The organism is Pseudooceanicola batsensis HTCC2597, from assembly GCF_000152725.1.
Lineage (GTDB): Bacteria > Pseudomonadota > Alphaproteobacteria > Rhodobacterales > Rhodobacteraceae > Pseudooceanicola > Pseudooceanicola batsensis.
The window spans coordinates 3,351,008-3,408,678 of the sequence record NZ_CH724131.1 but is presented as its reverse complement, the minus strand read 5'-3'; the positions used below and the strand labels follow the sequence as shown (position 1 = coordinate 3,408,678).

Genomic DNA, 57,671 nt, shown 5'->3' with positions numbered 1-57,671 from the left:
CCGGTTCGTTTCTGCTGTTCCAGCACTGGCCGCTGGTGCTGCGCCGGCTGGAGGAAGTGATCGCGGCGCGACGCCCGCATTGCAGGAAAGATAATTAACCCTGCACACCGCTTTTTAACCCGTTTGGGGTATGACGCCGAAACGGGTTTCACATAGGAAAGATGCACGTAAGCGGTATCGTGTTGTGGCCCCGGTCTGTGTCAGGCGGATCGGGGTTTTTTTGTGCCCGGCACCCTATCCCAGAAGGGCCAGCGCCGCGGCGCGCGCCTCATCCGTCACCCGGTCGCCCGAGAGCATCCGAGCGATCTCGTCGACACGGGCGGAGGGGTTTAGGGGCGTGACTGTCGAAAGCGTCACATCCCCCTCGACCCGCTTGGCCACGCGCCAGTGATGCGCGCCGAGCGCGGCGACCTGGGGCGAATGGGTGACCACCAGGACCTGTCCTGAACGCGCAAGCGACGCCAGCCGCCGGCCGACCGCATCCGCCGTGGCGCCGCCGACGCCGCGGTCGATCTCGTCGAAGATCATCGTGGCCTCGGACTGCTCGCCCCGCAGGCAGACCTTGAGCGCCAGGAGAAAGCGGGACAGTTCCCCGCCCGAGGCGATCCGGTTCAGCGCGCCCGCCGGGGCGCCGGGATTGGTGGCGACGGTGAAGGTCGCGTCGTCGATGCCGTCCGGCCCCGGCTCGCGGCGGTCGATCACCGTGCGGAAAACCGCGCGCTCCATCTTGAGCGGCGCCAGCTCCTGCATCACCGCCGCATCCAGCCGGGCAGCGGCCTGGGCGCGGGCGTCGGAGAGCTCCTGCGCGGCGGCGGCATGGCGCGCCTCGGCCTCCGAGGCGGTCCTTTCCAGCGATTTCATGTGCTCGGCGCCGCTGTCCAGCCGGTTCAGACGCTCGCGCAGGCTGTCGGCGAAGGCCGGAAGATCGTCGGGCGCCACGCCATGTTTGCGGGCCGCGGCGCGGATGGCGAAGAGGCGTTCCTCGGTCCGTTCCAGCTCCAGAGGATCGACTGAAAGCTCTTCGAGGCAGCGCTCCACGCCATCCGTCGCCTCGCCCAGTTCGGTCAGGGCCCGCGACAGGGCCGAGAGCGGCACATCGAGGCGCCCCTCGGTCCCGTCCGCCGCCCCGTCGAGCCAGCGCAGGGCGTCCGTCAACAGACCTTCGGCCCCGTCCGAGCCCAGGGCCGCGGCAGCGCGGGCGATGTCCTCGCGGACCTTGCCCGCCGATTGCATGAGGCGGCGGCGGGTATCCAACGCGTCGTCCTCGCCCGGCTGCGGGTCGAGCGTGTCGAGTTCCGCCACGGCGTGGCGCAGGAAATCCTCTTCCGCGCGGACCTCGTCCAGTGCGGCGCGGGCGGTTTCCAGTTCCCGGGTGGCGGCGCGGCGGGCGCTCCATGCGGCGCGGGTCGTCTCGATCAGGTCGGCGCGCGCCATGAAGGCGTCGAGCAGGGCCAGGTGACCGCGCGGGTTCAGCAGGCCACGGTCGTCATGCTGCCCGTGCAGCTCTACCAGCGTGTCCGAGAGCGCGCGGAGAACATCGCCCGAGGTGCGGCGATCGTTCACCCAGGCCGTCTTGCGCCCGTCGGCCGTGTTCACCCGGCGCAGGATCAGTTCGGATCCGCCGGGAATGCCGGCTTCGGACAGGACGGCACGGGCCGGATGATCGTCGGGCAGATCGAACCAGGCGGTGACCTCGCCCTGGCCGGCGCCCTGCCGGACCAGATCGGCCCGGCCCCGCCAGCCGAGCACGAACCCCAGCGAATCCAGCAGGATGGACTTGCCGGCGCCGGTTTCGCCGGTCAGCACGTTGAGACCCGGCTGGAATTCAAGTTCCAGCCGGTCGATGATCAGCATGTCCCGGATGTCCAGCCCGCGAAGCATCGATCTATCCTGCCAGGGGACCCCGTCTTGCGGGGCGGATCACAGCCATTTGCCCTGAATCATCTGGCGATAGACCTTGGCAAGCCAGTTGTTGCCGCGAACCTTGGGCTCGAGCCCCTGCCGTGTCAGCAGGCGATAGCTGTCTTCGTACCATTCGGTGGACTGGAAGTTGTGGCCCAGGATCGCACCGGCGGTCTGCGCCTCGTCCGTCAGGCCGAGGCTGAGATAGGCCTCGACCAGGCGGTGCAGGGCTTCGGCGGTGTGGGTCGTGGTCTGGAAATCCTCGACCACGACACGGAAACGGTTGATCGCGGCCGGGAAATGATCGCGCTTGAGGTAATAGCGCCCGATCTCCATCTCCTTGGCGGCGAGGTGATCGAAGGCCAGGTCGAATTTCAGGATGGCCGAGCGGGCATAGTCGCTTTCGGGATAGCGTTCGATGACGGTCCGCAGAGATTGCAGCGCCTGGAAGGTCAGCCCCTGGTCGCGGCCGACCTCGTCAATCTGGTCGTAATAGCTGAGCGCCAGCAGGTACTGGGCATAGGCGGCATCGTCATCCGTCGGGTAGAAGTCGATGAAACGCTGCGCCGAGGCGCGGCTCTCCTCGTAGTTCTTGTCCTTGTGGAAGGAAAAGGCCTGCATGATCAGCGCGCGCTTGGCCCATTCCGAGTAGGGATAGAGGCGCTCCACCTCGCCGAAATACTCGGCAGCGCTGTCATAGTCGCTGCTGTCCAGTTCGTATTCGCCGCGCTGGTAGATCTGTTCGGCCGTGAAGGACTCGATCGGTTGGCCCCCCATCCCGAGCCCGTCGGTCGAGGTTCCGCCGCAGCCGGCCAGCGCCACGCAAAGCAGAATCGCCGCGGCCCGCGTTTTTCCGCCAGACAATCCAGACTTCCCCACGTGCCGCCTCATACGTCTTGTTATGATTTGCCCACTCCGCAAACCGCCGAACCCGGTGAAGGACCGGCCGTCCCCAAGGGTCTAGCACAGAAAACCGGGGGGGCAAATCGACTTTCACCCCCATCCATGTCGCAAGATGCGGGCGCTTTCCACAGGAAATCAGGCGACTGCGGGAATTTCCGCGAGATGGACGCCAGCCCCCGGCAAACAGCGGGCGGTGGCCGCGTCGCAGTCGACGATCTCGTAATTCGCGCTGTCGGCGAAAACCGCGCGCAGCAGCGTGTTCGTCAGGCTGTGTCCCGCGCGTGTGCCGGTATAGAGGCCCAGGACCGGACCGCCCGCCAGCAGCAGGTCGCCGAGCGCGTCGAGCATCTTGTGCCGCACGGGTTCGTCGCGCCGGCGCAGACCGCCCGGGCTGACAACCGCATCGCCGTCGAAGACCACCGCGTTCTCGCCCGGCACACCGCCCAGGGCCAGCCCCTGCGCGCGCATCGCGTCGACATCGGCCTGGCGGCAGAAGGTCCGGCAGTCGCAGAGTTCGCGCACGAAGGTCCCGTTCTCCATCGTCAGCTGCTTGCGCTGCGACCCGATGGCGCCGTCGGCAAAGTCGATGCCGAAAGCGATCTCCATCACGCGGCTGGGTTCGAGGCGGGCGGCGGCGTCGCCATTGCGCACCTCGACCGGGCGGAGGATGCGGATCGCGCGGATCGGGGCCGCCTGCACGGTCAGCCCGCATCCCAGGAAGGCGCGGACGAAGGGGGCGGAGGAGCCGTCGAGGATGGGAACCTCGGGGCCGTCGATCTCGACCAGGGCGTTATGGATGCCGCAGCCCGCGAAGGCCGCCATCAGGTGCTCGACCGTCGAGACCGAGGCGCCCGACCGGTTTTCCAGGCGGGTGCAGAGGGGCGTACGGTTGACCGCGCTCCAGATGGCCGGGATCTCGGCGTCGCCGATGCGGATGTCCGTGCGGCGGAAACGGATGCCGTGGTTCGCGGCAGCGGGGCGCACGATCAGCGTGGCCGGCGCCCCGCTATGGAGCCCGACACCTTCGAACCGTACCGCCGATTTCAGCGTCTTCTGCACGCGATCCCCACTTTCCGAACACGTCTTCCGCCGGTGCCGCCGCATGACGGCATGACCGGCCTGTCCGTGGTCTTCTACCTATGGCGGGGGGCGGTCCGACTCAATTCACTCTTTGCAACGAAATGAAACATGGGCGGGCAGCCAATCCGGCGCTTCGCGCAATGGGTGAGCACAGGACCGCAGATCGTTGCAGACAAACGGAAACGGCCGCCCCGAAGGGCGGCCGCTGGTCAGTGTCCCTGATCCCGGATCAGTTCGCCTGGCGGCGCAGGAAGGCGGGGATCTCGATCCGTTCCTGATCCGGATCCTTCTCGGCCGGGCGCGGCGCCTCCTGCGTGCGCAGGGCCGGCTGCGGCTTGGGCTGGCCCGCGGCGGCGTGTTTCTGCTCGCCGGTCATGCGGTTGATGAGGGAGTTGATGCCGAAGCGCGACTTTTCCTCGTGATGATGCTCGGCCTGGCGCGCCGACGTCTTGTTGGTGACGGCGGCCTGCAGGCGGGCGAGAGTCTCGGCCGAGGGCTGGCCCTGACGGGGCGCGCGGGGCGCGACGAACTCTGCCGGGGACGGACGTTCCGCCTGCTGCGGAGCGGGCTGCGGTGCCGGCTGCACGGCCTGCGGACGGTAGGCCGGGGCGGGAACGCCCTCGTCCGTCGTGTCCTCGTAGTGGTAGGTTTCGGCGTCCCGCTCGGCCTCGGCGGCGTCGAAATCGTGGAAGAGCGAGGGCTCGTTCTCGTCATCTTCCTCGACGGCGACGGCATGGACCGGCTCGGGGCGGGGTTCCGGCGCCGGGGCAGGCGCGGGTTCATAGGCCGCCTCGACCGGTTCCGGCGCGACGAATGCCACGGGGGCCTCGACGGCGGCGGGCGCCTCGGGGGCCCGGCGGCGCGGGGTCGGAACGTCCTTGGACATGTCGCTGACGTCGATGCCGGTGGCGACGACCGAGACCCGCATCCGGCCTTCCATGTTCGGATCGAGCGTGGAGCCCACGATGATGTTCGCGTCCGGATCGACCTCTTCGCGGATCCGGTTGGCCGCCTCGTCGAGTTCGAACAGGGTGAGATCGTCGGCGCCGGTGATGTTGATGAGCACGCCCTTCGCGCCGCGCAGGCTGATCTCGTCCAGCAGCGGGTTCGCGATGGCCTTCTCGGCGGCCTGGATCGCACGATCCTCGCCCTCGGCCTCGCCGGTGCCCATCATGGCCTTGCCCATCTCGTCCATCACCGCGCGCACGTCGGCGAAGTCGAGGTTGATCAGGCCGGGACGCACCATCAGGTCGGTGACACCCTTCACGCCCTGGTAGAGCACGTCATCCGCCATCGAGAAGGCTTCGGTGAAGGTCGTCTTCTCGTTGGCGAGGCGGAAGAGGTTCTGGTTGGGGATGATGATCAGCGTATCGACCATCTTCTGAAGGGATTCGACCCCGTCCTCGGCCTGCTTCATCCGCTTGCCGCCCTCGAACTGGAACGGCTTGGTGACGACGCCGACGGTCAGCACGCCCAGTTCACGTGCGGCCTGCGCGATGATCGGCGCGGCGCCGGTCCCGGTGCCGCCGCCCATGCCGGCGGTGATGAAGCACATGTGCGACCCGGCCAGCTGATCGACGATCTGTTCGATGCTCTCTTCGGCGGCGGCGGCCCCGATCGACGCCTTGGCGCCGGCGCCCAGTCCTTCGGTCACCTTCACGCCAAGCTGGATGCGGTGCTCTGCCCGGCTTTGCTGAAGGGCCTGGGCATCCGTGTTGGCCACGACGAAATCGACGCCGTCCAGCGCCTTGTCGATCATGTTGTTGACTGCGTTGCCACCGGCGCCCCCGACACCGAATACGGTGATGCGCGGTTTCAGTTCTTCCTGCTGTCCCGGGACCGAGAGATTCAATGCCATGGTTTCTTCCGCCTGTGGAGCCATCTTGTGGGATGATTATTCATGCCTATCGTTGATGACTGTAACGCGAGTCTGGGCCGAGGTCATCAGCAAATCTGGGGAATTGCCGCAAAATCTGGTGAGAAACTCAAGAAATCAAGCGCGATATTGCTGTTACAGCCAAATCTTGAAGTTCAAGAATACGCAAGAATAGAGCGGAGCTGAGCAAGTACAGTCCGAACATACAGCGAATCTAGCGCCTTAGCGACAGCCCGATTCTCCTTCGATGATGAGTGGTCACTGCTCGCGCCGACTCGGACGTTATCCGCCCCATTGGCGGGAATCGTGGCACAAACCGCGCGCGGGGGCCAACGGATTCCGGAGAATTCATCCCGTTTCGCAAGGACTTGCCGATCGCGACCGCCGGGAGCGGCGGGTGCCGCCGGTTACCAGTTGTCCTTGAACCAGCGCACCGCGCGGCGGAGGCTCTTGGCCGGATAGCGATCGATCGGCACCTCGAAATCCCACCATTCGTCCTGCGGCCGGGCGGCGAAGAGGCACATGCCGACCGACGAAGCGAATCCGGGGCCGGTGGCGGCCTGCGGCAGACCGTGCACGCGGAGCGGCCGGCCGAGACGCACGCGCTGACCGAGGATGCGCGAGGCGAGACCGTCGAGCCCGGGGATCTGGCTGGCGCCGCCCGTCAGGACGATCTGCTGCGATGGCAGGTGGTCGAACCCGGCGGCATCCAGACGGTGGCGGACCTCTTCGAGGATCTCCTCGACCCTCGGGCGCATGATGCCGATCAGTTCGGCGACCGAGACCTCGCGCCGGTCGTGGTTCCAGTCGCCCGTCTCGCTCTTCAGTTCGATCCGCTCGAGATCGTCGCGGCCGGTGGCGACGACGCCGCCGTAGAAGGTCTTGATCCGCTCGGCATGCGAGGCCGGGATCTGCAGCGCCATCGAGATGTCCGAGGTGACGTGATCCCCGCCCATGCGGACCGTGTCGGCATAGATCATGTGCTTTTTCATGAAGATCGAGAGGCCGGTGGTCCCGCCGCCCATGTCGATGCAGGCCGCGCCCAGTTCCTGCTCGTCCTCGACCAGTGAGGAAATGCCGGTGACGTAGGCGGAAGAGGCGACGCCGGCGAGCTCGAGATCGCAACGCTTGAGGCAATAGGCGAGGTTCTGCACCGCCGTGGCATCCACTGTCAGCATGTGCAGGTCGGTCGAGAGCACATGGCCGATCTGGCCGCGCGGATCGCTGAGGCCCGAGCGGTGGTCGAGGGCGAAGTTGACGGGCTGGGCGTGCAGCACCTCGCGGCCGGGGCCGTAGTCGGGCACGTCGCAGGCGGCGAGCACGCGCGAGATGTCCTGTTCGCTGACAGCCTGGTCCTCGACCTCGATCTCGCCCGCCAGCCCGTAGGACCGGGGTGCCGCGCCCGAGAAGCAGGCGATGACGTGGTCGACGCGGATGTTGGCCATCTTCTGCGCGGCCTGCACGGCCGTCCGGATCGCGCGCTCGGCCTCGGGCATGGCGTCGATCTCGCCGAAATTCACCCCGCGCGAGCGCGTGGTCGCGGCGCCGATCACGCGGAAGCCGGCCTGCCCCGCCAGCGACCCGGAGTCGCCGCGCGCCGTCGTGCCGGTCTGGTCGATGCGCAGCACAAGGCAGGCAATCTTGCTGCTGCCCACGTCCAGCACGGCCACCACGCCGCGCTGCAGGGCCGCCTTGCGCATGTTGCGCATCGCACGTTGCGTTTCGTAAAGCATGGTCATCTGTCACCCGTCCCCAGATAGACGTCCTTTATCTGCCGCCAGCGATCGAGCGCCCCGGCGTTCATTCGGACCGTCGGACGCGCGGCGAGGCGCAGATCCAGCGCCGCCACGTCGCGGTCCAGCACATCCTGCGCCTCGTGCAGGGCAATCGCCCGTTCCAGCGCAAGTTCCGGCTGCCGGTCGGGCAGCATGATCCTCAGGTCCGGCTCGAGCACCACGTCCCAGCGGCGTTCTCCGATGCGCTCCAGCCCGCGCAGCCGGTCGCGGAAGGGGGCGGCGATCTCGATGAGCGCCAGGGCCTCGGCCACCGCCTCGGAGGCCCTGTGGCCCGCGATCAGAGGCAGATCGGCCCGGTCGGTCCGGGCGCCGAGTTCTCCGATCACGATGCCGGTCCGGTCGATCAGTTGCAGCCCCTCGCGGCTGCGCCAGACCAGGGCGGGCTCGCGTTCGGTGACCGTCACCTCGAGCACGCCGAGCTGGCGCACGCGGGCGCGGGCGTCGGCCACGGCCGGCAGCCCGATGATCGCGCTCCGCAGGTTGTCGAGGTCGAGGTCGAAGGTGCTGATCGGAAAGTCGATCTGCGAAATCTCGCGGATATCCGCCTCGATCCCGGCCGAGGCGCCCTCGACCGCCATCAGGCGGACCATGAATTCGGGGCGCGTCTCGACCTGATTGCGGATGTCGTGAACCTTGCGCAGCAGCGCATCGCGCCGGGTCTCGTCCGACAGATAGAGGGCGGACAGGGACATCGAGAGCAGGAAGGGCAGGATGACCCGCAGGGTCAGGCGGTAGGCCGGGGTCAGCATGACCCGTTGCAGCCGGTATGCGGCGCGCGAGGGCGCGGGGTCGGTGCGCGGCCTGTCCGGCTCGCGCGGGGCGTGCTGCGCGGTGGCGCGGGTCGCGGTCAGCGGTTGCATGAGGCATCCTCCACCAGCCAGCGGCACAGGGCGCCGAAGCCGATGCCCATGGCCTGGGCGTGTTCGGGTGTCAGCGAGGTCGGGGTCATGCCCGGTTGCGTATTGGTTTCCAGCAGGATCAGCCCCTTGGCGCCGCGGGTCTCGTCCCACCGGAAATCCGTGCGCGACACGCCGCGGCATCCGAGCGCGACATGCGCACGCCGGGCGTAGTCGAGACAGGCGGCGGCAATGTCTTGCGGAATTTTGGCGGGGCAGACATGGCGCGACCCGCCGGGGGTATACTTCGCCTCGTAGTCATACCAGCCGTCCGTCAGGATCTCGGTGACGCAGAGCGGGCCGGGATCGCCCTCGCCCGTGCCCATGACCGATACGGTCAGTTCGCGGCCCGGCACGAATTTCTCGACCATGAGCGTTTCGGGAAGCGCCTCATCGACCTGCGGCGGCCCGTTCGCGACCTCGTGGACAAGGTAGACGCCGACCGACGACCCCTCGTTGAAGGGCTTCACGACGTAGGGCGGCTCCATCACGTGACGGGAGACAATCTCGGACCTGCGGGCCAGGCAGCTTTCGGCGAAGGGCAGTCCGGCCTGGCGATAGACGCCCTTGGTCCGCTCCTTGTCCATGGCCAGCGCCGAGGCGAGGACACCGGAATGGGTATAGGGGATCCGCATCCATTCGAGAACGCCCTGGACGCAGCCATCCTCGCCCCATCTGCCGTGAAGGGCGTTGAAGACCACGTCGGGAGAGAGATCGGCGAGGCGCGCCGAGAGATCGCGGTCCGCATCGACCTCGACCACCTCATAGCCTTCGCCCCGCAAGGCGGCCGCGCATTCGCGCCCTGTCGACAGCGACACCTCGCGCTCGGCCGAGGGGCCACCCATCAATACCGCCACTTTCGGGGTTGCCCTGCTCGACGAACCCACTTTGTGCCTCAAGTCCCGGGCTTATTGCGCCCGATAATGTGCCTTTGAACCGGAAAGGTCCTGTATCTGCCCTGCGCTCTGGCCCTAGCCCTCTTTCGGGGCGTGTTCGCCGATGCGCATGATTTCCCATTCTAGCGTCAATCCGGAGGATTGGAAAACCCTTTTTCGCACGTCCTCGCCCAGTTCCTCGAGCTCCGCGGCGGTCGCGCCTGCCGCGTTCAGGAGGAAGTTGGGATGTTTCTCGCTCATCTGCGCGCCGCCGTGGCGGGCGCCGCGCATTCCGGCGTCGTCGATCAGCTTCCAGGCCTTGAGATCATGCACATCGTCCGCCTGCCCGGTCGAGGAGAAGCCGGCCGGATTTCGGAAAGTCGATCCGGCGCTGCGCTCTTTCGTCGGCTGGGTTTCGTCGCGTTTCTGCAACTGCGCCGCCATCCGATCGGCCAGATCCGCCGGGTCGCCGACCGGGGCCTCGAAGGTGACTTCGGTCACGACCCAGCCTTCGGGGATGTCGGTCTGACGATAGGCAAAGTCGATGTCGCCCGAGCCCAGCGTCACCCGGCGCCCGTCGCGTGTCACCGCGCGGGCCGAGTGGAAATTGTCAGCCGTGTAGGTGCCATAGCAGCCGGCGTTCATGCGCAGCGCGCCGCCGATCGAGCCGGGGATCGTGCGCAGGAAGGTCAGGTCCACGCCGGCCTCGACCGCGCGGCGCGCGACATGGGCGTCGAGCGCGGCCGCCCCGGCGGTCACCCGCCGGCCCTCCACCGTGATCGCGTTGAAGCCGCGGCCCAGACGGATCACCACCCCCGGCAACCCGCCGTCGCGCACGATCAGGTTCGACCCGACGCCCATGGGAAAGACCGGCACCTCGGGGTCGAGGGCAGAGAGAAACGCGGCAAGGTCGGTTTCGTCGGCCGGCTGAAAGAACCACTCCGCCGGGCCGCCGACCCGAAGCCAGGTCAGCTCGGACAGCGGCCTCTGCGCCGTCAGGCGTCCTCGGGTCTCGATCCGGTCGGGGCGGGGCATGTTCTCTCCTGCGCGGGTGACCGGGCGGGGATAGCAACGGCCGCGCGGGGCGGCAAGTCAGACGAACCGCGCCTCGCGGCGGCGGCGGATCGCGCGGACGAACATCCGGATCGACATGCCCAGGACCGATCCGCCCATGGTGCAGACCGCCATCGACTGGATCAGCAAAAGGTCGGAGCCGGGGATCGGCATGTAGACCGACTGCGCGATCAGCGCGGCCCCGACGAGCGGCAGGACCAGCCCGCGGGGCCAGAGCCCCTCGCCCGTGGCGACATAGCAATAGAGCGCGGCCGCAAAGAAGGCCGCGAAGGACAGGATGAAGAAAAAGTAGGTCTGTAGAAAGAGCATCACCGCCACGCCCACCTCTAGTTGGTCGACATGGTCAGCCATCAACATCTGCACGGCAAGGGATTATGTAGCGGCGAAACTCCGCCGATGGAAACCGGGTCCCTACTGCAACAGTGCGGCCCCGGGGCGCCGTGGCCCCCGGGCGTCAGGCCGTTTCCCTGGCGGCGAGCCGCTTCGGCAGCCCGTTCGCCCAGGCCGATATGGTGCCGGCGCCGAGGCAGACGACCATGTCGCCCTCCTGCGCCTGCTCGCGCACGAGGCGCTCGAGGTCGTCCTCGGAGTTGATCGCCCGGGCATGGCGGTGGCCGTGACGGATCAGGCCGGCGACGAGGTCGTCGCGGGTGGCGCCCGGCACCGGGTCTTCGCCGGCGGCATAGACCTCGGCGATGGCGACCACATCGGCCTCGTTGAAGCAGGCGCAGAAATCCTCGAAGAGCGTGTGCAGCCGGGTGTACCGGTGCGGCTGGTGAACGGCGATCACCCGACCCTCGGTGGCCTGGCGGGCGGCCTTGAGCACGGCGGCGATCTCGACCGGGTGATGGCCGTAATCATCGATGACCGTGACGCCTCCCACCTCGCCGACGCGGGTGAACCGGCGGTTCACGCCGCCGAAATTGGCCAGCGCCGTGCGGATCTCGTCCTTCTTCATGCCGAGGTGCCGGGCGACGGCCACGGCGGACAAGGCGTTGGAGACGTTGTGGTCGCCCGGCATGGGCAGCGAACAGCCGTCGATCCGGTCGCCCTCGGCCTGCAGCAGCACGTCGAAATGCGCGACGCCCTTGCGGTAGGTCAGGTTGACCGCGCGGATGTCGGCCTGGGCGTTGAAACCGTAGGTGGCGACGCGGCGGTCGGTGATCCTGCCGACGAGGTTCTGGACCTCGGGATGGTCGGTGCAGCAGACCGCGAGGCCGTAGAAGGGGATGTTCGACACGAAGTCGAGGAACCCCTGGCGCAGCGTGTCGAAATCGCCCCAGTGGTCCATGTGCTCGGGGTCGATGTTGGTGACCACCGCTATGGTGGCAGGAAGGCGGTTGAAGGTGCCGTCGCTCTCGTCCGCCTCGACCACCATCCATTCGCCAAGGCCGACGCGCGCGTTCGAGCCGTAGGCATGGATGATGCCGCCGTTGATCACCGTGGGGTCGATGCCGCCCGCGTCCAGCAGCGTGGCCACCATGGTGGTGGTGGTCGTCTTGCCGTGCGTTCCGGCGATGGCGATGTTGGACTTGAGCCGCATGAGTTCGGCCAGCATCTCGGCCCGGCGGACCACCGGCAGGCCGCGGCGGCGGGCCTCGTCCAGTTCGGGGTTGCCCGGCTTGATGGCCGAAGAGATCACGACGACCTCGGCCTCGGCAAGATTTTCGGCGGTCTGCCCCTCGAAGATACGGGCGCCGAGGCCGGCAAGGCGGTCGGTGATCCGGGACGCCTTCAGGTCCGATCCCTGCACCGTGTAGCCGTGGTTCAGCAGGACCTCGGCGATGCCGGACATGCCGATGCCGCCGATGCCGACGAAATGGATGGGGCCCACGTCTCCGGGGAGTTTGGTCGCTGCGTTCACTGGTTATCCCTTCGTCAACTCGTCGGGCGCGATGCCGTTGGCCAGCGCCTCTGCCAGGGCCGCGAGATCCTCGGCCGCGTCGGGGCGGCCGACGGACAGCGCGGCGCGCGCCATCTGCTCCGCCGCCGGGGGGTTCGACAAGACCCCTTCGACGTGCTCGGCAAGGTTTTGCACGGTGAACTGGCTTTCCGGCATCAGGACGGCGGCATCGGCGCGCACCAGCCCCCTCGCATTGGCGGTCTGTTCGTCGCGGATCGCCGCCGCCAGCGGCACGAGGATCGAGGGGCGGCCGATCACGGTCAGGTCGGCCACGGTCGAGGCCCCGGCGCGCGAGATCACGAGCTGGGCCTCGCTCAGCCGGTTGGGCACGTCGTCGAAGAACGGCTCGACATCGGCGTCGATGCCGTTCTCGGCATAGAAGGTCGCGACCCTCTCCTGGTCCTCAGCGCGGGCCTGGTGGCTGACGCGGATGTGGCGGAGCATGTCCAGCGGCAGTGCCGCGATGGCGGGGGGCACGATGTCCGAAAGGATCCGCGCCCCCTGCGAGCCGCCGATCACCAGGATCGACATGGGGTAATCTCCGGGCGGGATGTATCCGGCGCCGGCGCGTTCGCGCACGGCGGCGCGCACCGGGTTGCCGGTGTGGAGCCCGGTCACGCCCTCGGGCAGCTCCGTGGGCCAGGTACCGCAGGCGACGAGGCCCACCCTCTTGGCGAAAAGCTGGTTGACCCTGCCCAGCACGCCGTTCTGCTCGTGGATCATGCGCGGAAGGCGCAGCATCGTCGCGGCCGCCATGGCCGGGATCGCCGGATAGCCGCCGAAGCCGATGACCACGGCCGGCCGGTCGCGCATCATGCGCGCCACCGCCTGCAGCGTTCCGCCGGCGACGCGGAAGGGGACGCCCGCCTTGGCCACGACCCCGCCCCGGGCGAAGGTGGCCGAGGACATGACCTCGATCTCGACCTGCGGCGGGAAGCCGGCGGTATAGCGGGCGCCGCGCGCATCGGTGGCGAGCTTCACCCGCCAGCCGCGCGCCAGCATCGTCTCGGCCAGGGCCTGCGCCGGGAACATGTGACCACCGGTGCCCCCGGCGGCCATCACCAGCAGCGGTGCGCTGCCTGTCATCTGGCCCTCCCCGAGAGGAGGTCGGTCAGTTCGCCCTGCGGCCGCTTGCGTGTCATGGCCAGCAGCATGCCCACGGCGATGCCGGATGCAATGACCGAAGAGCCGCCGTAGGAGATGAACGGCAGGGTCATGCCCTTGGCGGGCAGCAGCCGGACCGCGACGCCGAGGTTGATCATCGCCTGCACGCCGATCGTCGCGGCGAGGCCGACGCCCGCCAACCGGACAAAGGGATCGCGTTCGCGGGTGAGACGCAGGAAGGAGCGCAGGACCAGCCCGGCATAGAGCAGGATGATCACCGCGACGAGCGCGAGGCCGTATTCCTCGGCCGCGACGGCGATGATGAAGTCGGTATGCGCATCCGGCAGGGACATCTTGACCTCGCCCTGCCCCACGCCCACCCCGAAGAGCCCGCCCTCGCGGATGGCGTTGGTGGCATAGCCGATCTGCGTGGTGGGATCGACTTCCGAGGTCAGGAAGCCGTCGATCCGGCGCGCGAAGTGCTCGGAGCTCTGATAGGCGAGGACACCGATCACGACCACTCCGCCCGCCATGCCGGTCAGAAGGGTCAGCGGCGCGCCGGCGACGAAGTACATCACGCCCCAGCTGAAGAGCACCAGGCTGGCCTGGCCGAAGTCCGGCTGGGCGGCGAGGAAGGCGACGATGACGACCATCAGCATGAAGGACCACAGCCGGCCCGGCGGGCCGTTCAGATCCTGGTTCGCCGCCAGAAGCCAGGCGGTCACGATGATGAAGAGCGGCTTGAGGAATTCCGACGGCTGGAGCGAGGCGAAGCCGAGCGAATACCACCGCGTGGCGCCCTTGCCGAAATCCGTGCCGAAGACCGGCAGCAGGGCCAGCGCCACGAGCGCGGCAAAGAACCCCAGCACGGCCAGCCGGCGCACGACCTGCGGCGACATGATCGAGGTGATCACCATCGCGATCATGGCCAGCGTGCCGAAGACCGCCTGACGGGTCACGTAATGGAAGGGGGGATAGCCGTTGCGTTCGGCCAGCGGCGGCGAGGCGGCGAGGCCGAGGAGCAGGCCGATGCCGAAAAGAAGGAGGATCGTCGTGAGCGACCACCGATCGATGGTCCGCCACCATTTGGGAAGGATCGGCTCTCCGTCTGCCGCGGGGAGCGCGCCATACACCATTTCTGTCATTGGACTACTGCCTTCTGCCTCTCGTCCGCCCCGTTTTTCGGGGTCTGATGCCTCAGTTTAGCCAAAATCCGGCGTTCTGGCCAGTCTGAAAGAGGTGCGGGAGCGATTGCCCCGCCCCCGGGATTGGGGCATGTGCGGCGCATGGAATTCGATACGGTCATCCTGGGCGCCGGAGCGGCGGGGCTCATGTGCGCGGCGCATTGCGGCGGGCGTGTGCTGCTGCTCGACCATGCCGGGAAACCGGGCGAGAAGATCCGGATCTCCGGCGGGGGACGGTGCAATTTCACCAATACCGGCTGCGAGGCGCGGCATTTCCTGTCGGCCAACCCGCATTTCGCCAAATCGGCGCTGGCGCGCTATACGCCCTGGGATTTCGTCTCGCTGGTCTCGGATCACGGGATCGCCTGGCACGAGAAGACGCTGGGGCAGCTGTTCTGCGACGGCAGCGCCCGGCAGATCGTGGACATGCTGGTCGGGCTGGTGCGGCAGGCGGGGGCCGAGCTGTGGCTCGACACCTCGGTCGAGGGGCTGGCGCGTTCTGCCACGGGGTTCGATCTGCGTCTCACACGCGAGGGCAAGGCGGTGGCAGTGACCGCGCGCCGGGTCGTGGTCGCGACCGGGGGCAAGTCCATCCCCAAGATGGGGGCGAGCGGCTTCGCCTATGACATCGCCCGCCAGTTCGGGCTGAGCGTCACGAACACGCGGCCGGCGCTTGTGCCCTTCACCTTTCCCGAGGGGCGGTTCGCGCCGCTTTCCGGGGTGGCCCTGCCCGTGCGCGCACGGGCCGCGGCGGGACCGGCGTTCGACGAGGCGCTGCTCTTCACGCATCGCGGGCTGTCCGGCCCCTCGGTTCTCCAGGTCAGTTCCTACTGGCGCGAGGGCGAGGCGGTCGCCTTCGATCTGCTGCCGGGCCAGCAGGCCCTGCCGATGCTCAGGGCGGCGCGGGCCGAGGCCGGGCGGCGGGGGCTCGGGCGGGTGCTCTCGGGCCCGCTTCCCGCCCGCCTCGCCGAGGCGGTCGCGGCAGAGCTGCACCTGACCGGCAATCTCGCCGACCTGTCCGATGCGGTGCTGGGCCGGGTGGCCGAGCGGCTGCACGACTGGCAGGTGGTGCCCGGCGGGACGGAAGGCTACCGGACGGCCGAGGTCACGCTCGGCGGGATCTCGACCGAGGGGCTCTCGGGCCAGACGATGGAAGCCAAGGAGATCCCCGGCCTCTACTTCATCGGCGAATGCGTCGACGTCACCGGCTGGCTGGGCGGGTACAATTTCCAGTGGGCCTGGGCCTCGGCCATGGCTGCGGCCCGCGCGATCCGGGGCTGAGGCACCGTCAGAGCGGGGGCAGCTTTCCGACCTGGGTCACGAAGTCCTCGCCCCGCTTCTCGAAACTGTCGTATTGGTCGAACGAGGCCGCCGCGGGCGCCAGCAGCACCGTCTCGCCCGGCTGCGCCTCGGCCGCGGCGCGGGCGACGGCGGTGGCCATGTCGGTGCAGACCTCGGTCTCGACCCCGCGCAGGGTCATGGCAAAGGCCGCCGCCTCGCGGCCGATGACATAGGCCTTGATGACAGAGCCGGTCGCCGGCAGCAGCGCCTCGAGCCCCCCTTCCTTTTCCAGCCCGCCGCAGATCCAGCGCAGCCGGTCGAATGCCCGGAGCGCCTTGGACGCGGCATCGACATTGGTGGCCTTGCTGTCGTTCACGTAGCGGACGCCGCCCCGTTCGGCGACGATCTGGCTGCGATGCGGGAGGCCGGCAAAGGTGTGAAAGGCGGACTCGATCACGCGCGGGGCCAGCCCGAGTGCGCGGCAGGCGGCATAGGCGGCACAGGCGTTCTGGTGATTGTGGGCCCCAGGCAGCCCGGGGATGGCCCGCAGATCGATCGAGCCGACCTGCCTGCCCTTGCGCCATTCGGTCAGGAATCCCTTGCGGGCGTAAACCAGCCAGCCCGGCCCGGTCAGCTTCTGCCCCGAGGAGATGCGGATGACGCGGTCGTCGGTCGGCCCCTCGCCCAGCTGGTTCGCCAGATAGCGCCCCTCGGCCTCGTCGACGCCGATCACCGCGCGGTCGGGTCCGCCTTCGGCAAAAAGCCGCCGCTTGGCGGCGAAATATCCGCCAAGTCCGCCGTGCCGGTCGAGATGGTCGGGCGTGAGATTGGTAAAGACCGCGACGTCGGGCGTCAGCGCACGGGCGAGATCGGTCTGGTAGCTCGAAAGCTCCAGCACCACCACTCCGCCGTCGCCGGGAGGGTCGATATCCAGCACGCCGCGGCCGATGTTGCCGGCAAGCTGCGTGTCGCGCCCCACGGACTCGAGGACGTGATGGATCAGGGCCGAGGTGGTGGACTTGCCGTTCGATCCGGTGACCGCCACGATCCTGGGCTGCACGTCGTAGTCGCCCCACCCCCGGTCCGCCGCCGAGCGGAAGAAGAGGCCGATGTCGTTGTCGACCGGCACCCCGAGGTCGAGCGCCAGGGCGATCACCGGGTTCGGCTCGGGATAGAGATGCGGTATGCCGGGGCTGACGATCAGGCTGCGGACGCTCTCCATCGTCTCGGCCCGGGTCAGGTCGGCGACGGCAAATCCCTCGGCCTCGGCGCGGTCGCGGGCGGCGGGATTGTCGTCCCAGCAGAGCGGTTCGGCCCCGCCGTCGCGCAGGGCGCGGGCGGCGCTGAGGCCGGACCGGCCAAGGCCGAGCACGGCAATCTTCTGTCCTTCGACACCTTTGACGGGGATCACGGCTGCGTCCACTTCCATGTTCATGCCGGCGCTCCGGCGGACCAAGGGTTAACGGAACGCCGGGAAGGTGGAAAGGGATAAGCTGGGCCCGGTCGCCGGCCCGCGCGGCGGCGCACGGGCCTGGCTGCCGGGCGACCGCGCCGGCGCCAGCCTAGCGCAGCTTGAGCGTCGCCAGCCCGATCAGGGCGAGAATGAGGGAAATGATCCAGAACCGGATCACGATGGTCGGTTCGGCCCAGCCCTTCTTTTCATAGTGATGATGGATCGGTGCCATCAGGAAGACCCGTTTGCCGGTGCGCTTGAAATAGGCCACCTGGATGATGACCGACAGCGCCTCGACCACGAAGATGCCGCCGACGATGCCGAGCACGATCTCGTGCTTGGTGGCGACCGCGATGGCCCCGAGTGCCCCGCCGAGCGCGAGCGAGCCGGTGTCCCCCATGAAGACGGCGGCCGGCGGCGCGTTGTACCACAGGAAGCCCAGCCCGCCGCCCATCAGCCCCGCGACGAAGATCAGGATCTCGCCGGTGCCGGGGACGTAATGCACGTCCAGATACTCTGAAAAGTCGATCCGGCCGACGGTATAGGCGATCACGCCGAGCGCGCCCGAGGCGATCATCACGGGCATGATCGCCAGGCCATCCAGCCCATCGGTCAGGTTCACGGCATTGGCCGCGCCGACGATGACGAACATGGCGAAGGGCAGGAAGAGCCAGCCGAGGTTGAGCAGCAGGTCCTTGAACACCGGGAAGGCCAGCCGCCCCGAGAGCGCGGCATAGCCTTCGTCCCGCGACAGCAGGTCGGCGTCGATCATGCCGTGGATATGCATCGCCCAGGCCGAGGCGACGGCGGCGATCGCAAAGCCGATGGCGAGCCGCGCGCGGCTGGAGAGGCCCTTGACGTTCTGCTTGCTGACCTTGGCGTAATCGTCGGCAAAGCCGATGAGGCCGAAGGCGAGCGTGACGAAGAGCACCAGCCAGACAAAGGCGTTGTCGAGCCGGGCCCAGAGCAGCGACGAGGTGAGCAGCGCGCCCACGATCAGCAGCCCGCCCATGGTGGGCGTGCCCGCCTTGACCAGATGCCCTTCGGGTCCGTCATCGCGGATCGGCTGGCCCTTGCCCTGGCGACGGCGCAGCACGTCGATCAGCGGGCGGCCGAAGAGGAAGCCGAAGATCAGCGCCGTCATGAAGGCGCCGCCGGCGCGGAAGGTGATGTAACGGAACAGGTTGAAGACGTCGCCCCCGTCCGAAAGGGCCGTCAGCCAATACAACATTTAGCGACCTCCTGAACCTGCGCCTCAACCATCCGGCGCGGGATGACCCAATTTCCTGAGCGCGTCAACAACCTCGCTGACCTTCGAGCCCTTGGACCCCTTGACCAGAACGACATCGCCGGCATCCACCAGGCGCGCGGCCTTGGCGGCCAGATCCGAGGCCTTTTCCGTATGCCGGCCGCGGTTGCCGGGCGGCAGCGCCTCGTAGAGCGCGCGCATCCGCTTGCCGACGCAATGCACCACGTCGAGTTCTGCCGTCGCGGGCAGATCGGCCAGCCCCGCATGCAGGGCAAGCTCGTCCGGGCCCAGCTCCAGCATTTCGCCGAGAATCGCGATGCGGCGGCCTCGGGCGTGGCGGCCGACGTTGTCCTTGGGCCGCGCGGCGGCGATCACCTCGAGCGCGGCGGCCATCGAGACGGGGTTGGCGTTGAAGGCGTCGTCGATCAGTTCGAAGGCCATCTTCTCGTCCACCGGGTCGAGCAGCAGCCGCTCGCGCATGCCGCGCCCGGCGGGGGGCGTCCATTGCGAGAGATCCGAGCAGGCCAGCGCGCGGTCGAGCCCGAGCGCCCGGACCACGGCCAGCACGCCGAGCGCGTTGAGCGCGAAGTGCCGTCCGGCGGCCGCGACCTTGAAGAGCGCGGGGGCCCGCCAGATACGGGCCTCCGCCACCGTGGCCGTGTCGATGATGTCGACCTTGGTCAGGCGATGGTGGTTGGCCGGGGCCTCGCCGAAGGTGAGGATATGCGCCCCGGTCGCCTCGGCCGCCGCCCTCAGGATCGGCGTGGTGTCGAGATCGCCGTTAATCACGGCCCAGCCGCCCGGCATCAGGCCGTTGAAGATGCTCGCCTTTTCACGGGCGATGCCGTCGATGTTGTCGAAGGCTTCCAGATGCGCCGTGCCGACGGTGGTGATCATCGCCACATGCGGACGGGCCAGCCGGGCGAGCGGGGCGATCTCTCCGGGATGGTTCATGCCGATCTCGATGATGCCGACCTCGGTGTCGCGCGGCATCCGGGCGAGCGTCAGCGGCACGCCCCAGTGATTGTTGTACGAGGCCTCGGCGGCGTGGACCCGGCGCTGGCCGCCGATCACGGTGCGCAGCATCTCCTTGGTCGAGGTCTTGCCGACCGAACCGGTGACGGCGACGATCTGCCCCCCGATCCGGGCACGGGCGGCGCGCCCGAGCGCCTCGAGCCCGCGCAGGACGTCCGGCACGACGAGAAGCGGGGCATCGGCAGGCACATTTTCCGGCACCCGCGAGACGAGCGCGGCGGCGGCGCCCTTTTCCAGCGCCTGCGCCACGAACTCATGCCCGTCGCGCGCGGCCGAGAGGGCGACGAAGAGGTCGCCGGCGCGCAGGGTGCGGGTGTCGATCGAGACACCGAGGGCGGTCCAGTCGCCCCGCGCCTCGCCGCCGGTGGCCCGGGCGGCCTCGGCCGCGGTCCAGAGGCTCATGGCAGGCGCCCGTCCAGGGCCGAGACCGCCACGCTGGCCTGTTCGGTATCGTCGAAGGGAAAGACCGTGTCGCCGATGATCTGCCCGGTCTCGTGGCCCTTGCCCGCGATCAGCAGGGCGTCGCCGGGGGCCAGCGCATCGACGGCGCGCAGGATGGCCTCGGCACGGTCTGCCACCTCGGTCGCATCGGGACAGCCCAGCAGAACGGCCTGCCGGATGGCGGCCGGGTCCTCGCTCCTGGGGTTGTCGTCGGTGACGAAGACCAGGTCCGCATGGGCCGCCGCCGCCTCTCCCATCAGGGGGCGCTTGGTACGGTCGCGGTCGCCGCCGGCGCCGATCACCGCCACCAGCCGGCCCAGCACATGGGGGCGCAGCGCCTTGAGCGCCGTCGCCACGGCATCGGGCGTGTGCGCATAGTCGACGAACACCGCCGCCCCGTTCGTGCGGCGCGCGGCCAGTTCCATCCGGCCATGCACCGTGGAGAGGGCGGGCAGAACCGTGAATACCTGATCGGGATCCTCGCCCGACAGGATCGCCATGCCGGCGGCCACCAGGACGTTTTCCGCCTGGAACCCGCCGATCAGGTTGAGCTGCACCTGATGCACCTCGCCGTCGAAGGAAAAGCGCATGGTCTGGCTGTCGGCGTCGAAGCGGCGGCCGAGGATGCGCAGTTCCGCATCCTCGTGCGAGCCGACTGTCAGGACATCCAGCCCCCGGTCGGCGGCGACCTCTGCCATGTCCACGCCGCGCAGCCCGTCGACGTTGATGACGGCGGCGGCATCCGGCGTCAGCACCCGGGTGAACAGCCCTGCCTTGGCGTGGAAGTATTCCTCGACATCGTGATGATAGTCCAGGTGGTCCTGCGTGAGGTTGGTGAAGGCCCCGACCCTCAGCATCACGCCGTCCAGCCGCCGCTGCGCCAGTCCGTGAGAAGAGGCCTCCATCGCCGCATGGGTGATCCCGGCCTCGGCCAGTTCGGCCATCATGCGGTGCAGGGTGATCGGCTCGGGCGTGGTATGCATGAGCGGCGCGGAATAGCTGCCCTCGACCCCGGTGGTGCCCAGGTTGACCGCCTCGCGCCCGACGAGCATCCAGATCTGCCGCAGGAAGGACGCGACCGAAGTCTTGCCGTTCGTGCCGGTCACCGCGGTGACGATGCGCGGCTGTTTCTGGAACCAGAGCGCGGCGGCTCCGGCCAGCGCCTGCCGGGGATCCTCGGCGATCACCAGGGCCGCGTCGCTTTCGGCCAGGTCCCGTTCCGCGATCCTCGCGCCCTCGGCATCGGTAAGCACCGCGCGGGCGCCCTGGCGCAGCGCGTACTGGATGAATTCCGCGCCGTGCAGGCGCGTGCCCGGCATGGCCGCGAAAAGGTATCCCTCTCTCACCTCCCGGCTGTCGACGGCGATGCCCGTGATCACCACGTCCCGCCCGCCATGGGCGGTGAGCCCGAGGCCGCCGAGTGTCTGGGTCTGCCCTGTCTCCGCCGTCATCGCGATGCCTTTCCGGCTTAGTTCGATGTCAGCGTTATACCAGCGAGAGACCCCGGTGCAATCTCGGGCCGGAGCCCGAGGAGCGGCGCGACGCGAGTGATCATTTCGGCGGCGACGGGCACCGCGGTCCAGCCCGCCGTGCGGCGCGGTTCGTCGCCCGAGGTCTCGACCGCCTCGTCCAGGGTGACGATCAGCACATAGCGCGGGCTGTGCGCCGGGAACATCGAGGCGAAGGTCGTGATCGTCCTGTCCTTGTAATATCCGCCGGTCGGCTTGGGCTTGTCGGCCGTGCCGGTCTTGCCCGCGATCGAATAGTGGTCGATCCGTGCGAACGAGGCCGTGCCCTCGGTCACCACGCGGCGCAGCATGTCCTGCGCGCGGCGGGCCGCCGGTTTCGACATGACCTGCGGGCCGTCCTGCGGCGCGGACTGGCGCAGCAGGGTCGGCCGGACCCGCTGCCCGTCGTTGGCGATCGTCGCGTAGGCGGCGGCCAGGTGCAGCGGACTGATCGAGATGCCATGCCCGAAAGAGACCGTCATCGTGGTGAGCTCGGACCAGTTCTTCTGGACCAGCGGCTTTCCGCTCGGCGCCTCGATCATCTCGACCGGGGTCGGCTCGAAGAGGCCGAGATCGGCGAGGAACTGCTTCTGCCGCTCGGCACCGATCTGTTCCGCCAGCCGCGCGGTCCCGATGTTCGAGCTCTTGATGATGATGTCGGCGACCGACAGTTCCTTGCCGTACCAGTGGTAGTCGCGGATCGAGTGACGCCCCCAGCGGATCGGTCCGCGGATGTCGACCACGGTCTCGGGTGTCACCAGACCGAGGTCGAGCGCCTGGGCCGCGGCGAAGATCTTGAAGGTCGAGCCCAGTTCGTAGACCCCCTGCACCGCGCGGTTGAAGAGCGGGCTGTCGTCGGGGTGTCCCTGCGTCGGCGGGTTCGGACGGTCGTTGGGGTCGAAGTCCGGCAGCGACACCATCGAGATGATCTCGCCCGTCTTCACATCCATCAGGATAGAGGCCGCGCCCTTGGCATTCATCAGGCGCATCCCGCCGTAGAGCACCTTTTCGGAGGCGGCCTGCACCGTCAGGTCCAGCGAAAGCTCGAGCGGCTTGCCGCCGTTCGCCGGATCGGTGAGATAGTCGTCGAACGCCCGCTCGACGCCCGCCGTGCCCTTGATCTCGGCCGCGTGGACGCCCTCTTCGCCGTATCCCGCGCCGCCCAGGATGTGCGAGGCGATGGCGCCGTTCGGATAGAGCCGCATCTCGCGCGGGCCGAAGAGCAGGCCGGGTTCGCCGATGTCGTGAACGGCCTGGCGCTGCTCGGGGCTGATCTTGCGCCGGATCCAGACAAAGCGGCGATTGCCGGTGAAGTCCCTGGTCAGCCGCGCGAGGTCGAGATCGGGGAAGATCCCCACCAGCGCCTCGGCGGCGCGTTCCGGCTCGACCATCTGGTGGGGGTGCGCATAGAGCGCGTAGGTGTCGAGGTTGGTGGCCAGGACCCGACCGTGCCGGTCGAGGATGTCCCCCCGCTGCGCCACGATCGAGGCGCCGGCGATGGAGGTGCGCGGCTCGGCCGGTTCGGATTCGGCGACGATCCACATCTTCACGCCGATGGTCAGGAAGGCCAGGGCGAAGACCGCGCCCAGCACGAGGATGCGCCCCTCGGCCCGGACGCGGGCGCGGTCGCGCATCTCTTCGTGCCGCAGGCGCAGGTTTTCCTTCTCGATGGCGTCGGGGTTCTCGCCCTTCTCGCGCGCGTCGAGGATGCGGGCCAGCGGGCGCAGAGGGGTGCGGGGCAGTTCGTTGATCATTCCGCGACCTCCTGCATCTGCATTGTCGACACGTCGATCGGGTCGTTGATCTCGAGCTGTCGCATCGGCCGCGCCGCGGGATAATCCACCTGGTCCATCCGGCCGAACTGGTCCGGGCTGATCGGCAGAAGCGCGAGCGGCGTAAAGTTGATCTCGGCCAGTTCGCGCAGCCGGTCGGGCCGATTGAGATAGGCCCATTCCGCCCGCAGCACGCCCAGCCGGGCCCGGGCGCTGGCCAGTTCCGATTGCAGCCTTTCGGCCTCGTCCACGATCTGCTTGGTGCGGTAATTCTCGCGATAGGCCCAGAAGCCCAGGCCGATCAACGCGGTGAAGGACAGGATATAGAGCAACGTTCTCATTGCAGTTTCCCCTGGAATACAGGCATTCCCAATGCCTTGCGATCAATCGGTTCGGCCGGCTCTTCTGTCCGGCGGGCCACGCGCAGCCGGGCGGACCGGGCGCGCGGGTTGACTTCAAGCTCGTCCTCGTCCGGCCCCACGGCCTTGCGGGTGACGATGGTAAAGCGCGGCTTGTCCTCGGGCGCCTCCGGGGCAAAGCGGTTGGCCCGCCCCGCCCTGCCGGACCGCAACTGGAGGAAACGCTTGACCATGCGGTCCTCGACCGAGTGGAAGGTGACGACGGCCAGCTGTCCGCCGGGGCGCAGGGCCCGTTCGGCGGCCATCAGCCCTTCGGCCAGCGCGCCGTATTCGTCGTTCACCGCGATGCGCAGGGCCTGGAAGGTCCGGGTCGCGGGGTGGGACTGGCCGGGCTTGGCGCGCGGCAGACAGCCCTCGACGATCCCGGCCAGGCGCAGGGTCGTGGCAATCGGGGCCTCGGCGCGTTCGCGGACGATGGCACGGGCGATGCGGCGGCTTGCGCGCTCTTCGCCGTAGAGATAGATGACATCGGCCAGGTCGCCCTCGGCCATGGTGTTGACGAGGTCGGCGGCGCTCGGCCCCTCCTGGCTCATCCGCATGTCGAGCGGTCCGTCCTTCATGAAGCTGAATCCGCGCTCCGCCAGGTCGAGCTGCATGGATGAGACGCCGAGGTCGAGCACCACTCCGTCCAACATTTCACCGGCGATCCGGTCGAGTTCCGCAAAGTTTCCCTGACGGATTTCCAACTTTCCGGCGCAATCTCCGATCCAGCCTCCGGCCATCTCGAGGGCCAGCGGATCGCGGTCCACGCCGATGACCTTCTCGGCCCCGGCCTCGAGCAGGCCGCGGGCATAGCCACCCGCTCCGAATGTCCCGTCCAGCCATGTGCCGGCAACCGGCGCGACCCTGTCGATCAGCGGGCGCAAGAGCACCGGAATGTGGGGCGCGTCCGGGGATGGGGCGCTGGCCGCCATGGGTTACTGCACCTCTTTCGGTGACGCGGTATAGAGCAGCTCGTCCATCGCCGCGTCGGGATCGAAGTCCTCGCCCAGTTCGTCCGCCTCTTCCGCGAAGCGCGCCTGGTATTCGTCGCGCTTCCAGAGCTGGAAGGTCTTCAGGTCGCCGAGAAAGGTGACGTATTCGTCCTTGCCCAGGCCGAGCTTGTCGCGGACCTTCTGCGGCACGACGATACGGCCCGTCTCGTCCACGGTGACGGAGACGGCCGAATGAATGTAGTGATTGCGCAGCGCCTTGAACTTGGGGTCCGCCTTGGGGCTGGCGCTCAGCGCGTCCTGGATTTCCGCGATGCTGTCGATGGAATAGCCCTCGACGAAGCCGTCGAGACGGGGGCCGACCAGAAGCACCATGCGCGCCAGCTTGTCGGGGGTCCAGTCGGGATCCTGGCTCTCGAGGACGCGGCGAAAGTTCACCGGGACGGACAGCCGGTACTTGCTGTCCACCTTCATGTCTTCGCTGCCATGGAACCGCTCGGTGTAAGCCAATTCCCGCGTCCCGACCCCAGGTCAGAGTTTCCATGTCCCGGAACGGAAAACGGCGGATAGAGCTGCTGCCACTGCCCTATCCGCCGCCCTCGTCCCGTCTCCGGGTTGTCCAGCTGCGCGCGCCACCTGGGGGGATGTCTGCTCGCCCGCGCGCCGGATCTCTTGGTTCGATGAAAGCGGGTGCCTGTATGATTCCTGCCTTGGGAGTTTTTTGTTGGGGTCTTGCCGCCCCGTTTCCCGTCTCATCTGATGCTCTATGGATGCCATGGGCCTCCATGGGACACAAGAAAAAACTTCACCGCGAACCGGCTTCAACAGGGTTATCCACAGGCATTGTCAAGGGGCCGCCCGTCACGATTTCGGCAGAAATGCGCCTATATGGCGTGCGAGCGGGAACCAATGACTATATATAGATAGGAGATGCCGCGACCCAATCCGTCCCATCCCGTCCAAAAAAATTCTTTCCCGTGGTGATTTTCTGGCTGATCGTGCCCTGATTTCGCCCGATCCGTCACGGAATCACGGGCAAATCACGCATGAATCACCCGGCCTCGGGGCGGCGTCCCAGCCCGCAACGCGACGACAGGAGGCCTCTGAGCACCGGACAGGCCGTGCGGAACCGCCCATCCCAAACCATCCCATCGAAGACCTGCCAGTGGGGAAACGCCGCACGGCACCGGCCGTGGAGGCCCTGCCCCACACCCTGCACACCATCTTCCGGAACAAAGCGCCGCTCGGACCACGCCCCGCCTGACGCGGGGCGTCGCGGGTCGGGCTCCGGCGCGTCCGGGCCCGCGGGGCAGCGAACGGGACCCGCCGCCCGCCGCCCCGCCGCTCAGGCCATGCCGCCCCTGACCAGTCCCTCGGCCAGCCTGCCATAGGCTTCGGCCATGGGGCCGTCGCCGGCGGCGATCGGCGTGCCCGCATCGCCCGACAGCCGGGTATCGAGGTCGATCGGAAGCTGGGCCAGCAACGGAACGCCAAGACGATCGGCCTCGGCCGCGACGCCGCCGTGGCCGAAGATCTGGCTTTCATGGCCGCAGGCGGGACAGATGAAGGTGGACATGTTCTCGATCAGGCCCAGAACGGGGGTCTTGAGCGTCGCGAACATGTCGATCGCCTTGCGCGCATCGAGCAGCGCCACGTCCTGCGGCGTCGAGACAACGAAGGCTCCGGTCAGCTCCGAGCGCTGGCACAGGGTCAGCTGCACATCGCCTGTGCCCGGCGGCAGATCGACGATCAACACGTCCAGCTGGCCCCAGGCGACCTGGCCCAGCATCTGCTGCAGGGCGCCCATCAGCATCGGGCCCCGCCAGACCACGGCCTTGCCCTCGTCCACCATGAAACCGATCGACATGAGCGTCACGCCATGGGCACGCAGCGGCTCGATGGTCTTGCCGTCGGGCGAGGCGGGGCGCCCGGAGGCCCCCATCATCCGCGGCTGGGACGGACCGTATATATCCGCATCCAGCAGCCCGACCCGCCGCCCCTGCCGCGCCAGGGCCACCGCCAGGTTGGCCGAGACCGTGGACTTGCCCACACCCCCCTTGCCCGAGGCGATGGCGATGATGCGGTCGACCCCGGTGGGCTTCATCGGCCCGGCCTGGGGCGTCGGATGGCCTCCGACCTTGAGCTGCGGCGCCTTCTGTTCCTTCTGGGCCTCGTGCGCGGTCAGCACGACGCTGACATCCCGGACGCCCGGAAGGGCCGCGACGGCGTCCTGCGCGGCGTCCCGCACCGGGCCCAGCCGGCGCGCCATCTCGGCCGAGGGCGCCTCTATGACGAAACGCACCGTGCCGCCCTCGACGCTCAGCGCCCGGACCAGGTCGCGATCGACCAGCGTGCCACCGTCGGGCAGGCCGATCTTCTGCAGCGCGGCGATAACGGTCTCTCTGCTTGCGGACATTGCTGCCTCCTATGGGTTCCCGTCCCTGTGTAAGGCCGCGGAATCCCCAGTGCAAACCGGACCGGAAGGCCGAAAGACGTGGCGTCACCGAGGGACCGGCACCGCGGGCGTCCGCCCGTTTCTTTTGCACAAAGCGGAATATCTCAGCACGATCAGCGAGTTACAAACGCGCAACGCTCATGCGCTTCCTGCATAGCCGCATTGCAGCATCGTCCATTGTGCAGTCGCAGAATAATCGTATCTTGAACTCAACAAGACGCCGGACGGGCCACACGGTCTCACGGCAGGACGAAAGGTACGACGACATGGCAATGATGACCGAAACCCGCAACGCAGTTGGCCATCCCGGCCTGTTCTCGCGTCTCGTGACCGGTCTGGCCGAGCGCTACCAGCGGCACCGGACCTACCGCAGCTGCGTGGCGGAACTCTCGGCCCTGAGCGACCGCGAACTGCGCGACCTCGGCCTGCATCGTTCGATGATCCGCTCCCTGGCCCATGAAGAGGCATACGGGAGCATGTGAATACGGAATCAGGCGGTCCTCTCCTCCTCCCTGGACCGACTGAAACTCGCGGCGGCATCTCTCCTCCTCCCTGATGCCGCCGCACCTATCCCCGGAGCCGGGTAAGACGCTCCGCAAAGAGATGCATCGGCCCTCTCCTCCTCCCTGGGTCGGTGATAGCAAGACCGGCGGCCCCTCTCCTCCTCCCTGGGGTCGCCGGAACTGCACAACCGGATCGGTGGCCCTCTCCTCCTCCCTGGGTCATCGTGACATGAACGGCGGCGCCTCTCCTCCTCCCTGGCGTCGCCGTTTTTTCTTTCGGGGGGCCTTCATCTTGCCGAAAATACTCCCGCCGGAGGCGTCCGACGGTTCCGCTGGCGATGACGTCGCCAATGGGGCGCTGCCCCCTTGAGCCCTCACGGGCTCAATTCCCCCGGAGTATTTCTGCCAAGATGAAGAGGATCAGAAAGGCACGTCGTCGCCGGCCATCACGAACTTGGCGACGACCTTCTTGGTGCCGGCCTTTTCGAAGTCGATGTCCAACTTGTCGCCCTCGATCCCCGTGATGGCGCCATAGCCGAACTTCTGATGGAAGACCCGGTCGCCGATGGTGTAGCGGCTGACCGCCTCGAGATCGATCACCTGGCTCCGCGTCTCGCGCGGCTGGCTCATCGGGCGCTGGCCGGCGCGGGCCTGCATGCGTTTCCAGCCGGGAGAGTTGTAGACATTCGCCTCGGAGGCGCGCTTGTCGACGGTGGACTGGATGCCGTCGTATCCGGGCGCGGCCGCGCCGAAGCCGCCGCCATAGAGGCCCGGCGGCGTCAGCACCTCGACATGCTCCCCGGGGAGTTCGTCGATGAAGCGCGACGGAATCTGCGACTGCCACTGGCCGAAGACCCGGCGGTTACCGGCGAAGGAGATCGTGCAGACCTCTTCGGCGCGGGTGATGCCGACATAGGCCAGCCGCCGTTCCTCCTCGAGACCCTTGGGCCCGCTTTCGTCCATCGACCGCTGCGAGGGGAACAACCCGTCCTCCCAGCCCGGCAGGAAGACCGCGGGAAACTCGAGCCCCTTGGCGGCGTGGAGCGTCATGATTGACACTTTCGCACCCTGGTCTTCCGAGGCGTTGTCCATGATGAGGCTAACGTGTTCGAGGAAGCCCTGAAGATTGTCAAAGTTCTCAAGGGCCTTGACCAGTTCCTTCAGGTTCTCCAGCCGGCCCGGCGCTTCGGGTGTCTTGTCATTTTGCCACATCGCGGTGTAGCCGCTCTCGTCCAGCACCTGCTCGGCCAGCTCGACGTGACTCAGATCGGCGTGGCCGGTCATCCGGCCCCATCTGTCCAGATTGTCGATCAGGGCGCGCAGTTCACCCGCGCCTTTTCCGCCGATCCCGCCCTCGGCCAGCAGGATCCGCGCGCCCTCGACCAGCGGCACGCCGTTATCGCGGGCGCAGACCTGGATCTTCTGCTGCGCCTTGTCGCCCAGGCCGCGCTTGGGCGTGTTCACGATCCGCTCGAAGGCCAGGTCGTCGGCGGGCGAGACGACCAGCCGGAAATAGGCCATGGCATCCCGGATCTCCAACCGTTCGTAGAAGCGCGGGCCGCCGATGACGCGGTAGGGCAGACCGATGGTCAGGAACCGGTCCTCGAAGGCGCGCATCTGGTGCGAGGCGCGGACGAGGATGGCGATTTCGTCCAGAGAGAAACGATGGACCACGTAGTCGCCGAGCGCACCGAGCATGTTTCCATATCGAGCGGAGTATTTATCTCTGTCCAGCAGCTGCTTCACCAGATTGAACGTCTTCATGTCGCTGTAGACACTGCCACTTTCGAAAGCGTCACGGACATATTGATGTTCGTCCACCGGACCCAAACCGCTCTTTGCGCGGCGGTCGAGTTCCTGTTGAAAGCTATTCAGCCGCGGGTTGTATCGGTTTTTCGCTTCTTCAGATCGACCGCTCTGATGGTCTTCGATTTTTTCACCGATCCACCGAGCTTCTTCTTCACCGTCCCAATGGCCGATCAGCCGAACCTTCCAACCTTCGCCGGCCTCGGTCCACAGCTCCTTGCCAAGCCGCCCCTCATTGCCGCGGATCACCCCGCCGGCGGCGGCCAGGATGTGCTCGGTCGAGCGGTAGTTCTGTTCCAGCCGGACCACCTTGGCCCCGGGAAAATCCTTTTCGAACCGCAGGATGTTGCCCACCTCGGCCCCGCGCCAGCCATAGATCGACTGATCGTCGTCGCCGACGCAGCAGATATTCCTGTGCCCGCCCGCCAGCAGCCGCAGCCAGAGGTACTGGGCGACGTTGGTATCCTGGTATTCATCGACGAGGATGTACCTGAACCAGCGCTGGTACTGCGCCAGCACATCCTCATGCTTCTGGAAGATCGTCACGACATGCAGCAGCAGGTCGCCGAAATCGACCGCGTTCAGCTCCAGCAGGCGGCGCTGGTACTGGTCGTAAAGCTCCGTCCCGCGGTTGTTGAACGCGGCGCTTTCGGCCGAGGGCACGTTCTGCGGCGTCCAGGCGCGGTTCTTCCAGTTGTCGATGATCCCCGCCAACTGCCGCGCGGGCCAGCGCTTCTCGTCGATATTGTTGGCCCGGATCAGCTGTTTCATCAGCCGGATCTGGTCGTCGGTGTCGAGAATGGTGAAGCTGGACTTGAGGCCCACCAGCTCCGCATGCCGGCGCAGCAGCTTGACGCAGATCGCGTGGAAGGTGCCCAGCCAGGGCATCCCCTCGACATGTTCGCCCAGCATCCGGCCGACACGGGCCTTCATCTCCTTCGCGGCCTTGTTGGTGAAGGTCACGGCCAGGATTTCGTTGGGCGCGGCGCGGGCGGTGCTCAGCAGGTGCACGATCCGCGCTGTCAGCGCCTTGGTCTTGCCGGTGCCCGCCCCGGCCAGCATGAGGACCGGACCGTCCAGCGCCTCGACCGCCTCGCGCTGCGCGGGGTTCAACTCGTCCAGGTAGGGCATGGGCCGCGCGGCCATCGCGCGCGCCGAGAGGGATGCGCCTTCGAAGGCGTCATGATCGTCGTGGCTGCTCATGCGCGCGAGGATAGCGCGCCGGGGCGCGGTCGCTCCGGTTCGACCTTGTCAATCTTCCGGCGACCGGCCAATCTCGTCGCCCATGGATCTCGACCTCGCCTACCCCACCCTTTCCGACCTGCGTGCCCGCGCGAAGCGGCGCATTCCGCATTTCGCCTGGGAATATCTCGACAGCGGCACCGGCGCGGACGGGGCGATCCGGCGGTCGCGCGCGGCGCTCGACGACGTGCTTCTGGCCCCCGCCGTGCTCAAGGGACGGACGGTCCCGGACCTGGCGACCACCCTGCTCGGGCGGAGCTATTCCCGGCCCTGGGGCGTGTCGCCCGTCGGCATGACGGGGCTCTTCTGGCCGGGGGCCGAGGTGACGCTGGCGCAGCATTGCGCGGCGCGGAACCTGCCCTTCGGGCTCTCCACCGTGGCCGCCGCCTCGGTCGAGGACGTGGCGCCGCATCTGGGGGATCAGGGGTGGTTCCAGCTCTATCCGCCGCGCGATCCCGAGCATTGCGAGGACCTGCTGAAACGGGCGAAGGACGCGGGATTTCATACGCTCGTCCTGACGGTCGATGTGCCCGGCCCCTCCCGGCGCGAGCGGCAGAGGCGGGGCGGGTTGACGACGCCGCCCCGGATCACGCCGCGGCTGTTCCTCCAGTCGGTGCTGCGGCCGCACTGGGCGGTGGCGGTCGCGCGGGCCGGAACGCCGAGCGTGCGGGGGCTGGCGAAATACGCCTCGCCGCATGAACCGGCGCGGCATGTCGGACTGGCACCCCACGCCGCGCCCGACCGGGACCTGCTGAAACGGCTGCGCGACATGTGGGACGGGCCGGTGGTGGCCAAGGGGGTGCTCGTGCCGGGCGATGCGGTTATGCTGCGCGATCTGGGCGTCGATGCGGTGTGGGTGTCGAACCACGGGGGGCGGCAGTTCGACGGCGCGCCCGGTTCCGCCGCCGCCCTGCCGCTGGTACGCGCGGCCGTGGGGCCGGACTATCCGCTGATCTTCGACGGCGCGGTGGAGTCGGGGCTGGACGTGCTGCGGGCCATCGCGCTCGGCGCGGATTTCGTGATGCTCGGGCGGCCCTGGCTCTGGGGCGTGGCGTCCTTTGGCGCCCGCGGGGCCGCGCATGTGACGCATATCCTGACCGAAGACGTGACCTCGGGCATGATCCAGATGGGGATCTCGCGCCCCGAAGAGGCGCGCGGGCGGCTCTGGGACGATTACGCCGGCCGCAGATAGCCACGCGGGCGCCGATCCGCGGGGTGGCACCCGAACGGCCGGACCACGCGATCTGTCCAATCGTGTAGACGCAAAGCGCTTCTTGCGACCAGCGACGCGGCGCCGCCCGGGACGGGGGGCGGTTCGGCGTGCGCATGGCGGCTTCGCCCGGAATCCGCGCAAGGACCGGTGGCAGGTCTGGAACCACGCCTTCACTTTGCTTTCTTCGCAATCCGGACCACGGACACTTTGCACTTGGCAAATTCGCCCCTTGCGCTGCGCCGCGGCATGTCGTTTGCTCGTGGAACTGTTCCTCACATGGAGAAGACCCCATGGCCGATTTCCAGAAAATCCTCATCGCGAACCGTGGCGAGATCGCCATCCGGATCATGCGGGCAGCGAACGAGCTCGGCAAGAGAACCGTCGCGGTCTATGCCGAAGAGGACAAGCTGGGCCTGCACCGTTTCAAGGCGGACGAGGCCTACAAGATCGGCGAGGGGCTGGGGCCCGTCGCGGCCTATCTCAGCATCGAGGAGATCATCCGCGTCGCCAAGATGTCGGGCGCGGACGCCATCCATCCGGGCTATGGGCTGCTGTCGGAAAATCCTGACTTCGTGGATGCCTGCGACGCCGCCGGGATCACCTTCATCGGGCCCCGGGCCGAGACGATGCGCGCCCTCGGCGACAAGGCCAGCGCGCGGAAGGTGGCGGTCGAGGCAGGCGTGCCGGTCATCCCCGCGACCGAGGTGCTGGGGGACGACTTCGAGGCCATCACGAAAGAGGCCGAGGAGATCGGCTTTCCTCTGATGCTCAAGGCGTCATGGGGCGGCGGCGGCCGGGGGATGCGGCCGATCGAAAACGCTAAAGAGCTGAAGGACAAGGTGCTGGAAGGCCGGCGCGAGGCCGAGGCCGCCTTCGGCAACGGCGAGGGATATCTGGAAAAGATGATCATCCGGGCCCGCCACGTCGAGGTCCAGATCCTCGGCGACAGGCAGGGCAACATCTATCACCTTTACGAGCGTGACTGTTCCGTCCAGCGGCGCAACCAGAAGGTCGTGGAACGCGCCCCCGCCCCCTACCTTTCCGAAGCGCAGCGCGAGGAGCTGTGCGAACTGGGCCGCAAGATCTGCGCCCATGTGAATTACGAATGCGCCGGCACGGTCGAGTTCCTGATGGATATGGATACCGGCAAGTTCTACTTCATCGAGGTGAACCCCCGCGTTCAGGTCGAACATACCGTGACCGAAGAGGTCACCGGCATCGACATCGTGCAGGCGCAGATCCTCATCGCCGAGGGCAAGGCGCTGGCCGAGGCGACGGGCAAGGCCTCGCAATACGACGTCAAGCTGACCGGGCACGCCTTGCAGACCCGGATCACCACCGAGGATCCCACCAACAACTTCATCCCCGATTACGGCCGCATCAGCGCCTATCGCTCGGCCACCGGCATGGGCATCCGGCTCGATGGCGGGACGGCCTATGCGGGGGGCGTGATCACGCGCTACTACGACTCGCTGCTGGTCAAGGTGACCGCCAAGGCGCCGACGCCCGAGTTGGCGATCCGCCGGATGGACCGGGCACTGCGCGAATTCCGTATCCGGGGCGTCAGCACGAATATCGACTTCGTCATCAACCTGCTTAAGCACCCCACGTTCCTGTCGAACCAGTACACGACCAAGTTCATCGACACGACGCCCGAGCTGTTCGATTTCAAGCCGCGGCGCGACCGGGGCACGAAGGTGCTGACCTATATCGCCGACATCACGGTGAACGGGCACCCCGAGGTGCAGGGCCGGCCCATGCCGCATCCCGACCTCAAGCCGCCGCGCATCCCGGCGGTCAAGGGCGAGGTGCCCAAGGGCACCCGCGACCTGCTGGACGACAAGGGGCCGGAGGCCGTGGCGAAATGGATGAAGGCGCAGGACGAACTGCTCTTTACCGACACGACGATGCGCGACGGCCACCAGTCGCTGCTGGCGACGCGGATGCGCTCGCTCGACATGATCAAGATCGCGCCGGTCTATGCCGCGAACCTCAGCCAGCTCTTCAGCGTGGAATGCTGGGGCGGCGCGACCTTCGACGTGGCCTACCGCTTCCTCCAGGAATGTCCGTGGCAGCGCCTGCGCGACATCCGCGAGAAGATGCCCAACATCCTGACCCAGATGCTGCTGCGCGCCTCGAACGGGGTGGGCTACACCAACTATCCCGACAACGTGGTGCAGGAATTCGTGCGCCAGGCCTCGGTCACCGGAGTCGACGTCTTCCGCGTCTTCGACAGCCTCAATTGGGTCGAGAACATGCGCGTGGCGATGGACGCCGTGCAGGAGAACGGCAAGATCTGCGAGGGCACGATCTGCTACACCGGCGATGCGCTCGACCCGGAACGGGCCAAGTACGACATCGCCTATTACGTGAAGATGGCGAAGGAGATGGAGAAGGCCGGCGCGCATGTCCTCGGCATCAAGGACATGGCGGGCGTGATGACCGCGCCGGTGGCCGAGGTGCTCTTCCCCGCGCTCAAGGACGCGGTGGACCTGCCGATCCATTTCCACACGCATGACACGAGCGGCGCGGCGATCTCGACCATCCTGACCGCCGCCGCGGCCGGCGTGGACTGTGTCGACGCGGCGATGGATTCGCTCTCGGGCAACACCTCGCAGCCGACCTTCGGGTCGATCCTCGTGGCCCTGCGCCACGGGTCGCGGGCCTCTTCGATCGACGTCGCCGCCGTGCGCGAGATTTCCAACTACTGGGAGGCGGTGCGCGGCCAGTACGCGGCCTTCGAATCGGGCATGCAGGCCCCCGCCTCCGAGGTCTACCTGCACGAGATGCCGGGCGGGCAGTTCACCAACCTCAAGTCGCAGGCCCGCTCCATGGGGCTCGAGGAACGCTGGCACGAGGTCGCGCAGGCCTATGCCGACGTGAACCAGATGTTCGGAGACATCGTGAAGGTCACGCCCTCGTCCAAGGTGGTCGGCGACATGGCCCTGATGATGGTGTCCCAGGGCCTGACCCGCGAGGACGTGGAGAACCCCAAGAAGGACGTGAGTTTCCCCGACTCGGTCATCGACATGATGAAGGGCAACCTCGGCCAGCCGCCGGGCGGGTTTCCCGAGGCCATCGTCAGGAAGGTCCTCAAGGGTGAAAAGCCCAGGACCGAACGGCCGGGCAAGCACCTGGAGCCCGTCGATCTCGAGGAGAAGCGCAAGGAGATCAGCAACAAGCTGGACGGGATCGAGATCGACGACGAGGATCTCAACTCCTACCTCATGTATCCCAAGGTCTTCGAGGAATACGGCCACCGGCACGAGACCTACGGCCCGGTGCGCACCCTGCCGACCCACACCTTCTTCTACGGCATGAAACCGGAAGAGGAGATCACGGCCGAGATCGACCCGGGCAAGACGCTGGAGATCCGCCTGGTGACCGTGGGCGACACGCAGGACAACGGCGAGGTGCGGGTGTTCTTCGAACTCAACGGCCAGCCCCGCGTCGTCCGCGTGCCCGACCGCAAGGCGACCGGCGACAAGGCGGCGGCGCCCAAGGCGGACCCGGCCAACCCCGATCACGTCTCGGCGCCGATGCCCGGCGTCGTCGCCTCGCTCGCCGTGGCGCCCGGCGCCAAGGTCAGAGAGGGCGACCTGCTGCTCACCATCGAGGCAATGAAAATGGAGACCGGCCTGCACGCCGACCGCGACGGGGTGATCAAGCTCATCCATGTCGCCACGGGCGCGCAGATCGACGCCAAGGACCTGCTCGTCGAATTCGAGTGATCGCCGGGTCGTGGGGCCGGTTCGCAGCCGGCTCTGCCGGGGCTCCGGCCGATCGCCGGGATCGCCCGCTTTTCGTCTGCAGGAACGGCGCTGCCCCGGCACAGCCGCCGAGGGCCTCCGGCGCGCCGGCACCGCGTCGCTTCCCGCGCAAACCCCTCGGCACATCGACCCCATGCCTTGCCGAGCCGCCCCGCCGGTCAACGCCCGCCCGTCGCCACGGCACGACGGTGGCGTTTCCACGACTTCCTAGGGTCAGTCGCTGCCCCGCGCGCGGCATCTGACGGGGGGGAACCGCATGACCGCGAAAGGCCGGCCTCTGCTCGGACACCACTCTCCGCACGCCGTCCGGCCCGGCATTTCCGCCCCCGCCGATCCGGTTCAGAAGTATTTTCCGGCGGGTCGAAATTTCCCCTTGCGCCCCCGCACGAGACTTTATACATGCTCCCCTACCCAAGGACGCGGGCGTAGCTCAGGGGTAGAGCATTACCTTGCCAAGGTAAGGGTCGTGAGTTCGAATCTCATCGCCCGCTCCAATTAAATCAAAGACTTGCGGGTCTTTTTTACTTCTCGACACCTTCTAAATCAAGGTTCGTTCACACTAGTCGGGGTGAACGGTCTGGGCCGGTTCGGCTCGGGATTCGCTGATAACGACCGGGCAAGGTGCGCGAAGCATGCTTCGGCGCTCTAGCTCTACCCCTGAGCTGCGCCCGGAGCTTTAACGCTGGCGCGACAAGTATCTCTTGCTAGGCTCGGAGAATGACGCAAACGCTGGCAGATTTCTGGTCACGGTTGGATGACGCAGTACATCCGGACGACTTGGCAACTTTCGAGGCCAATGATGGCCACGGTTTCAACTTGGACTTCCCGCCTCCGGCGTTCATAGGCGATGTGGTCAATGCGCCCTTGATCATCCTGGACAACAATGGCGGATTTGATGCGCAACTCACCCCGACCGAGTTCCCCGACGAGGCCGCTCGTGAAGAGTATCGAAACCTTTTGGCAAACCCCAGGCCGCTGGCCCGATCGGCCCGGTCGATTGCTCCATATTACTTCAACCGAAATTTCAGCAAGTGGCTGGAGGACGGTCGTGCGGCTTTGGTGAACGGGGTAGCCTATCGCTCAGTCAACGGTGGTGCGAAACACGTTGCTCGTTTATCGCGTTCTCTGCCTTCAGCCTTGGTGCACCAACAATGGCTGAGAGACGAGCTGTTGCCGCAAGTAAAGGACGGCGAAAGGTTCGTTGTCGTTCATAGATGGTCTCGCTGGAACAACGCAGCTGACGTCTTCCGTGGTGTCCATGGCAGCGAATTCTCGACAGCTCCGATCAGCAAGGACCTGACAGCGGCAGAGATGCGAGCCGCGAGGCAGTTTCTTGGTGAATGAGGGCGTACGCCTTGGCGTCCATCAAGAATTTTTTTGAAAAATTGATAGGTTCCGTATTGCGAAACAATTGGGGGACCTAGGGTCGTGAGTTCGAATCTCATCGCCCGCTCCAATTTTCTCGACAGACCGGATTGACGGCACCGAAGTGCGGTGACCGTCTTGCTGCGGCGGCGAAAGCGCCTAGTCTCTGCCGGCGGGCAGAGGAGCGACAGCAACGTGCGCAAGTTATTGACCGGACTGGCCCACAGGGCCCGGGGGCTGGTGCGGCCGGTCGTCGTGGTGGTGCTGATCGGGCTTTTCACCGGGGGATTCTCCTATCTGCTGAACGGCCCGCCGGGCGGCGGCTCCATTCAAGAGACGCAGGTCATCACCCTGTCGGGCGAGGTCGTGGCGCTGGACCGGCGCGACGGGCGGCCGCTGGTGCTGAACCTCTGGGCCAGCTGGTGCGGGCCTTGCCGGGTCGAGATGCCGATGATGCAGGAGGTGGCAGCCAGTCTCGAGGACGTGGATATCGTCTTTGCCAACCAGGGCGAGACGGCGCAGGTCATCGCCTTCTACCTGGCGACCGAGGGGCTGACCTCGCGCGGGGTGGTTCTGGACGAGGACAAGCAGCTGTCGCGCGGCTACGGTGCCGCGGGTCTGCCCGCGACACTCTTCTTCACGGCGCAGGGCGAATTGTCCGCCCTGCACGTGGGCGAGATCTCGCGCGACGAGCTGATGCGGCGGATCGATGCGATCCGCCCCCCGTCGGACTAGATCCCTATCCCGCCTGCGCCAGAAGGCTGGCATTGCCGCCGGCGGCGGTGGTGTCGACGCAGACCGCGCGTTCCAGCGTATAGGCCGAGGGCGCGATGCGCTCGGTGATCAGCGGCAGGATCGGGCCGTCGCGCTCGGCCAGCGGTTTCCGGCAAGCGGCTGCATCCGCGCTGGCGACCGCGTCCATGGCCAGCGACCCGAGCATCGCCGGGTCCACCTGTCCGTCGATCACGTGCAGCGGCGCGCCGGCCCCGGTCAGCGGAGCCAGGGCCTTGCGGGCCTCGGGCGCCACGGCCAGCACGGCGTTGCCGGCGGCGAGCGCCTGCACCGTCTGGTCCAGCAGGAGCTCGGGGTCCGGGCCGAGGCAGAGGACCGTGCCGCGCGGGAAAAGCGTCAGGCGGTTGGATTCCCCCGTCGGCCCCGGCAGGTCGATCGGCCCCATGTCGAGCGCGGCGGCCGCGCTCATCGCGTCGCCGGCCGCGCCGCGCAGGGCGGAGCGCAGCGCCGAGACGCGGTCCGGCCGCCGGTGCCAGTGCTGCGCGTCGAGGTCCGCGAGGGCCTTGTCCAGAACCGTCTCCTCGACCTTCGGGGCATCCGAGACCGTGATCCCGCCCGCCGCGCGCTTGCGGAAGCGGGGCAGGTAGTTCGGTCCGCCCGCCTTGGGTCCGGTGCCCGAGAGGCCCTCGCCTCCGAAGGGCTGGGAGCCGACGATGGCGCCGATCTGGTTGCGGTTGACATAGAGGTTGCCGACGCGCAGCCGGTCGACGACCTGCTGGACGCGGATGTCGATGCGGGTGTGCAGACCGAAGGTCAGGCCATAACCCTTGGCGTTCACCTCGGCGATGACGCTGTCCAACTCCTCGGCATCGAAGCGCGCGACATGGAGGACGGGCCCGAAGATCTCGCGCTGCATCTCGCCGATGCCCGAGACGCGGAAGACATGGGGCGGGACGTGCAGCCCCTCGCCCGCGTGATCCAGCCGCTTGAGCAGGCGGCCCTTCGCTTCCATTTCGTCGCAATAGGCGGTGATGCCCTCGCGGGCCTCTTCGTCGATGACCGGGCCGACATCGGTCGAGAGATACCACGGATCGCCCATGCGCAGCGCGTCCATCGCGCCGTACAGCATGCCGAGCACGCGTTCCTCGACATCCCGCTGGACATAGAGGACGCGCAGGGCGGAACAGCGCTGGCCGGCGGACTGGAAGGACGAGGCGAGGATATCCCGGATCGCCTGTTCGGGCAGCGCGGTGCTGTCGACGATCATGGCGTTCAGCCCGCCGGTCTCGGCGATCAGCATGGCGTCGGGCGCGGTCTCGGCAAGCTGGCGGTTGATGATCTGCGCCACGTCTGTCGAGCCGGTGAAGCAGACCCCGGCGATGCGCGGATCCGCCGTCAGCGGCGCGCCGACCGAGGGGCCGTCGCCCGGCAGCAGGTGAAGCACATCCCGGGGAATGCCGGCCTCGTGCATCAGCCGGGTGGCGAGGCCCGCGACCAGCGGCGTCTGTTCGGCGGGCTTGGCGATCACGGCATTGCCCGTCACCAGCGCGGCGGCGATCTGGCCGGTGAAGATGGCCAGCGGAAAGTTCCAGGGCGAGATGCAGGCGATGACCCCGCGCGCGGCGCTGTCCCTCTCGGCGCGGGGGGCCTGGTTGGCGTAGTAGCGCAGGAAGTCGACCGCCTCGCGCACCTCGGCCACGCCGTCGGCCAGGGTCTTGCCGGCCTCGCGGGTACAGAGGGCGAAGACCTGTTCGGCGTTTTCCTCGTAGAGGTCGGCGATGCGGCGCAGGATTTCCGCGCGTTCGGCCACCGGGGTCGCGGCCCAGCCGGGCTGGGCGGCTGTGGCGGCGTCGATGGCGGCGGTCACGTCCTTGGCCGAGGCCTCGTAGACACGGCCCACCACGTCATTCGGCAGGGCGGGATTGCGGATTTCGCGGGGGGCGCTGCCCGCGCCCGCCTCCCACTGGTGGGGGGCCGCGAAGCGCCCGCGCCCCGCCTCGATCTCGGCGAGGTCCAGCGGGTCGCTCAGATCCCATCCCTTCGCGTTCTTCCGGTCCCTGCCGAAGATGGCGAACGGGTGGGTGATCGCCGGGTTGGGCGTGGGATCGCACTGGTCGAACGGGTCGCGGGCGATGGTTTCGGGCGCGACGTTCTCGTCGACGATCTGATGCACGAAGGAGGAATTCGCGCCGTTCTCGAGCAGCCGCCGCACGAGATAGGCCAGCAGGTCGCGATGCGCGCCCACCGGCGCGTAGATGCGGCAGCGCGTGGTCTCGTCCGTCAGCACGCTGTGGTGCAGCGCCTCGCCCATGCCGTGCAGACGCTGGAATTCGAAACTGTCGCGGTCGTTGCCGGCCATGTGGAGGATGGCGGCGACGGTATGGGCATTGTGGGTCGCGAACTGCGGATAGATGCGGTCGCGGTATTCGAGCAGCTTCTTCGCGCAGGAGATATAGCTGACATCGGTATTGGCCTTGCGGGTGAAGACGGGAAAGCCGTCCAGCCCCTCGACCTGCGCGAGCTTGATCTCGGTGTCCCAATAGGCGCCCTTGACCAGCCGGACCATGATCCTGCGGTCGAGCGCCAGGGCCAGGTCCCGCAGCCAGTCGATCACATGGGCCGCACGGGGGCCGTAGGCCTGGACGACGACGCCGAAACCGTCCCATCCGGCGAGGCTCTCGTCCGAGAGAACCGCCTCGATCACGTCGAGCGACAGGTCGAGCCGGTCCTGTTCCTCGGCGTCGATATTGAAGCCGATGCCGGCGTCGCGGGCGGCCCGGGCGAGTTGCAGGGTGCGGGCGACCAGCTCGGGCAGCATCTCGTCGCGATGCGCGACCTCGTATCGGGGATGCAGGGCCGAGAGCTTGACCGATATGCCGGGGTTGCTGCGCACGTCCGGGCCATCGGCCTTGGCGGCGATGGCGGCGATGGCCTGGGCATAGGCGCCGTGATAGCGCATGGCGTCGGCATCGGTGCGCGCGGCCTCGCCCAGCATGTCGTAACTGTAGGTATATCCCTGCTTCTCGCGCTCGCGGGCGTTCTTCATCGCCTCGCGGATGTCGCGGCCGAGCACGAACTGCGCCCCCATCTCGCGCATGGCGCGGCCGACGGCGGTGCGGATCACCGGCTCGCCCAGGCGGCGGACCATGCCGCGCAGGGCGCCGACCACGCCGTCATCCTCTTCGTCGTCAAGCACGCGGCCGGTGAGCATCAGCGCCCAGGTCGAGGCGTTGACCATCAGCGACCCGCTGTCGCCCACATGCGCGCCCCAATCGTGCGGCGCGATCTTGTCCTGGATCAGGTCGTCGATGGTCTCGGCGTCGGGCACGCGCAGCAGCGCCTCGGCCAGGCACATGAGCGCGACCCCCTCTTTGGTCGAGAGGCCGTATTCGGCGAGGAAGCTCTCCATCATGCCGGGCTCGGAGGAGGCGCGGACATTGCGGATCAGCCCGGCCGCCCGCTCCGAGATCGCCGCACGGTCGTCGCCCGAGAGACGGGCGGTCTCGATCAGGCGGTCCAGCGCGACGGGTTCGGGCCCGAGGGTGGCGGCGCGCATCTCGGAGCGGAGTGTCGAGCGGGTTTCTGTCGGCATGGGATCCCCTTTCTTGTTGTTCTGGTCTTGTCGTTCCCGGGCGTCATCATACACGAGCCGGCCGGGTCGTGCCGGACTGATTTTCGACCGTACGGTGCCCTACCGGTCTGTACTTGACAGCGGTTTCAGGCCAATCTGACCGGCATGAGCGAGAATACAGACGAACTGGACCGGATCGACCGGCGCATCCTCTCCGCATTGGCCAAAGATGCGCGGCTGTCCATGGCGGCCCTGGCCGATCGGGTGGGATTGTCGAAGACGCCCGTGACCGTGCGGGTCAAGCGGCTGGAATCCGAGGGATATATCCAAGGTTATCACGCCGCTCTGGACGCCGGAAAGCTGGGCCTCGCGCAGGTGGCCTTTGTCCAGGTGACGCTGGAACGGACCACGGCGGACGCGCTGGACGCGTTCAACGCGGCGGTGCGCGCCGCGCCCGAAATCGCCGAATGCCACATGATCGCGGGCGGCTACGACTACCTGCTGAAGATCCGCACTCGGGATGTCGCGGCCTATCGCCGGGCGCTGACCGATCTCGTGGCGCATCTGCCGCATGTCGCGCAGACCTCGACCTTCATGGCGATGGAGGTGGTCAAGGACGGCGCCGCGGTCGGGGTGACGCCGTAGAAACCGGAGCCCCCCGGGTCGAACCCGAGGATGCCGCCTGCCCCGCCGCAGCGCCCCACCCCGATCATCAACGGAACGCGACAGGTGGCAGGACGCGGTTCCCGCCCCTTTTTCGCCCCCCTCCGGCAGAAATCGGTTGCCGTAGGGGAAGCGGTCATGAATATCTTTCAGGCAATTGCGGCACTGCTGACGCGATACGGCGACGGGAAAGCCGGATGCGGCGGCCCGAGGCTACCGGGGGAAGGTGGCCGGGGCGGTCCGCCGGGCCCCGGAAGAATTCACCAGGCGCAGGTCCGGGCTCCGGCAACAGGCGCATCCGAACTAGACGCACGAGGGAGGTCCGGACGATGGCATTGACACCGAAAATGATCGCATGGCTCGAAAAATACACGAGCTATCAGGATGTCGGACGGATGAAGAAGAAGGGCCTCTCGAAGGCGATGGAGAAGTTCTGGCGCCGCAAGGAGAAGGTCGAGGCGGCCATCGACGCGCTGCCCGCCGATAGTGACGGCAAGGCCGGTCTTGTGCAGAGGCTCAAGGCGGTCACCGATCCGCTGGAAAGCCAGACGGACGCGAAATCGAGCGATCTCAAGGCCGCCTACAAGGCGCTGAACCAGATCAAGAAGGACGCGCGGGACACCCGCGACCAGGAACGCAGCGATCTCGACCCGACGGAGCTGCAGACCAAGCTGCAGGGCCTGCAGCGCGAACTGCAGAGGGTGGTGGACTATTCCGCCGGGATCATGCCCCGGGTCCGGGTCGGCCATGACGGCCCCGTGAACGGCATCGCGCGGCTGCCGGTGTTGGCCGCCGAACCGGATTTCGAAAGCGCCCTGGAGCAGTATACGCTGCTGAGCAACACCATCGCGCAGTACGAAAAGGAGATGGACGCAGCCGACCAGAGGGCCCGGTCCGAGATTCCCACTCTGAAGGGAAGCTACATCTCGCCGGTCGGCAGCAAGAAGGACGTGGAAACGATCCTCGCCAATGCGGAACGCAACATCGCGATCATCAAGGAGGACAACCCGGCCACGAATACCGGTCCCGTCGATACGCTGATCGCGCAGATCCGCGGGTTCTTCGCCAATGACGACCCGCTCAATCCGCAGCCGATCCAGTCGCAGATCGAAACCATCATCAAGGACAAGCGCGAGGATTTCCTCGGCCGCAAGCGGGCCATCCTGGACCTCTCGAGCTTTCAGCAGCGCGAGAACGGGCCGGCGGTGAATTCAAAGGGCGAGGTGGGCGTCAGCGAACAGGGCAACCGGGCGGAATTCCCGCATCTCATCAAGCTGGAAGAGGAGCGGATCGAGCGCGCGAAAGAGGAGATGCGGCAGGCGCTCATGCGGGACCGCGACGAGATCAGTGCGGACAGCGAGGGCTGGCGCGCGGGCGACGACTATGGCCCGGGCGACACGGGCGACACGTTCCGCGCGCCGCCGAAATTCGATGTGGGCGGCATGTGCGCGGGGCTGGACGAGCTGCCCTATGAACATGCGCCGGACAGGGAACGGCAGGCGTTCGTGGCGCATGCGGCCTCGGTCTTCAACGACGAGCTGGACGACCTGATCGAGGACGATCCCTACGGCGACGAGATGCTGGATCTCGCCACCAAGTCGCTGGACGAATGGGAAAAGGACTACATGACCGGCATGGGGCTGCGCGGCTCCAAGGAGGATCTTCCGCCCAAGACCAAGCAGGTTGTCGAGGCGCTGGCCAAGAATGCCAACAACCGCGTGATGGACCAGTTCCCCAACAAGGCGACGGCGGACTACGCGACGATCACGCTGAACGGCGAGACCTATACCAAGGGCCGGGAGTTCGGCAGCGGCGGCGGCGGGCGCGTATTCACCTTCCGGGGGCCGAACGGCGAGGAGATCGTGCTGAAGACGCCGCTTGAAGGCAACGAGGAGGATCCCGGAACAAAGAAGGAATTCGCCGACGAGGCGCGCAACCACAACCAGGCGACCGGCGGACGCAACGGCGACGGTCACCCCAACCTCGTCGACATGAAGGGCGTGGTGATGAGCCCCGACGGCGTGCCCCTGGTGGCGATGGAATATGCGCAGGGCGGCAACCTGAACAAGCAGAACGGGGTGAACCGGGCCCTGGCCGAAACCGGCGCGATCTCGCAGGAGGCGCACCAGGCCATGATCAAGGAGAACCTGCGCGAGGTGGTGATGGCGCTCAAGACCATGGAAGACCACCACATGACGCATTTCGACCTGAAGGACCTGAACGTCTTCATGTCGGAGGACGGCCACGTGAAGCTGGGGGATTTCGGTCTTGCGCAGTCGATGAGCCAGCGGGGCGGCAAGGTCGACAACCCGGGCCAGGGCACACCGGGCTACCAGTCGCCTGAGCTGATCTCCGGCGAGGAGATGTCGTCGAAATCCGACGTCTATTCGCTGACGACGCTGCTGGACCAGCTGGGCGACCCCTACCGCGGCATGGCACGTCACAACGACCGCAAGATGGCGAGCGAGGTCGAGGTCCAGACGAAGGACGACAGCGGCGAGGCGGTCGAGCAGACGGCGTTCGAACGGCTGCGCAACGCGATGCTGGAGGAGGATCCCGACAAGCGCCCGGCGATGGAGGCGATCCTGCTGAGCTCTTTCCTCGAAGATACCAAGTCCTACGACAAGGCCGATCTGGAGGAACTGCGCGCGGCCTCGACCGCCTATTCCAACGCGGTCGGCAGCGAAGTGGCGCAGATCCAGGAGGAGATCAATTTTGCCGAAGGCGAGATCCGCAGGCTGGAGCGGGAGCGGGACGGCGGCGCGGCGACCGAGATCGTCCGGCTCAACGAACGGCGGATCCTGGCGGCGGAGGCGAAGGTCAAGAAATACGACAGTCGCCTGCCCGAGTTGACGCCGGGGTCGCAGCTGCACACCGAGATCACAAATTACCGGAAGTGGGAAGTCGCGGACATCGCCAAGTACAATGATGCGATCGACGACGCGAAGAAGGGCATCGCGCCGGTCAGCGAGGTGCGGCGGGCGGAGATCAACAAGACGATCGAGGCCAAGCGGCAGCAGGTGATCGACTACAACAAGGCGCTTAGGGATATCAACAGCCGTCCCGCCATCGCGCCCTTGCTGGAAAGACTCAAGAAGGCGAACGCGCCGTTCGGGGGATGAGTCCCGCGCGCCGGAACCATCGGAGCGGAAGGGTCACAGCGGGGATGGCGTCGCCCCCGGACTTGACCGCGGTACGGCCGGCGAGGAGGTCCCGGAGCAAGCCCGGGATCCGTGGCCGCGGTACGGCCGGCGGGGAGGTCCCGGGGCAAGCCCGGGACGCGTGGCCGCGGTACGGCTGGCGGGAAGGTCCCGGGGCAAGCCCGGGACGCGTGGCCGCGGTACGGCTGGCGGGTAGGTCCCGGGGCAAGCCCGGGACGCGTGGCTGTGCGCGTTCCCGGTACGCCCGGGAACGCCCTTGGCCGGGGATGGGCCTTACTTCTGCAGGTCGGTCCAGATCGCCGTGTAGAGATCCTGGACCTCCTTCGGGCAGGAGGAGGTGAACTTGCCCGCCGCCTTCAGCTCGTCTGGGACCACGATCTCGGGGGCGGATTTCATCTCTTCGGGCATGTACTCCTCGGAGCCGTCGATGCCGTTGGCGTAGCGGGCGAATTCCGAGATCAACGCGGCGTTTTCCGGATCCATGATGAAGTTCATGAACAGCTTGGCGTTCTCGACGTTCTGCGCGTCCTTCAGGATCGCCACGTTGTCCATCCAGACGATATAGCCCTCCTTCGGGTAACCATAGGCCACGTCGGGATTGTTCAGCCGCGCGCGGAAGGTCGAGCCGTTCCAGTTCACGCTCGCCATGACGTCGCCGTTCGACATTTTCTCGGTCATGCCGTAGTCCATGGACATCCAGTCGGACTTGGCCTCGACCAGCTTGTCGCGGACCTCGCGCAGAAGGTCGCGGTCGTCGGTGCAGGGCTCGCCGCCCATGTACATCACGGCGAGGTTCATGACGTCCTGCATCTCGGGCACGACGTTGACCTTCCCGACCAGTTCCTCGGGCGTGTCGAGCCAGATGGCCGAGGTGTTGATATCGCCGTCATAGGCCGAGGTATTGACCGCGACGCCGGTGGTCCCCCATTGCCACGGCACGGTGTATTCGCGGTTCGGATCCCAGTCGACGTTCTTCCAGTTGTCCGAGATGTTGTCGTAATTCTCCATCTCGGGGATGCCGGGCTTCATCAGCAGGTCCTTGCCCACGTAGATCTGCACGTAGCTGTGCGTGGGCACGACGATGTCGAAGCCATGGCCGCCGGCCTCGATCTTGGCGAGCGCGGTGGTGTTGGAGTCGAAATCCGTGATGGTGACGTCGACGTCGTGCTCCTGTTCGAACTTCTCGATCAGCTTGGGGTTGGTGTAGTTGCCCCAGTTGTAGATGTTGAGTTCGCCCTCGGCATGGGCCGCGGTGGCGGCGGCGAGGGCGAGGGCGGAAGTGAATACCAGTTTCATGATGGCTCCTTGTCGGGTTGGTCCGGGGTTCATCCCCGTTTTCTTGTCAGCAGGAAGAAGGCCGTCAGCAGAAGAACTGTCAGCACAAGCAGCGCCGTGGAGATCGCGTTGACCTCGGGCGTGACCGCGCGGCGCAGCTGACCCAGCATGTAGGTCGGCAGCGTATCCTGTCCGGCGGATTTGACGAACTCGGTGATGATAACGTCATCGAGCGAAATGACGAAGCTCAGCATGGCGCCTGCGGCGATGCCGGGCGCCATGAGCGGCAGGGTGATGCGGCGGAAGGTCTGGAAGGGCGTGGCGTAGAGGTCCGCCGCCGCGCGTTCCAGCGTCAGGTCCATGCCTTCGAGACGGGCGCGGATCGGCAGGTAGGCGAAGGGCACGCAGAAGGCCGAATGCGCGAGGATCAGGTAGGCGAGGCCGGTGTAGCCGGTCGCGGTCTTGATCGCGGCGAAGAAGATCAGCAGGGCGACGGCGGTGACGATCTCGGGCACCATGAGCGGCTGGTTGATCATCACGTAGATCAGCGTCTGCCCCCTGAAGCGCTTGCGCCGGGTTGTGCCGAGGGCCGCCATCGTGGCCAGGGTCGAGGCGATGACGGCGGCCGAGGTGGCGATGACCAGCGAGCGGATCGTGGCCTCCTGCACGAAATCGTTCTCCCAGGCGATGGCGTACCAGCGGGTCGAGAAGCCGCCCCAGAGCGCCACGCTGTCCGAGGCGTTGAAGCTGTAGATCACCATGGTGACGATCGGCACGTAGAGCAGCACGAAAGCCAGGATCGCGACGGTGGCGAAGCCCGGCATGGTGGTGACGTTGAACGGCCGGGCCTGCGCGGCCCTGCCCCGGCCCCGCGCCGGGGCCCCGCGGTCCGGGCCCTTGGTCTCTCCCCTGCCCCGGTCCTGCGCGGGGGCCCCGCTGTCCGTCCCGGTGCGGCGCGGTTCCGGCGCGGGGCCGGGACGCGGGGGTGTGCGGTCAGACATTGTGGCGATCCTCGACCGAGGTGGCGCGGACGTAGGCAAGCAGCGCCGTCAGCACGATCACCAGAAGCAGCATCGACAGCGCCGCGCCGAGAGGCCAGTTGCGGCCCTGGCCGAACTGCAGTTCGATGAAGTTGCCGAGCATCATGTTCTTGCCGCCGCCCAGGATGCGCGGCGTCACGTATGCCCCCAGAGAGGGAACGAAGACGAGGATCGAGCCCGCGACGATCCCGGGGCGGACGATGGGGATGACGATCCGGCGCAGCACCCGCCAACGCGAGGCATAGAGGTCGTATCCCGCCTCGATCAGCTTGAAATCGAACCGGTCGATGGCGGCGAAGAGCGGCAGGACCATCAGCGGCAGGTAGACATAGGCCATGCCGATCAGCACCGCGGTGTCGGTGTAGAGAATCTGCAGCGGCGCGTCGATCACCCCCAGCCAGATCAGGAAGGAGTTCAGCAGGCCCTGGTTCCGGATCACCTCGAGAATGGCGAAGGTCCGGATCAGCAGGTTGGTCCAGAAGGGAATGGTGATCAGGAACAGCCAGGCCGCGCGCCGGTTCGGCGGCTGGGTGGCGATGAACCAGGCCATCGGGAAGCCGATCAGGAAGGTGGCGAGCGTCGTCAGGATCGACAGCTTGAGCGAGCGCCAGAAGATCGTCAGATGTGCGTCGGCGGTCGATACGGTGCCGTCGAAGATGTCGCGTTCGAAGAAGACGCGGAACCAGGCCTCGGTGGTGAAGTTCCAGATCACGCCGGAGAAATCGCCCGGTTCGAGGAAGGAATAGACCACCACGATCAGGAGCGGCCCGGCCGCGCCGAAGATCAGCAGGATCAGCGCGGGGATGGAGAGGAGCCAGCCGTTCTTTCCGGAGTTGGAGAGCGCCATCAGGTGACCTCCGCAAAACGGGTGAGGGGACAGCGCGAGATGGATCCCGGTCCTGCGCCGGGACCCCTTCGGTCCTCGCGTCTCGGCAGCGTTCCCGGCGTCGGCGGGGTCGCGTTGGTCCAGGCGGCCCCGGCTCGGGGGCCGGGGCAGCGTTGCGCGGCGCGTCCCGGCCCTGCGCCGGGACCTCGACGGTCGTCGCCTTTCGGCAGGGTCCCCGGCGTCGGCGGGGTCGCGTTGGCCCAGGCGGCCCCGGCTCGGGGGCCGGGGCAGCGTCGCGTGGCGTGTCCCGGCCCTGCGCCGGGACCTCGACGGCCGTCGCCTTTCGGCAGCGTTCCCGGCGTCGGTGGGGTCGCGTCGGCCCAGGCGGCCCCGGCTCGGGGGCCGGGGCAGCGTCGCGTGGCGTGTCCCGGCCCTGCGCCGGGACCTCGACGGCCGTCGCCTTTCGGCAGCGTTCCCGGCGTCGGTGGGGTCGCGTCGGCCCAGGCGGCCCCGGCTCGGGGGCCGGGGCAGCGTCGCGTGGCGTGTCCCGGCCCTGCGCCGGGACCTCGACGGTCGTCGCCTTCCGGCAGCGTTCCCGGCGTCGGCGGGGTCGCGGTGGCCCAGGCGGCCCCGGCTCGGGGGCCGGGGCGGGGCCGGGACCGGGGGCCGGGGCGGGCAACGGCGCCCGGTGGCAGGTCTGGGCGTGCCGATGTCATGTCAGTCGCCCTCCAGGACCTGGACCGCGCCGGGCACGGGCGCGAGGCGCAGGGTCTCTCCGGTGGTGAGGCCGACCTCGCCGGAGGGCGGGGATTGCAGGCGGGCGACGATCTCGGTCCCGTCCCTGAGATGCAGGTGACAGTGGGTGTCGGTGCCGAAATAGACGGTCTGCGTCAGCGTGGCCTCGATCGGCCCGTCGTCCGTGATGCGGATCTGTTCGGGACGGATGGCAAGGGTGACTTCGCCCTGCCCCGCCGCGCCCGGGACCTCGAGCGACTCGCCCGAGGCGAGGCGGACCCTGCCCCCCTCGAGCATGCCTTTCAGGAAATTGGTCTCGCCGATGAAATCGGCCACGAAACGGTTGACGGGGCCGTTGTAGATCTCGCGCGGGCCGCCGACCTGCTGGAGCCGGCCCGACCGCATGACACCGATGCGGTCCGACATGGTGAGCGCCTCTTCCTGGTCGTGGGTGACGAAGACGAAGGTGATCCCGGTTTCGGTCTGCAACCGCTTGAGTTCGAGCTGCATTTCCTTGCGGAGCTTGAGGTCGAGCGCCGAGAGCGGTTCGTCGAGAAGCAGCACCTCGGGCGCGGGGGCCAGGGCGCGGGCCAGCGCGACACGCTGCTGCTGACCGCCCGAGAGCATGGCGGGCTTGCGGTCCGCCATCCGGTCGAGCCGGACGAGGTCCAGCATCTCCTCCACGCGTCTGCCGACCTCGGCGCGGGACTGGCCCAGCATCTCGAGGCCGAAAGCGATGTTGCGGGCGACGGAGAGGTGGGGAAAGAGCGCGTAGCTCTGGAAGACGGTGTTCACCCGGCGGCGGTTTGGCGGGATGTCGGTAATGTCCCGGCCGGAGAGCAGGATCTGGCCCTCGGTCGGCGTCTCGAACCCCGCGATCAGGCGCAGGAGAGTGGTCTTGCCGCAGCCGGATGGGCCGAGGAGGGTAAAGAACTCTCCTTTCCGGATCGTCAGCGAGACATCGTCGAGCGCCTTGACCGTCGCCTCGCCCGACCCGTAGTACCGGGCCGCGTTTCTTGCTTCGACTGCTGCTTCTTCCGTCACGAGGCACCCCCGTAAGCCATTAGAGCGCCAGCAGGATTTTTTTCAACCTTTGTGTCGGCAGACCGGCCGGAAACCGGAGCGGGTGCCCGGGTTTGGCCACGGGAGAGGGGGCCGGCGCCGCGGCATGATGTCATTCCGGGCGGCCGGTGAAGGCGAGGCTCTTTTCCAGCTGCCGGTCCAGCTTGGTCTGTTCGCGGCGCGTCAGGGCGTGTTCGCGTTCCGCCCTGGCCTGCGCCGCCTTGCGCATGCGTTCGCAGAGGCCGGGGTGAGGCAGCACTTTGCATAGCCGCAGCCAGCCCCTTGCGAAGCGCTTGAACAGCTCGTCCTCGAGACAGACGATGGCCTCGGTCGATCCCGGATCGCCCTGCCGCCCGGCCCGCCCGTAAAGCTGGCGGTCGATGCGGCTGCTTTCGTGGAATTCGGTCAGGATGACGTGCAGGCCGCCCAGCTCGCGCACCCCCTCGCCCAGGTGGATGTCGGTGCCGCGGCCGGCGATGTTGGTGGCGACGGTGATCGCGCCCCTCTGCCCCGCCCTCGCGACCACCGCGGCCTCTTCGGCGTCCTGCCGCGCATTCAGGACGGCCGGCTCCAGCCCGGCGGCGCGGAGTGCGGCCTCGGCCGCCTCGCTCGCCTCGACCGAGCGGGTGCCGATCAGCACCGGCTGGCCCGCCTGGTGCAGCGACGTGACGCGGCGGGCGAGACGCGCCCACTTGGCCGCTTCGGTTCTCAGGTAGACCGTGCGGAGATGACGGCGGCGGAACCGCCGGTTGCGGGGCACGCGGACCGTGGGCAGGCCGAAGGTATCGAGGAACTCTCCGGCCAGTTCGGTGCCCGTGCCGGTCATGCCCGCCAGCCGCACGTAACGGCGAAAGAAACGCTGATAGGTGATCCGGGCCAGCGTGTGTTTCTGGCCGCTGATCTCGACGCCTTCCTTGGCCTCGATCATCTGGTGCAGCCCGCCCTGCCAGCTGCGGTCTGCCATGACGCGGCCGGTGTATTCGTCGACAATCTGGATCGTGTCGTCGACGATGATGTAATCCTTGCCGTGCTCGAAGAGGCAGAGCGCCGAGAGCGCCTGCCGCGCCAGTTCCTCGCGCGCCTTGCGGATCTGCCAGATGCCCTGCAGGTCCTGCGCAAGCTGCGTGATCCGCGCCTTTCCGGCCTCCTCGAGCGTGATCTGCCGGTTCATGTGGTCGATCTTGTAGTGTCGCGGGGTCTCGAGCTGGCGCACCATGTCGAGCGCCTGTCCGTAGATCGCGTCGGCCTCGGGGTCGTCGGCGGTGGAGGACAGGATCAGCGGGGTCCGCGCCTCGTCGACGAAGACGCTGTCGGCCTCGTCCACGATGGCGAAGGCCAGGCCGCGCAGCATGAGGTCTCCGCCCTGCCCGCCAGAGAGATATTCGAGCATCCGGCGGCGCGCGGCGGCGCGGCGGTGCTGGAGCGAGATGCGGTCGCGCAGGTAGTCGAAGGTCAGGTTCTTGTTCGAGACATAGGTGATGTGGCAGCCATAGGCCTCTTTCCGGGCCTGCGGGTCCATGTCGCTGTCGATGATGCCGACGGAGAGGCCGAAGAAATCGAAGATCGGGGTGTTCTCTTCGGCATCGCGCGCGGCGAGGTAGTCGTTGACCGTGACCACGTGGACCGGCAGCCCCGCCAGCGCGGCGACAACGGCGGCAGGCGTGGCGGTCAGGGTCTTGCCCTCGCCCGTGGCCATTTCGACCATGCGCCCCTCGAAGAGCGCGCGGGCGCCCATGATCTGCACCGGGTAGTGCCGCTTGCCCAGGGTCCGCCAGCTGACCTCGCGCACGAGGGCGAAGGCGCGGGAAAGCTCGGGCTCGGCCATCTCGTTGCGCAGCAGCGCGGGGCGGAGGCGCTGCGCCTCGTTGCGCAGGGCATCGTCCTCCCAGTCCTCGAAGGTCGGCTGAAGGCGCAGGACCCGCCAGGCGGCGAGGCGCAGGCGGATGCGGGTAAAGGGCGCATGGGCGAGGATCCGGCCCAGTTGCCGTTCGAGCCAGCGGTCGACGGCATTGTCGATCGGATCGGCCCTTTCCCTGTAGGGGGCCGCGCCGAGCCGCGGTGCCCCGAAGCCGAGGAGGCCGCGCGCCTCAGGCACCGAACCGCCTCAGGAACAGTTGCCGGACACGGCGGAAGCCCTGCCGCGCGATGGTCTCGTCGCCATGGTCGAAGCGCACGAGTACCCGCGCGCCGAAGGGGGCGTCGTGCAGCGTGTCCGGCAGGGCGAGGTCGTAGACGAAAACCGGCTCCATCGTTTCGACGCCGTTCCGATCGCCGGGATTCGTGACGTGCCGCCCGCCGCCGGCCTGCCCGAGCGCAGGACTGGGCAGCTGGTTCAGGCCCGAGGGGACGGCACGCAGGATGCGGCTTTCGTGCCTGTCCTCGGCGGCGCCGGCCATCACGAGTTCGACCTTTTCGACATGGGCTCGGACCAGGGCGATGTCGTCCTGCGGAACGACCACACGGACCCGGGTGGCCCGCCCGGGCAGGACGTAGCCCACCAGATCGCCCTCCTGCAGAAAGCGGCCAGGCAGGTCATCGGGCGGCATGACGGTCTCGAACCGCCCGGCCCGCGGCGCGCGAAGTTCGAGATCCTGGCGCCGCTTGCGTTCGCGGTCCAGTTCGGCCTGCGCCTCGGCCAGTTCCAGCCGCGCCACGTCCAGCGTGCGGCGGTCCTGCACCTCGGCCGCGATGACGCGCATGTTCATCTCCCGCACCCGCGCCTCCATCCCCTCGATGCGCGACTCGAGCGTCGGCTCGGCCAGTTCCAGCAGCGGCGCGGCCGGCGCGACCTCGGCCCCCTGCCGCGCGGTGACGGCGCGCACGAAGCCCGAGGTCTCGGCACGGACATGGGCGTCGTCGGGCAGCCAGACGACGCCCTCGGTATCGGTGCGCAGGGGCAGCGGGATCAGGGCGATCGCCGCGACCACGGCCGCGACCGTGCCGAAGGTCCAGGCCTTGGCGCGGCCACGCACCTTGCGCAGCTTGGGCGAGGTCAGGACGTGACGGATATGCTTGAACGCCGGCTTGACGATCGCGTTGAACACGGACCACAGGGCGATGGCCACGCCGATGATGAAGTACTTCGAGGCGACCAGCATCGCGATGCCGATCATGACCGACATCCGGTAGACGAAGGCCGAGGGCGCGTAGAGCAGGAACCAGACCCGTTCGCCGAAGGTCGCCGTCCTCTCCCGTATCTGTCTGGCGCCGAAGACGTAGCGCTGGATCAGGTGCCCGTAGAACTTGGTCGCGCGGTCCGAGAGGTTGGGGATCTCGATGATGTCGCTGAAGATGTAGTAGCCGTCGAACTTGAGCAGCGGGTTGCCGTTGACGACGAGGGTCGAGAGTCCGCCGACCATGACGACGTTGAAGGCCAGCGCCGAGACGAGCCCGGTTTCCGCATTGGCCCAGATCATCACGGCGACGGCGGCGGCAAAGGTCTCGACGATGATCCCGCCGGCGCTGACGGCGGCGCGGTGCCACTTGTTGCGAAAGGCCGCGGCGGCCGAGGCATCGACGTAGGGTACCGGGAAGAAGACGAGGAACATGATCCCCATCTCGCGGATCTCGGCCCCGCGCCTTTTGGCGAGGTAACCGTGCGCCAGTTCGTGCAGGGCCTTGAGCAGCGGATAGGTCACCAGCGTGATCAGCAGGTTCTCGGTCGCGAGGATGCGGTCGGCGAAGTTCTCGGTCAGCCGGCCCCAGTTCAGAAAGGCGGTGGCCCCGCCGGCCACCACCACGAGCGCCCAGAGGGCGAAGCCGAACCAGCCCAGCATCCAGCCGACCGCCGGCAGGGTCCGGTCCAGAAAGGCGTTCGGATCCCAGAGCGGCACGCGGATCGAGACCGGGTTCGTGAGGTTCTGCTTGATGATCTGGCGCGACTGCTTGTTGTAGCGCTCCAGCAGTTCGGCCACGTCCGGCGCGCCCTCGTACTGGATCAGGTCCTGCTGGTGCAGGGTGGACAGAAGCTGGATCACGTCGTCCTGGCTGGGCGCGTCGGCGTCGTAGCTGTCGGCGAGGGTCTTCCAGATCGCGTCGACGGTGCGCGTGCCGTCGAATTGTCCGATCACCATGTAGGCGCCGGGCGTGAAGCGGTGGATCCGCCCTGCCCCGTGATCGTGGAGCACGTACCACGGCTGGCCGCGATAGCGGTGGCGGTGGGCCGAGACATGGGCCCGCAGGCGCGGCCTCAGATCGGCGACGCGGTACCAGATGGTCGAGAGAAAGCTTTCGGCCATGGCGCCCTCAGGGTTGCCATGTCCAGGCCGTCTCGCGCAGCCAGTTGATCAGGCGGCGCGACCAGACCCAGGCGATCAGTTCCTCGCCGGCATCGATCCGGGCGACGCCCTCCATCCCCGGGCGAAGCCAGTCGGGCAGGTCTTTCAGTTCCGCCTCGACGCGGAACGTGTTGGCGCCGTCGCGCGCCTCGGCCACCGGCGTGATGCGGGTGATCTCGAAGGGCAGCCCCTCGTCCGGGCGCCCGGAGAGCGCGATGCGCCCCGACTGGTCGCCGGTCACGTGTCGCAGGTCGCGCTCGTCGACGTAGATGTCGATGCGGAACGCGTCGAGCGGGGCGACCTCGTACAAGAGCTCTCCGGGCTGGACGGGGGTGCCGAGTTTCTGGCTCAGGTCTCCGGTGACGACCAGCCCGTCGATGGGGCTGGTGATCGTGGTCCGCGACAGCTGTTGCAGCGCAAGGTCGAGTTGGGCCCGCCCCTGGGCGATCTGCGCCTCGAGAAAGGCCACCTGCGGACGGTCGTACTGCGCCAGCGCGTCGCGCTGCTGCGCCTCGAGCCGGTCTAGTTCGGACCGCCAGCGCAATTCCTCGAGCCGCAGGTCCGTGTCGTCCAGTTCGGCCAGCACGTCACCCGCCGCGACCGTGTCGCCGGCGCGCGCGGGGGCGGTCTCGATGAACCCGTTGAAGGGCGCCACAGCGGCCCGCAGCACGGCGCCGCGCATGACGCCGTCGGCGGTGATGCGGAAGGGCCCCCGGACGGTTGCCGCGGCCACGGCCAGCGCGAGGAGGGCGACGGTCAGAAGCTTCCAGCTCAGCCGCCTCGGCCCCAGGACCACGCCGAGGGCATGGCCGACCGTGTCGATGATCCGGCCGCCGAACCAGCGGCGATTGCGGCGCTTGAGTTCCAGGACGGGACCGGCGAGCGAGGCCACGCTTTCCAGAAGGCGGATGTCCTCGTCGGTGAAGGGCGCGTCGGCCCGGCGGCGTTCCACCGTGATCGCCCCGACGGCGCCGTTCGCGTCCTGCAGCGGAGCGGTCAGGACATGTTCGGTCCGCGAAGCCGCGACAAGGTCGTCATGGGCGACCGCAATCGCGCGCCGCGTCGATGCCAGGGCGGGAACGGCGACACAGCCATTCTGGTCATAGGCCTCCTCCATCGCGGTCTCGAGACGCTCGACCAGGGCCGAGCGTTTCTTGAACCAGGCGGAATAGCTCATGGCCATGAGCCGGATCCGCGGCGAGGCGCGGCGGCGCACGATCATCCCGAGCGAGACCTGATCGGCCTTCATCACGGTCTGAAGCTCGTTGATGATCGCGACGGCCGCCGGTTCGGGGCGCTGATGCTCGGCGGTCAGGGCCAGCAGGTCCAGCGCGACGGCGGCGCGGTGCATGCCGAGCGTCTGGTCCGCGGCAAAGCCCTGCCACGCCCTGGCGCTGAGCCAGCCGCCGGCCCAGTGGATTTCGCGCAGCGCCGCCTGCCCCTGCGCCTTGTTGGCCTGGCGCAGTTCCAGCGCCACGACGCGGTCGACCGGCGCCGCCTCGATCCGCACGGGATAGGCGACCAGCACGGCGCCGTCCTCGGTGGTCTCGGTGGCGGGTCGGCCCGATCCCAGCACCTTTTCGGCGATCGATCTGAACTGCGTGCAGTCGCGCCGCGGGTCCGGCGCGATGGCCGAGGGCACGAAGGCGCCGGTCGCCGGATCGGGTTCGAGGATGACGCCGAGCGCAGCGCGCGGCACCTTGGACAGGATCAGCGCCAGCCAGCTGGTCAGAAAGGCGCGATCCCCCCTGGCATTCGCGAAGGAGGACCAGAGCGACGCGTCGAGCGCGATCGTGTTCTGTTCGGAGGCGATGGGACCGGTCGAACCGCTGAACGCTGTCATTCGGCCAGCCCCCGGTCTGCCTCAGGCCGCGCGGGCCTTCTTGCGGCGCAGAAGCGCCAGCGCCGCGAGGCCGGACAGCGCCAGCGGCGCGCCGGCGGGCAGCGGGATGGCGGGTGTCGTGACGAGCTTGAGCGATCCGGACGTGTAGATGCCCGTGGGGGCCGCGGCCGTGTATTGACGGACAGCCCAGAACAGGTCGGTCTCTTCGGCCGTCGCCGTGTACGCGAAGTCCAGCTTGAACTTGTCGAACCCGGGGGTCACACCCGTGACGCGGAACCCGAGCAGACCGTTCAGGCCGCCGAAGGAAAATCCGAGGTTCGGCGTCGAACCCACGGGCGTCAGCCCGGTGAAGGAGTATTCTCCGCCGTTCAGAGCGATGGTGCTTGCGGTCGCTGCCTGATAGCTCATGACGCCGCCGTCCGCCCTGTCGTCATAGGCCTGGATCAGTCCGGTATTCGCCGCCACGCCGAGGAAGACGTCGTACAGGATCAGACCCGAGATGCCGACATCTGCGGTCACCGTGATGGGACTGCCGGATGGCACCGGCGCAGACGGCGTGAAAGACACCGCATTCGCGGCTCCACCGAAGATCAGGAGGATCCCCGCCAAAAGACCGGACTTGAAACGCTTCATCGATCTTCCCCCAAAGAAAATAATATGTCTAAAAACCTTAACCTTCCAGTTTACCGTACCTGCTTTCATGCTCGTCGATCAACCTTATCATCATGTCGCGCACCCGCTTGGCGGCATGGGGCGACATGACGATGCGGTGCTGAAGCGCGACCTCGAGCTTTTCCTTGCCCATGTCCCAGTTCTGGTTGACGCCGAAGTTGACGACCACTTCCTCTCTGGTCGATGACCCGTTGCAAACATTGCAATAACTGCTTTTCAACTCGGATGTGTTGAAAGCGATCTGCGACGCCGGTGTCGGGCGCGTGCCCTTGGCTTCCGGCGCGCCGTTCGGTTCGGTCGTTGTCTTGGTATCAGGGCTCTTCGCCATTGTTTCCCGTCCGTTACTTGTGTTTTTCCGCCTAAAGTGCGCGATGATCGTCGCTTGGGGCGCCCTCCGCGATCCCGAGGGCTGATGCAGCCTGCGGCGGTGCGATGGACAAGTCCACCCCGTCCACCTCCAGCGAAGCCAGCTCGAGACGGCCCAGCGGGCGGGCGTCCGACCGGCGCGTCACCCGCAGTGCCGTGGTTGCGGCGGACCCGGCGATCACCGCGCCGACCAGGTCGACGACAACCGAGACCCGCCCGGGGGCGATCTCTTCGACCGCGGGGCCCGAGCCGGAGACGCCCGTGACATCCAGCCCCTCGCAATGCCTGAGTTCGAGCGCGATCGTCGAGACGCCCTCGATGCCCTCGACAAGGAGCGGCAGCATCCCGCCCTGCAGAAGGTCGGGGTCGATCAGGCCGGGCACCTCGGCCTGGGCGCCGAAGCCGCTGATC

Annotated in this window: 42 protein-coding genes and 2 tRNA genes (2 of these 44 running past the window's edge); 11 read left to right on the top strand and 33 right to left on the bottom strand. The window is 67.7% G+C overall.

Annotated features, from left to right (window positions below; genetic code table 11):
• A protein-coding gene (locus OB2597_RS21095; protein ID WP_009807455.1) for an alpha/beta fold hydrolase crosses the window boundary here: on the top strand, positions 1–98 show its 3' end. The gene continues 1,747 nt to the left of window position 1, outside the view; only the last 98 of its 1,845 coding nucleotides appear in the window; the start codon falls outside the window, past its left edge; the stop codon is at positions 96–98.
• A 136-nt stretch (positions 99–234) separates the two neighbouring features.
• On the opposite strand, the gene recN is transcribed toward OB2597_RS21095, so the two are convergent.
• The 12 genes from recN to ftsW form a co-directional block, all read right to left on the bottom strand.
• The gene (recN, locus tag OB2597_RS20045; protein WP_009807454.1) at positions 235–1,881 is read right to left on the bottom strand and encodes a DNA repair protein RecN; all 1,647 of its coding nucleotides are present in this window, start codon (positions 1,879–1,881) and stop codon (positions 235–237) included.
• Between the two features lie 39 nt (positions 1,882–1,920).
• The gene (locus OB2597_RS20040) at positions 1,921–2,793 is read right to left on the bottom strand and encodes an outer membrane protein assembly factor BamD (RefSeq protein WP_084658904.1); all 873 of its coding nucleotides are present in this window, start codon (positions 2,791–2,793) and stop codon (positions 1,921–1,923) included.
• A gap of 147 nt (positions 2,794–2,940) precedes the next feature.
• Complete coding sequence (gene lpxC, locus OB2597_RS20035; protein WP_009807452.1) at positions 2,941–3,864, bottom strand: UDP-3-O-acyl-N-acetylglucosamine deacetylase; 924 nt, start codon at positions 3,862–3,864, stop codon at positions 2,941–2,943.
• A 250-nt stretch (positions 3,865–4,114) separates the two neighbouring features.
• Positions 4,115–5,743 (bottom strand): cell division protein FtsZ, encoded by a 1,629-nt coding sequence (ftsZ, locus tag OB2597_RS20030; protein WP_040609471.1) that lies wholly within the window; start codon positions 5,741–5,743, stop codon positions 4,115–4,117.
• A gap of 425 nt (positions 5,744–6,168) precedes the next feature.
• Positions 6,169–7,500, bottom strand: coding sequence for a cell division protein FtsA (gene ftsA, locus OB2597_RS20025; protein WP_009807450.1), 1,332 nt, complete (start codon positions 7,498–7,500; stop codon positions 6,169–6,171).
• Positions 7,497–8,417, bottom strand: a complete 921-nt coding sequence (locus tag OB2597_RS20020) for a cell division protein FtsQ/DivIB (protein ID WP_009807449.1) — start codon at positions 8,415–8,417, stop codon at positions 7,497–7,499. Before OB2597_RS20020 ends, ftsA begins: the two co-directional genes overlap by 4 nt.
• The gene (locus OB2597_RS20015; protein WP_084658903.1) at positions 8,405–9,340 is read right to left on the bottom strand and encodes a D-alanine--D-alanine ligase; all 936 of its coding nucleotides are present in this window, start codon (positions 9,338–9,340) and stop codon (positions 8,405–8,407) included. The genes OB2597_RS20020 and OB2597_RS20015 overlap by 13 nt, the downstream gene beginning before the upstream one ends.
• 84 nt (positions 9,341–9,424) lie before the next feature.
• The gene (gene murB / locus OB2597_RS20010; protein WP_009807447.1) at positions 9,425–10,363 is read right to left on the bottom strand and encodes a UDP-N-acetylmuramate dehydrogenase; all 939 of its coding nucleotides are present in this window, start codon (positions 10,361–10,363) and stop codon (positions 9,425–9,427) included.
• 57 nt (positions 10,364–10,420) lie between these two features.
• Complete coding sequence (locus tag OB2597_RS20005) at positions 10,421–10,753, bottom strand: hypothetical protein (RefSeq protein ID WP_148234768.1); 333 nt, start codon at positions 10,751–10,753, stop codon at positions 10,421–10,423.
• Positions 10,754–10,856: 103 nt separating this feature from the next.
• Positions 10,857–12,266 carry a UDP-N-acetylmuramate--L-alanine ligase gene (gene murC, locus OB2597_RS20000; protein ID WP_009807445.1) on the bottom strand — a complete coding sequence of 470 codons (1,410 nt, stop codon included), beginning with the start codon at positions 12,264–12,266 and terminating at the stop codon, positions 10,857–10,859.
• A 3-nt stretch (positions 12,267–12,269) separates the two neighbouring features.
• The gene (gene murG, locus OB2597_RS19995; RefSeq protein WP_009807444.1) at positions 12,270–13,391 is read right to left on the bottom strand and encodes an undecaprenyldiphospho-muramoylpentapeptide beta-N-acetylglucosaminyltransferase; all 1,122 of its coding nucleotides are present in this window, start codon (positions 13,389–13,391) and stop codon (positions 12,270–12,272) included.
• Positions 13,388–14,554 carry a putative lipid II flippase FtsW gene (gene ftsW / locus OB2597_RS19990; RefSeq protein ID WP_009807443.1) on the bottom strand — a complete coding sequence of 389 codons (1,167 nt, stop codon included), beginning with the start codon at positions 14,552–14,554 and terminating at the stop codon, positions 13,388–13,390. Before ftsW ends, murG begins: the two co-directional genes overlap by 4 nt.
• Positions 14,555–14,695: 141 nt before the next feature.
• Between ftsW and OB2597_RS19985 the strand changes: the two genes are divergently transcribed.
• Positions 14,696–15,874, top strand: coding sequence for a BaiN/RdsA family NAD(P)/FAD-dependent oxidoreductase (locus OB2597_RS19985; protein WP_040610004.1), 1,179 nt, complete (start codon positions 14,696–14,698; stop codon positions 15,872–15,874).
• Between the two features lie 7 nt (positions 15,875–15,881).
• On the opposite strand, the gene murD is transcribed toward OB2597_RS19985, so the two are convergent.
• The 9 genes from murD to OB2597_RS19940 all read right to left on the bottom strand — a co-directional run bounded on the left by murD (position 15,882) and on the right by OB2597_RS19940 (position 27,099).
• The gene (gene murD / locus OB2597_RS19980) at positions 15,882–17,285 is read right to left on the bottom strand and encodes a UDP-N-acetylmuramoyl-L-alanine--D-glutamate ligase (RefSeq protein ID WP_040610003.1); all 1,404 of its coding nucleotides are present in this window, start codon (positions 17,283–17,285) and stop codon (positions 15,882–15,884) included.
• Between the two features lie 151 nt (positions 17,286–17,436).
• Positions 17,437–18,558 (bottom strand): phospho-N-acetylmuramoyl-pentapeptide-transferase, encoded by a 1,122-nt coding sequence (gene mraY / locus OB2597_RS19975; protein WP_009807440.1) that lies wholly within the window; start codon positions 18,556–18,558, stop codon positions 17,437–17,439.
• Positions 18,559–18,582: 24 nt separating this feature from the next.
• Positions 18,583–20,013 (bottom strand): UDP-N-acetylmuramoyl-tripeptide--D-alanyl-D-alanine ligase, encoded by a 1,431-nt coding sequence (locus OB2597_RS19970; protein WP_009807439.1) that lies wholly within the window; start codon positions 20,011–20,013, stop codon positions 18,583–18,585.
• A complete protein-coding gene (locus tag OB2597_RS19965) occupies positions 20,010–21,503 on the bottom strand; it encodes a UDP-N-acetylmuramoyl-L-alanyl-D-glutamate--2,6-diaminopimelate ligase (protein WP_009807438.1) in 1,494 nt (497 codons plus the stop codon). Before OB2597_RS19965 ends, OB2597_RS19970 begins: the two co-directional genes overlap by 4 nt.
• Positions 21,504–21,520: 17 nt before the next feature.
• Complete coding sequence (locus OB2597_RS19960; protein WP_040610002.1) at positions 21,521–23,302, bottom strand: peptidoglycan D,D-transpeptidase FtsI family protein; 1,782 nt, start codon at positions 23,300–23,302, stop codon at positions 21,521–21,523.
• A gap of 8 nt (positions 23,303–23,310) precedes the next feature.
• Entirely contained in the window at positions 23,311–23,673 is a 363-nt protein-coding gene (ftsL, locus tag OB2597_RS19955) for a cell division protein FtsL (RefSeq protein ID WP_009807436.1), read from the bottom strand.
• The gene (gene rsmH, locus OB2597_RS19950) at positions 23,670–24,665 is read right to left on the bottom strand and encodes a 16S rRNA (cytosine(1402)-N(4))-methyltransferase RsmH (RefSeq protein ID WP_009807435.1); all 996 of its coding nucleotides are present in this window, start codon (positions 24,663–24,665) and stop codon (positions 23,670–23,672) included. The genes ftsL and rsmH overlap by 4 nt, the downstream gene beginning before the upstream one ends.
• A 3-nt stretch (positions 24,666–24,668) precedes the next feature.
• Positions 24,669–25,193, bottom strand: coding sequence for a division/cell wall cluster transcriptional repressor MraZ (locus tag OB2597_RS19945; RefSeq protein WP_009807434.1), 525 nt, complete (start codon positions 25,191–25,193; stop codon positions 24,669–24,671).
• Positions 25,194–26,028: 835 nt separating this feature from the next.
• The gene (locus tag OB2597_RS19940; protein WP_009807433.1) at positions 26,029–27,099 is read right to left on the bottom strand and encodes an Mrp/NBP35 family ATP-binding protein; all 1,071 of its coding nucleotides are present in this window, start codon (positions 27,097–27,099) and stop codon (positions 26,029–26,031) included.
• Between the two features lie 305 nt (positions 27,100–27,404).
• Here OB2597_RS19940 and OB2597_RS19935 point away from each other — a divergent pair, with 305 nt between their 5' ends.
• Positions 27,405–27,620 (top strand): DUF1127 domain-containing protein, encoded by a 216-nt coding sequence (locus OB2597_RS19935; protein WP_009807432.1) that lies wholly within the window; start codon positions 27,405–27,407, stop codon positions 27,618–27,620.
• Positions 27,621–28,061: 441 nt separating this feature from the next.
• Here OB2597_RS19935 and OB2597_RS19930 read toward each other — a convergent pair whose 3' ends face one another.
• Positions 28,062–30,650, bottom strand: a complete 2,589-nt coding sequence (locus OB2597_RS19930) for an ATP-dependent helicase (protein ID WP_009807431.1) — start codon at positions 30,648–30,650, stop codon at positions 28,062–28,064.
• 82 nt (positions 30,651–30,732) lie between these two features.
• Here OB2597_RS19930 and OB2597_RS19925 point away from each other — a divergent pair, with 82 nt between their 5' ends.
• The 6 genes from OB2597_RS19925 to OB2597_RS19910 all read left to right on the top strand — a co-directional run bounded on the left by OB2597_RS19925 (position 30,733) and on the right by OB2597_RS19910 (position 37,772).
• Entirely contained in the window at positions 30,733–31,881 is a 1,149-nt protein-coding gene (locus OB2597_RS19925; protein ID WP_009807430.1) for an alpha-hydroxy acid oxidase, read from the top strand.
• Between the two features lie 311 nt (positions 31,882–32,192).
• Positions 32,193–35,633 carry a pyruvate carboxylase gene (locus OB2597_RS19920; protein WP_009807429.1) on the top strand — a complete coding sequence of 1,147 codons (3,441 nt, stop codon included), beginning with the start codon at positions 32,193–32,195 and terminating at the stop codon, positions 35,631–35,633.
• Between the two features lie 458 nt (positions 35,634–36,091).
• Positions 36,092–36,166 (top strand) — tRNA-Gly (locus OB2597_RS19915).
• A 223-nt stretch (positions 36,167–36,389) separates the two neighbouring features.
• On the top strand, positions 36,390–37,016 hold the full coding sequence (locus tag OB2597_RS21995) for a hypothetical protein (RefSeq protein ID WP_148234767.1): 627 nt from the start codon (positions 36,390–36,392) through the stop codon (positions 37,014–37,016).
• A tRNA-OTHER gene (locus OB2597_RS21990) sits at positions 37,017–37,128 on the top strand.
• A gap of 104 nt (positions 37,129–37,232) precedes the next feature.
• Positions 37,233–37,772 (top strand): TlpA family protein disulfide reductase, encoded by a 540-nt coding sequence (locus tag OB2597_RS19910; protein WP_161601051.1) that lies wholly within the window; start codon positions 37,233–37,235, stop codon positions 37,770–37,772.
• A 4-nt stretch (positions 37,773–37,776) separates the two neighbouring features.
• Here the strand turns inward: OB2597_RS19910 and putA are convergent, their stop codons facing one another.
• A complete protein-coding gene (putA, locus tag OB2597_RS19905) occupies positions 37,777–41,361 on the bottom strand; it encodes a bifunctional proline dehydrogenase/L-glutamate gamma-semialdehyde dehydrogenase PutA (protein WP_009807427.1) in 3,585 nt (1,194 codons plus the stop codon).
• 144 nt (positions 41,362–41,505) lie between these two features.
• Here putA and OB2597_RS19900 point away from each other — a divergent pair, with 144 nt between their 5' ends.
• Both OB2597_RS19900 and OB2597_RS19895 read left to right on the top strand, forming a co-directional pair.
• Positions 41,506–41,985, top strand: coding sequence for an Lrp/AsnC ligand binding domain-containing protein (locus OB2597_RS19900; RefSeq protein ID WP_009807426.1), 480 nt, complete (start codon positions 41,506–41,508; stop codon positions 41,983–41,985).
• 347 nt (positions 41,986–42,332) lie between these two features.
• Entirely contained in the window at positions 42,333–45,125 is a 2,793-nt protein-coding gene (locus OB2597_RS19895) for a protein kinase domain-containing protein (RefSeq protein ID WP_161601050.1), read from the top strand.
• Between the two features lie 312 nt (positions 45,126–45,437).
• On the opposite strand, the gene OB2597_RS19890 is transcribed toward OB2597_RS19895, so the two are convergent.
• The 10 genes from OB2597_RS19890 to OB2597_RS19845 all read right to left on the bottom strand — a co-directional run.
• Positions 45,438–46,460, bottom strand: a complete 1,023-nt coding sequence (locus OB2597_RS19890) for an extracellular solute-binding protein (RefSeq protein ID WP_009807424.1) — start codon at positions 46,458–46,460, stop codon at positions 45,438–45,440.
• Positions 46,461–46,489: 29 nt separating this feature from the next.
• Entirely contained in the window at positions 46,490–47,263 is a 774-nt protein-coding gene (locus tag OB2597_RS19885) for an ABC transporter permease (protein ID WP_040610000.1), read from the bottom strand.
• 169 nt (positions 47,264–47,432) lie between these two features.
• On the bottom strand, positions 47,433–48,326 hold the full coding sequence (locus tag OB2597_RS19880; protein WP_009807422.1) for an ABC transporter permease: 894 nt from the start codon (positions 48,324–48,326) through the stop codon (positions 47,433–47,435).
• Between the two features lie 696 nt (positions 48,327–49,022).
• Entirely contained in the window at positions 49,023–50,084 is a 1,062-nt protein-coding gene (locus OB2597_RS19875; RefSeq protein ID WP_009807421.1) for an ABC transporter ATP-binding protein, read from the bottom strand.
• Positions 50,085–50,214: 130 nt separating this feature from the next.
• Positions 50,215–52,197, bottom strand: coding sequence for a preprotein translocase subunit SecA (locus tag OB2597_RS19870; protein WP_009807420.1), 1,983 nt, complete (start codon positions 52,195–52,197; stop codon positions 50,215–50,217).
• Positions 52,190–54,340 (bottom strand): PqqD family peptide modification chaperone, encoded by a 2,151-nt coding sequence (locus OB2597_RS19865; protein WP_009807419.1) that lies wholly within the window; start codon positions 54,338–54,340, stop codon positions 52,190–52,192. Before OB2597_RS19865 ends, OB2597_RS19870 begins: the two co-directional genes overlap by 8 nt.
• A 7-nt stretch (positions 54,341–54,347) precedes the next feature.
• On the bottom strand, positions 54,348–56,222 hold the full coding sequence (locus tag OB2597_RS19860) for an HlyD family efflux transporter periplasmic adaptor subunit (RefSeq protein WP_009807418.1): 1,875 nt from the start codon (positions 56,220–56,222) through the stop codon (positions 54,348–54,350).
• A gap of 21 nt (positions 56,223–56,243) precedes the next feature.
• Entirely contained in the window at positions 56,244–56,855 is a 612-nt protein-coding gene (locus OB2597_RS19855; protein ID WP_009807417.1) for a hypothetical protein, read from the bottom strand.
• A gap of 37 nt (positions 56,856–56,892) precedes the next feature.
• A complete protein-coding gene (locus tag OB2597_RS19850) occupies positions 56,893–57,222 on the bottom strand; it encodes a DUF3467 domain-containing protein (protein ID WP_009807416.1) in 330 nt (109 codons plus the stop codon).
• Between the two features lie 31 nt (positions 57,223–57,253).
• Positions 57,254–57,671: the end of a CARDB domain-containing protein gene (locus OB2597_RS19845; protein WP_084658899.1), read on the bottom strand. 36,179 nt of this gene lie beyond the right edge of the window; only the last 418 of its 36,597 coding nucleotides appear in the window; the start codon falls outside the window, past its right edge; its stop codon occupies positions 57,254–57,256.

Coding starts and splice junctions, on each gene's coding strand:
- recN (WP_009807454.1), bottom strand. CDS start 1,881: ATGCTTCGCGGGCTGGACATCCGGGACATGCTGATCATCGACCGGCTG.
- OB2597_RS20040 (WP_084658904.1), bottom strand. CDS start 2,793: ATGAGGCGGCACGTGGGGAAGTCTGGATTGTCTGGCGGAAAAACGCGG.
- ftsZ (WP_040609471.1), bottom strand. CDS start 5,743: ATGGCATTGAATCTCTCGGTCCCGGGACAGCAGGAAGAACTGAAACCG.
- ftsA (WP_009807450.1), bottom strand. CDS start 7,500: ATGACCATGCTTTACGAAACGCAACGTGCGATGCGCAACATGCGCAAG.
- OB2597_RS20020 (WP_009807449.1), bottom strand. CDS start 8,417: ATGCAACCGCTGACCGCGACCCGCGCCACCGCGCAGCACGCCCCGCGC.
- murB (WP_009807447.1), bottom strand. CDS start 10,363: ATGCCCCGCCCCGACCGGATCGAGACCCGAGGACGCCTGACGGCGCAG.
- OB2597_RS20005 (WP_148234768.1), bottom strand. CDS start 10,753: ATGGCTGACCATGTCGACCAACTAGAGGTGGGCGTGGCGGTGATGCTC.
- murG (WP_009807444.1), bottom strand. CDS start 13,391: ATGACAGGCAGCGCACCGCTGCTGGTGATGGCCGCCGGGGGCACCGGT.
- ftsW (WP_009807443.1), bottom strand. CDS start 14,554: ATGACAGAAATGGTGTATGGCGCGCTCCCCGCGGCAGACGGAGAGCCG.
- OB2597_RS19985 (WP_040610004.1), top strand. CDS start 14,696: ATGGAATTCGATACGGTCATCCTGGGCGCCGGAGCGGCGGGGCTCATG.
- mraY (WP_009807440.1), bottom strand. CDS start 18,558: ATGTTGTATTGGCTGACGGCCCTTTCGGACGGGGGCGACGTCTTCAAC.
- OB2597_RS19970 (WP_009807439.1), bottom strand. CDS start 20,013: ATGAGCCTCTGGACCGCGGCCGAGGCCGCCCGGGCCACCGGCGGCGAG.
- OB2597_RS19965 (WP_009807438.1), bottom strand. CDS start 21,503: ATGACGGCGGAGACAGGGCAGACCCAGACACTCGGCGGCCTCGGGCTC.
- ftsL (WP_009807436.1), bottom strand. CDS start 23,673: ATGAGAACGTTGCTCTATATCCTGTCCTTCACCGCGTTGATCGGCCTG.
- rsmH (WP_009807435.1), bottom strand. CDS start 24,665: ATGGCGGCCAGCGCCCCATCCCCGGACGCGCCCCACATTCCGGTGCTC.
- OB2597_RS19940 (WP_009807433.1), bottom strand. CDS start 27,099: ATGTCCGCAAGCAGAGAGACCGTTATCGCCGCGCTGCAGAAGATCGGC.
- OB2597_RS19935 (WP_009807432.1), top strand. CDS start 27,405: ATGGCAATGATGACCGAAACCCGCAACGCAGTTGGCCATCCCGGCCTG.
- OB2597_RS19930 (WP_009807431.1), bottom strand. CDS start 30,650: ATGAGCAGCCACGACGATCATGACGCCTTCGAAGGCGCATCCCTCTCG.
- OB2597_RS19925 (WP_009807430.1), top strand. CDS start 30,733: ATGGATCTCGACCTCGCCTACCCCACCCTTTCCGACCTGCGTGCCCGC.
- OB2597_RS19920 (WP_009807429.1), top strand. CDS start 32,193: ATGGCCGATTTCCAGAAAATCCTCATCGCGAACCGTGGCGAGATCGCC.
- OB2597_RS21995 (WP_148234767.1), top strand. CDS start 36,390: ATGACGCAAACGCTGGCAGATTTCTGGTCACGGTTGGATGACGCAGTA.
- putA (WP_009807427.1), bottom strand. CDS start 41,361: ATGCCGACAGAAACCCGCTCGACACTCCGCTCCGAGATGCGCGCCGCC.
- OB2597_RS19900 (WP_009807426.1), top strand. CDS start 41,506: ATGAGCGAGAATACAGACGAACTGGACCGGATCGACCGGCGCATCCTC.
- OB2597_RS19895 (WP_161601050.1), top strand. CDS start 42,333: ATGGCATTGACACCGAAAATGATCGCATGGCTCGAAAAATACACGAGC.
- OB2597_RS19890 (WP_009807424.1), bottom strand. CDS start 46,460: ATGAAACTGGTATTCACTTCCGCCCTCGCCCTCGCCGCCGCCACCGCG.
- OB2597_RS19885 (WP_040610000.1), bottom strand. CDS start 47,263: ATGCCGGGCTTCGCCACCGTCGCGATCCTGGCTTTCGTGCTGCTCTAC.
- OB2597_RS19880 (WP_009807422.1), bottom strand. CDS start 48,326: ATGGCGCTCTCCAACTCCGGAAAGAACGGCTGGCTCCTCTCCATCCCC.
- OB2597_RS19865 (WP_009807419.1), bottom strand. CDS start 54,340: ATGGCCGAAAGCTTTCTCTCGACCATCTGGTACCGCGTCGCCGATCTG.
- OB2597_RS19860 (WP_009807418.1), bottom strand. CDS start 56,222: ATGACAGCGTTCAGCGGTTCGACCGGTCCCATCGCCTCCGAACAGAAC.
- OB2597_RS19855 (WP_009807417.1), bottom strand. CDS start 56,855: ATGAAGCGTTTCAAGTCCGGTCTTTTGGCGGGGATCCTCCTGATCTTC.
- OB2597_RS19850 (WP_009807416.1), bottom strand. CDS start 57,222: ATGGCGAAGAGCCCTGATACCAAGACAACGACCGAACCGAACGGCGCG.